The following is a 57671-nucleotide window of genomic DNA, read 5'->3' on the forward strand; positions in this document are numbered from 1 at the left end:
CATCGCTATGCCGCAGCAGCGGCTGCTCGCTGGCGCGCACGCTCCAGTTGACGATGCTGCCCCCCACGGCGGGCGCCAGGGTCAGCACGGTCAGGTCGTCTCTGAGTTCCAGCATCACAGGTTCACCTTGAAATGAAAGCTACCTGCAGGCGCTGGCTTGCCGGCGATGGCGACCTCAGGGCCACATCGCCGGCAAGCCTGCCTCCTACAGGGGAGGGGCAGGCTGTATTCGTACGCAGAACGTTATAGCACCACGCTTGGCAGCCACAGCGACAACGCCGGAATGTAGGTCACCGCCATCAACACCAGGAACAGTACGGCATAGAACGGCAGCAGCGCCTTCACGGTTTTCTCGATGCTGACCTTGCCCACCGCCGCACCCACGAACAGCACCGCGCCCACCGGCGGGGTGATCAGGCCGATGCCGAGGTTGACCAGCATGATCATGCCAAAGTGCACCGGGTCGACACCGATGCCGAGGATTACCGGCAACAGGATCGGCGTAAGGATCAGGATCAGCGGCGCCATGTCCATCACCGTGCCGAGCAACAGCAGCATCATGTTGATGCACATCAGGATCACGTAGCGGTTGTCCGACAGGGTCAGGAACATCGTGGTGATCTTCGCCGGGATCTGCATCAGGGTCATGATGTAGCCGAAGCTGGCGGCGAAGGCGATCAGGATCATCACGATGGAAATGGTGCGCACCGTACGGTGCATCAGCTTGGGCAGCTCGCTCCATTTGTAGTCGCGGTAGATGAACATGGTCACGAAGAATGCCCACAGCACCGCGATCGCGGCGGACTCGGTGGCAGTGAAGATACCCGAGAGGATGCCGCCGAGGATGATCACCATGGCCATCAGGCCCCACAGTGCATCGGCGCAGATTTTCAGTGCCTGTTTCAAGGGAATGACTTCGCCCTTGGGGTAATCGCGTTTCTTCGCGAAGATCAGGCACAGCACCATCAGGCACGCGCTCATCAGCAAGCCCGGGACCACGCCGGCCATGAACAGCGAGGCGATGGAAACGGTGCCGCCGGCGGCCAGCGAGTAGAGCACCGAGTTATGGCTGGGCGGGGTCAGCAGCGCTTGTACCGAGCCGCTGATGGTCACCGCGGTGGCGAATTCGCGTGGATAGCCACGGCGCTCCATTTCCGGGATCAGCACCGAGCCGACCGAGGCCGTGTCGGCCACCGACGAACCGGAGATCGCGCCGAAGAACGTCGAGGCCATGATGTTCACCAGGGACAGGCCACCGCGCACAAACCCGACCAGCACGCCGGCAAACGCCACCAGCCGCCGCGACATGCCGCCCTCGGCCATGATCGCCCCGGCCAGGACGAAGAACGGGATCGCCATCAGCGAGAATTTATTCACCCCGCCCGCCACCTGGATCATCAGGGCCTGGAACGGAATGTCGATCCACCACGCGCCAATCAGCGCAGACAGCCCGAGGGCGTAGGCCACCGGCATGCCGATCAGGATCAAGGCGATAAAGCTGCCCAACAGAATCAACGCATCCATATCAAGCCGCCCCTTCGCTTTCTTCCACCAGGTCAAAGCGCACCACGCGCCGCTGGCTCTGGTCGCCCAACAGGAGTTTTTCCAGCACGAACACCAGGGTCAGCAGCCCGCCAATCGGGATCGGCATATAGGTGATGCCCACGCGCAGGGTCGGGATGGCGCTCATGAACTGGTTCCAGGTGGACAGGCACAGCTTGCTGCCCCAGATCGTCATGAACAGGCAGATCGTCGCCATCAACAGTTGCGAGACGATGCCGACTACCTGGCGTTGGCGCGGCGGCAGGCGGTCGGTGATCATCGCCACCGACATGTGCGCGCCGGCGCGGTAGCTGGCAGCGGCGCCGATGAAGGTGAACACCAGCATCAACAGGATGGCGGTGGGTTCCGGCCAGCTGGAGCCGGTGCCGAGGATGTAGCGGGCGAAGATGCCCCAGGGAATGATCAGTGCCACTCCCAATACCGAGAGGCCGGCGACCCAGATGCAGGTCATGTAGAGGCGATCATTGATGCGCAGCAGCAAATTCTTCATGGCGTTCACCGTAACCGGGCGCGTCGATGCCGACCGCGCCAGGCCTTGCTGGAGGAGGAGGGTGATTACTCGACGGCGTCGATGCGCTTGATGATGTCGGCGTACGCCTGGCCGTACTTGGCGCGCACGGGAGCGGTCGCGTCATAGAACGGTTTTTTGTCGACGGTGATGAACTCGACGCCGGCGGCCTTGAGTTTTTCCTCACTGCTGGCGGACTTCTTGTCCCACAGCACGCGCTCGTCGGCCTGGGCGACCTTGGCGGCGTTTTTCACCATGACCTGCTGCGCGGGGGTGAGCTTGTTCCAGGTGATTTTCGACATCACGATGGGCTCGGGCAAAATCAGGTGCTCGGTGAGGGTGTAGTACTTGGCGTTCTGGTAGTGGTTGTGTTCCAGCAGGGTCGGCGGGTTGTTTTCCGCGCCGTCGATCACCCCGGTCTGCAGGGCACTGAAAATCTCGCCGGTGTCCATGGCGATGCCGTTGGCCCCCATTTCATTGAAGGCGTCGATGAACAGCGGGTTGCCCTGCACGCGAATCTTCATGCCCTTGAGGTCTTCGATCTTGCGCACCGGTTTCTTGGTGTAGAGGTTGCGCGTGCCGCCGTCCATCCAGGCCAGGGCGACCAGGCCGAACTCGGAGTCGGTGATCTTGGCAAGGATCTCGTCGCCAATCTCGCCATCGATGACCTTGCGCATGTGCGCCTGGTCGCGGAACACGAACGGCAGGTTGAACACGTTCACGTCCGGCACCACCGGGCCGACGATGCCGAGGCTGACGCGGGTCATCTGGATCGCCCCGACCTGGGCCTGTTCGACCACTTCCTTCTCGGAACCCAGGACGCCGCCCGGAAAGTACTTGAAGGTCAGTTCGCCGTTGCTTTCCTTGGTCAGGGCCTTGCCCATGTTTTCTTCGGCAACCACGGTGGGGTAGCCGGCGGGGTGGATGTCGGCGAACTTGATTTCCAGCGCGTGGGCCGCGCCGGTGAAGAGGAATGTCAGGGGAAGTGCAGCGACGAGCAAAGTGCGTTTGAAGTCCATGGGGTGTGTCTCCGTCTTGTTATTGTTGTATTCAAGGCACAGCAATGCAGCTAGAGGGTGAAAGTGGGCTCCGGCAATCCGGTAACGCCGGGGTTGAGGGCGAACACGCCGCCTGACAGTGACTGCTCACTCTGGTCGTCGCGGATCGAGGTGACGAACAGGGTGTCCAGGCGACTGCCGCCGAAGGCGCACATGGTGGGTTTTTTCACCGGCACGCTCAGGGAGCGGTCCAGGCGTCCGTCGGGGGTAAAGCGGTGAACCAGCCCGGCGTCGTTGGCGCAGATCCAGTAGCAGCCCTCGGCATCCACTGCCGCGCCGTCGGGGCGGCCGGGGTGCTGGTGCATGTCGACGAATACGCGGCGATTGGACGGCGTGCCGGTCTCGGTGTCGTAGTCGAAGGCCCAGATCTGCTGCACCAGCGGGTGCGAGTCCGAGGCGTACATCGTGCGGCCATCGGGGCTGAAGGCCAGGCCGTTGAGGGTGATGAACCCATCCAGCAGCGCCTGCGGTGCGCTGCCGGTGGCGAAGCGGTAGAGGATGCCCTCGGCCGCGTTCAGGCTCATGTCCAGCACCATGCTGCCGGCCCAGAAGCGGCCCTGGCGATCACAGCGGCCATCGTTGAGGCGCATGTCCGCACGCGGGTGCTCGACACTGGCCAGGGGCGTAGTGTCGAGGCTGCCGTCGTTGTGCGGGGTAAGCTGGAAGAAGCCACTTTGCAGGCCGGCCACCCAGTTGCCGGCGCTGGTGCGCGCGATGCAGGCGAGTGCCTGCGGGGCTTTCCACGCGGCGATATGCCCGGTCGCGGCACTCCAGCGTTGCAGGCCGCCGTGGGGAATATCCACCCAGTACAGGGCGTTTTCTTCAGGCACCCACACCGGGCATTCGCCCACGGCATTGCGGGCGTCGACAATCAATTCTGCAGTCATGGCCACTCATTCCCTTGGGTTGGTCTGGCGTCAGTCACCGAACGGCCCCGCCGCGCAGAACGCGCCGCCCTGGTAGACCTTGGCCGGGTCATCGGCGGCTACCGGTGGCTGGGCTTCGACTTGGGCGCGAAACACTTCGGAGTTGTCCTTGGGGGCGAAACCCAGGTGCGCGGCGTAGCGATTGTCCCACCAGGTGTCGAGGTTATCCGACATGCCGTAGACCACGGTGTGGCCGACATTCGGCGTGTACAGCGCGCGTTCGAGGAGTTGCGTCAGGTCATCGAAGCTCAGCCAGGTGTGCATCATCCGGCGGTTCTGCGGTTCCGGGAACGAGGAGCCGATGCGGATGCTCACGGTCTCGATGCCGTAGCGGTCGAAGTAGAAACTGGCCATGTCTTCGCCGTAGGACTTGGACAAGCCGTAGTAGCTGTCCGGGCGACGCGGGGAATGCGCGTCGATTTTTTCGCCCTGCTTGTAGAAGCCGATCACATGGTTGGAACTGGCGAAGATCACGCGCTTCACGCCGTGGCGACGCGCGGCTTCGTAGACATGGAAAATCCCGCTGATATTCGCCCCAAGTACTTCCTCGAACGAACGCTCTACCGACACCCCGCCAAAATGCAGGATGGCATCGACGCCTTCCACCAGGTGGTGCACCGCTTGTTTGTCGGAGAGGTCACAAGGTTGCACTTCTTCGCTAGCATCCGCGGCCGGAGCCATCTCGGCGATGTCCGACAGGCGCAGCACCTTGGCGTACGGACGCAGGCGTTCGCGCAAGACTTTGCCCAGGCCGCCGGCGGCACCGGTGAGCAGCAGGCGGTTGAATGGAACGGGTGTGGAGGTGGTCGTGGTCATGGGGGTTCCATTGTTGTTGTAGGTTGTCGTATGACTAGGTGGAAGTATCGTGATTGATTCCCTGGCTTGTCAACACACGCCTTCCTTGCCGGTGCTGGCTTGCCAGCGATGGTGGCTCCACGGTCGGTGGTGACTATTGAGCTGCCATCGCCGGCAAGCCCGCGCCTACCTAAAGTGTATCCGCGGGTTACAACAGGGAGATCGGGTAGCTGATGAAGATCCGGTTTTCATCGAACTCGTTGTTGCTGAAGTCCCGACGCATGGTCGCATTGCGCCACCGCAGATTCAGGTCCTTCAGCGCACCGCTTTGCACGGTGTAGGCCAGTTCCGATTCGCGGCCCCATTCCTTGCCGTCGGTGATCGCCCCGGTGTGCACGTTACTGCCGCTGATGTAGCGGTTCATCATGGTCAGCCCGGGAATGCCGAGGACCACGAAGTTGAAATCATGGCGCACCTGCCAGGATTTTTCCTTCACGTTGTCGTAGCTCGCGTTGTAGCTGTCGTTGGCCAGGGTGCCGCCGCTGGTGCCGTTGACCTTCATCCACACACTGTCGCCGGTGAGCTTCTGCAGGCCCACGTAGAAGGTGTTGCCCAGGTACTTGGCCGAGAGCAGGGCGAAGGCGGTCTTGTTGTCGAGGTCGCCGGCGAGGGCGCTGCCGTCTTCCTTGCCGTTGAAGAAGCCGAGGTTGGCGCCCAGGGTCCAGTCGCCGACCGGCTGGCTGTGGGTCAGGTTGAAGTACTGCTGCTGGTAGATATCGCTGAGTTCGGCGTACCACACGCCGACCTGGGTGCGTTTGTCATTGAAGGTGTATTCGCCGCCGCCGAAGTTGAAGCGGTCCGAGGTGAACGCCGCTTTGCCGTTCATGAACATGTCTTCCATGCTCGCGTCGTTGCGCGGGCTGTTGCCGCGAAATTGCCCGCCGTAGAGGGTCAGGCCGGCGATTTCATTCGAGGTGACCTGGCCGCCACGAAAGGTCTGGGGCAGCGAGCGGCCGTCATCGGAGCGCAGGATCGGCAGCACCGGCATCCATTCGCCGACTTTCAATTCGGTCTTCGACAGCTTGGTTTTCAGCGCTACGCCCAGGCGCCCGAAGTTGTCGGCGGGGCGGCCATCGTCGTGCGTTGGCAACAGTTGGGTGCCGGCGGTGCCTTTACCGCCATCGAGCTTCTGCGAGTACAGGCCCAGCACGTCGATCCCGAAGCCGACAGCGCCCTGGGTGTAGCCGGACTTGGCGTCGAGAATGAAGTTCTGCGTCCACTCTTCGGCCTTGGCCTGGGGGTTGGTCGGGTTGGTGAAGTTGCGGTTGAAGTAGGCGTTGCGCAGGTTGAGCGTGGCCTTGGCGTCGTCGAGAAAACCTTCTGCCTGGGCACCGAGGGGCAGGGTCAATGCCAGGCTGCCAAGACCGATCAGGCCGATACGCGTGGAGGAATTGCGGGCGAATTGACTCACAGTGAAGCTCCCTTTTTGTTGTTTTTATTATTTGTCGTACGTCGTCGTACAACATTGGAGCGAATATTTGCGAGGTTTTCGAGGGGTGTCAAGCAGAAGTTATACGATGACTACGTGATTGAGCCGAGACACACACTGGCGGGGTGGGAGTGGGGTTGCTCGCGAAGGCGGTGTGTCAGTTACCGGAAATAGCGACTGAACCAGTGCTTTCGCGAGCAAGCCCGCTCCCACAGGGGGGAATGGGTCGTCCATGCTTACGGCGCAAGGCTTGGCGATTTCAACCGCGCAACCTAACCCCAGGCTTCACACCGATCAAAAATGTGGGAGCGGGCTTGCTCGCGAAGGCGGTGTGCCAGTCACCGGAAATATCGACTGAAGCAGCGCTTTCGCGGGCAAGCCCGCTCCCCATTGTGGAATGGGTCGTCCATGCTTACGGCGCAAGGCCTGGCGATTTCAACCGCACAACCACGCCCAGGCTTCACACCGCTCAAAAATGTGGGAGCGGGCTTGCCCGCGAAGGCGGTGTGTCAGTTACCGGAAATATCGACTGAACCAGCGCTTTCGCGAGCAAGCCCGCTCTCACAGTGGGGAATGCGGCGTCCACGCCGGCCGCGCAAGGCCCGGCAATATCCCGGGCAAGCCCCATATTTGATCGAGTCCGACGCGAGCCTGCCCTGGACTCAGTTGGCCATGACCATCGGCGGAAGGGTGCCCAGCAGGGAAACGGCGGCTACTGCTGAAACACCCAGTAACCATTCCAGCATCACGCTGGCTTTCAAGCTGCCCAGGTGCTGTTCGCCGCGATCAAGGCGCAATCGGTTCAGCAAGGCCAGCGCCAACATGCCCAGGACCAGCATTACCTTGATCAGCAGGATCAGTGCGAAGCCATTGAACAACGGCGTGGGCCACAGTTGCCCGGTGAGCACGCGCACGTTGATCAAGCCCGTCACCAGCAAACCGGCGACCAGGCCATAACCGACGCCGCTGAAACGCCTGAGGATCGGTTCCAGGCTGGGCCGTTGCGGTTGCCTGAGGATCAACACCAGCAGCAACAATCCACCGAGCCAGGCGCCCACGCAGACCAGATGCACCACCTGGTTGAGGATCAGCAATTGACCGCTGAGCCCATCGAGCATGGCGCCATGGCCGACCGGGGCGAGGGTCGCCAGCAGCAAGGCGGTCAACGGCAGGCGCAGGGCGGGCCAGGGTTTGAACAGCGCAATCACCAGCAACAGGTTCAGCAACAGGTGCCAGACCCACACCTGGCCAAAGAAGGTCTTGCCCAGCACCAATTGCACGGTGGCCGGTTGCAGGGCCGCCTGCCAACTGCCGGCCATGCTTGCGGTGATCAACAGCAACCACGCCACGCCGGAGCCCAGGCCCAGCCAGGCAAGGGCGCGCGTGATGCGCAATAGTTGCCGGTCCAGTGTCGGTTGCGCTCCAGCGCCTAACAGCCAGGGCCTGAATGCACAGGCCCCGAACATCAGCAGCACGACGATGAAATGCAAAAAACGGCACAGCACCAGCAGCGTTGCCATGGGTTATTGGCCGACCTTGAAGCTGTATTCACCGTTGCTCTTATGGGTGTCGACCGACACGGCGTTCCACACCACTTTGTAATTGCCGGCTGCCAGCGGGGCGGCAGGGGTGACTACCAGGGTCTTCTTGTCGGCGTCGGGAGTTTCCAGGCCCTTGATCGCGACTTCGGTGCCGTCCTTGCTCAGGGAGACTTTGGTAAACGTGGCTTCGACACCTTCGCTGAAGCTCAGGCGCAGGTCGGCAGGCGCGGCGACGGTGCTGTCAGCCGCTGGCGTCGAACTCTTGAGGTGCGCATGCGCGAACGCCGCCGAGGCGCCCAGCAGCGAGGCGAGCAGGGCGACGGCGGTCAACGTGTTCTTGATCAGCATTGTTCAGTACCTTCAGGGTTGAGGAGTCGGTAGAGCCATGTGCAGCAAGGGAAAGGGCTTGCCTTCGCCATCCAGCGGCGAGCGCGCGACCTGGATGAAACCATAGTGCAGGTAGAAGCCCACGGCCTGCGGATTCTGTTCGTTCACGTCCACCGTGAGGGTATCGTGACGGGCGCGGGCGTGGTCCAGCAACTGGCGGCCGATGCCCTGGCCACGGCGGTCGGGGTCGATAAACAACATCTCCACATTGTGTCCGCCGGTGGCGATGAAGCCGGCGATGCCGGCGTCATCCTCGAACACCCACGTATCGAGTGCCGGCATCGGCAGGTAAGTGTCGCGCACCAGCGGCAGCAAACGCTGGATGTCATCCTCGGGGAGGAAGTCATGGGTGGCCCGCACCGAACGCTCCCACAGTGCGCCCAGCACGGGGTCGTCGGTGGCCAGGCGAGGTCGAATACTCATGGCAATGATCCTTCATAGGGATCGCGATCCTAACCAATCCTATTTATGCGCGAAAGCTTCGCGTAAGAAGTTTCATTGTGGCCTGTCGCCGCGATCTAGAGCCGATGGTAGTCTTTAAGCCAAGTTGTTGTCAGGGAGCCCTTATGGGCAATCACAAGAGTGGAATTCGTCGGGTCAACGTCGAAAAAATCCTGCTGGCGGCGGAGAAAATCTTCGCCGAAAAGGGCTATGGCAGCACCGCCATGGCCGACATCGCCGAAGAAGTGCAACTGCCGCGCTCCAACCTGCATTACTACTTCACCACCAAAAGCGAGCTGTACAGCGCGGTGCTGTTCGACCTGTTGGAAGTGTGGAAGCAGGATGCACTGAGCTTCGAGACCTTCGATGATCCGCGCGTCGTGCTCAGCAGCTACATCCGCGCCAAGATGCAACGCTCGCGCACGCGGCCGTATGGCTCGAAAGTCTGGGCCAACGAAATCATCCACGGCGCGCCGACACTGGGTGAGGCGCTGGATGAAAGCCTGTACGACTGGGCCAAGATGAAGGAAGCGAAAATTCGCCAATGGGTGGAGGACAAACGCATCCTGCCGGTGGAACCGTCGAGCCTGCTGTACATGATCTGGGCGTCGACCCAGCACTACGCCGACTTCGATCATCAGGTGAAGATTCTGAATGATCACCAGCCGCTGTCGGACATGCAGTTCGAGAAGGCGATTCAGACGGTGACCAGTGTGATTTTGCGCGGGATCGGGTTGGAGCCGTGATGCTCGTTCCTACGCTGCGCGTTCCAAGCGCGGACGCAGAGCGTCCAGTGAGGCATTCCCACGCGGAGCGTGGGAACGATCATATAAAGGGCTACACCGCCTCCCGGTAGGGGTTGCGCGGATCCTGCGTCCAATTCAGGAATGGCTTGCCCGTCTCGATCGGCACCATCTCGATGCAGTCCGCCACCGGGCAGGTGATCTGGCACAGGTTACAGCCCACGCACTCATCGTCGATCACCTCGTATTGGTGCGTGCCATCGGCCAACTTCAAGCTCGCGATGGCCTGGTGCGAAGTGTCCTCACAGGCAATATGGCAACGCCCGCAGCCGATACAGGCGGCCTGGTCGATCTTGGCGATGACCTGATAGTTGATGTCCAGGTACTTCCAGTCCGTGGTGTTGCCCACCGCTCGCCCGGAAAATTCCTGCAGGCTCTGGTAACCCTGACTATCCATCCACCGCGACAGCCCATCCTTCATCTCTTCAACAATGCGGAACCCGTGCAGCATCGCCGCTGTGCACACCTGCACCGCGCCGCAGCCGAGGGCGACGAATTCTGCTGCATCGCGCCAGTTGCCGATGCCGCCAATGCCGCAGATCGGCAGGCCCTGGGTCTGTGGGTCGCGGGCGATTTCGGCGACCATGTTCAGTGCAATCGGCTTCACGGCTGAACCGCAGTAGCCGCCGTGGGTGCTCTGGGTGCCGACCACCGGCAGCGCGACCATGCGCTCCAGGTCGACGCTGGTGATGGAATTGATGGTGTTGATCAGCGACACCGCGTCTGCGCCCCCGCGATACGCCGCACGCGCCGCCACCCGGATGTCGGTGATGTTCGGCGTGAGCTTGACGATCACCGGCAGCGAGCAATAGGTCTTGCACCAGCGGGTCACCTGTTCCACATACTCCGGCACCTGGCCCACCGCCGCGCCCATGCCGCGTTCGGGCATGCCGTGGGGGCAGCCGAAGTTCAGTTCGATTCCATCGCACCCGGTGGCTTCCACCAGCGGCAGGATGTTTTTCCAGGACTCTTCAACACACGGCACCATCAGCGACACGATCAGCGCGCGGTCGGGCCAGTCCTTTTTTACCTGGGTGATTTCCCGCAGGTTGATCTCCAACGAGCGGTCGGTGATCAGTTCGATATTGTTGATACCCAGCACTTCGCGGTTGGCGCCGAAGTGCGCCGAGTAGCGTGACGACACATTGACCGCCGCCGGGTCTTCACCCAGGGTCTTCCACACCACGCCGCCCCAGCCCGCTTCAAACGCGCGGACCACGTTGTAGGCCTTGTCGGTGGGCGGCGCGGAGGCCAGCCAGAATGGGTTGGGGGCCTTGATACCGGCGAACACAATCGAGAGATCGGCCATTACGCAGCCTCCACATTCAGCATGAGTTGGGCGTGCATGGCTTCGGCGGCCAGCTTGCCGTGTTGCACCGCCTGCACGGTGAGGTCCTGGCCGAGGCTGACGCAGTCGCCGCCGGCATAGATCCCGGGAATGCTGGTTTGCAGCTGTTCATCGACAAAGATCCGCTCGCCCACGCGATGCAGTTGCTGGGCCAGGGGATCCTGCAGCGCACCGTTGTCGAAGCCCTGGCCGATAGCCTTGAAGATGGCATCGGCGGCCAGCTCGAAGGTTTCGCCGGTAGGCTGCAGTCGACCGTTTTCCATGCGCGTGCGCAAAAAGCGCATGCCGCGTACCTGGCCCTGATCGTCCAGCAAGACGGCTTCGGGCTGCGCCCAGGTCAGCAGGCGTACCTGATTGGCCTTGGCAATGTCTTGCTCATGGTGAGTGGCGCCCATGTCAGTGAGGCCACGGCGGTACACCAGGTTGACATCGCGGGCACCGAGGCGAGCCATTTGCACGGCCATGTCGATCGCGGTATTGCCGGCGCCAAGCACGATGCAGCGGTCGGCCAGTGGCAGTTGAGTGAGGTCATCGGCCTGGCGCAGTTCGCGGATGTAGTCGGTGGCGGCGAGCAGGCCGGGGGCGTCCTCATGGGGCAGGCCCAGCTGTTTGCTTGCCGCCAGGCCGAGGCCGAGGAACACCGAGTCGAATTGCTGGTGCAGTTCGCTCAAGGTCAGGTTGTCGCCCAGGCGTTGGCCGTGACGAATTTCGATACCGCCGATCTGCAGGAGGAAATCCAGTTCCTGCTGGGCGAAGTCATCCACCAGTTTGTATTTGGCGATGCCGTATTCATTCAAGCCGCCGGCTTTTTCGCGGGCTTCGAAAATCACCACGTCATGGCCGTGCAGCGCCGCGCGATGGGCGCAGGCCAGACCGGCAGGCCCTGCGCCCACCACGGCGATGCGCTTGCCGGTCGATGCGGCGCGCTGGAACGGGTGTTCACTGAAGTGCGCATTGTCGATGGCGTAGCGTTGCAGCAGGCCGATCAGCACCGGGGCGCACTCTTCGGCGTTGTTACGCACGCAGGCCTGCTGGCACAGGATCTCCGTGGGGCAGACCCGCGCACAGCTGCCGCCGAGGATATTCGCCGAGAGAATCTTCTGGGCCGCGCCTTGCACGTTTTCGGTGTGGATATTGCGGATGAACGACGGGATATCGATCTCGCTGGGACACGCATTCACGCACGGCGCGTCGTAGCAATACAGGCAGCGCGAAGCTTCCAGCTGGGCCTGGCGGGCGTTGAGCGGCGGTGCCAGGTCGGTGAAATGGCTGGCGAGTGTCGGCCCATCTTCATGGGGGTGGGGGAGGTGGGTCAGGGTCTGGATCACGGTAGTGGCCTCACGGTTATTGAGGTGCTGCCTCTGATGGGCAATCGTTTTTTTGTTGCCTGTGCCAGCCTCTTCGCAGGCAAGCCAGCTCCCACATTTGAATGTGTTCACACTTCAGGAGATGTGGGAGCCGGGCTTGCCCGCGATCGGCCGAAGGCCGCTTTCAGCGTTTCACAGCAGTGGGCCTGGAACGCTCGGCCCGCTTGCTCAGTTGCTCGAACACCGCCGGATACGCCGGCCGTTCGACGTAGCGCCCGGCACCGCGCTCGGCGCGCAGGTCGCCATCGGCCCAGACCAGCTTGCCCTGGCTGATGGTGTGGCTCGGCACTCCGCGCACGGTCTTGCCTTCGAAGATGTTGAAGTCGACCTGCTGGTGATGGGTCTTTGCCGAAATGGTCCGGGTGCCCTCGGGGTCCCACAGCACCAGGTCAGCATCGGCGCCTACACGGATCGCGCCTTTGCGCGGGTAGAGGTTGAAGATCTTCGCGGTGTTGGTAGAGGTCAGCGCGACGAAATCCTGCATCGACAGACGCCCGGTGTTGACCCCTTCGTCCCACAGCAGCGCCATGCGGTCTTCGATACCGGCGGTGCCGTTGGGGATCTTGCTGAAGTCGTCACGGCCAGCCGCTTTCTGCTCGGCGCAGAAGCAGCAGTGGTCGGTGGCGGTGGTGTGCAGGTTGCCCGACTGCAGGCCGCGCCACAGGGCTTCCTGATGCCCGCGCGGGCGGAAGGGCGGGCTCATCACGTAGCCGGCGGCGGTCTGCCAGTCGGGATGCTGGTAGACGCTGTCGTCCAGCAGCAGGTGGCCGGCGAGCACTTCGCCGTACACCGCCTGGCCTTTGCCACGGGCGTAGGTGATTTCATCCAGCGCTTCCTGGGTGGACACATGCACCAGGTACAGCGGCGTGCCGATGGTCTCGGCGATGCGGATGGCGCGGCTCGCTGCCTCGCCTTCCACCTGGGACGGCCGCGACAGCGGATGCGCTTCCGGGCCGGTGATGCCCTGGGCCATCAGCTTGCGCTGCAGGTGGTACACCAGCTCGCCGTTTTCCGCATGCACGGTGGGCACCGCGCCGAGTTCCAGGCAGCGTTCGAAGCTGGCGACCAGGGTGTCATCGGCCGCCATGATCGCGTTCTTGTAGGCCATGAAGTGCTTGAAGCTGTTGATGCCGTGGTGGCTGACCAACTCGGCCATCTCCTCGCGCACCTGCTCGCTCCACCAGGTGATCGCCACGTGAAAGCCGTAGTCGGCGGCCGACTTTTCTGCCCAGCCGCGCCACTGATGAAAGGCTTCCAGCAAGGACTGCTGCGGGTTGGGAATCACAAAGTCGATGATCGACGTGGTGCCCCCCGCCAGACCCGCCGCCGTGCCACTGAAAAAGTCTTCACTGGCCACGGTGCCCATGAAGGGCAGTTGCATATGGGTGTGGGGATCGATGCCGCCGGGCATCAAGTATTGGCCGCTGCCATCGAGTATCTCGGTGCCGGCGGGAATATCCAGATCAGTGCCGATAGCGCGGATTAGACCGCCTGCGCATAACACGTCGGCTCTATAACTTTCATCATGGGTAATTACGGTGGCGCCACGGATCAACAGCGACATGTCGAGTTCCTCACAGGCTTGACCGGCTTGTGCCAGTTCTAAGTGTTGTAATGCTGCTTGCCGATGGTCGGTTAATTCCTGTCATCGGTGACAGGAATAGAAACTAGCCCGAGTTTTTCGATTGAGCAAGAAGATTTTTCTTAAGCTTATAACTTGAATAAGTAACTGATTTGTAAGGATAAAATATAAAATTCACCAAAATGTAGCAACGTCTCACCATTTTGACGCACTTGACAGGTTCGTAAATTGAGCAACATTTCTTATTGCAAATCAGACGCTTGAGATATGCCGCTTGACGGCGGTGGGAAATAAAAATAATTGTGGTGCACCAGATTGAGTCCTGATCGTTCGGGCAACTTCCACGTTATTTAGCCTGAGTAACGCGGCAAGTACCGAAGGCGCAATCGGAAAGCTGATTAACATCAGCACGTTATATAAGCGGTGTGGGTTCGGTTACGGTTGTCGGCACGCTTATTGAGTGCAGTGGCGGCTGGCCGGACCCCTGATGTCATGTTGTTCACGAGGTACTCCGGCCGCCTGCATTGAAGTGCAGGCGAGCAACAATAATTCGAAAAAACCGTGGAGCGGCCATGCAACAGAACAGATCGCAAGTCATTGAACGCAACGGCCTGTACGAACTCGACGCCGGCCCCGACGTCCTCGACAGCCCCCGCTACAACCACGACATGGCACCGACCAAGGTGCATGAGCGCACCTGGAACAAGTGGCACATCACCGCGTTGTGGGTGGGCATGTCGATCTGCGTGCCGACCTACACCCTGGGCGGCGTGCTTACCGCGTATTTCGGCTTGTCGGTGGGCGAGGCGCTGATGGCGATCCTGCTGGCCAATATCGTGGTGCTGGTCCCGCTGACCCTCAATGCGTTCCCTGGTACCAAGTACGGTATTCCGTTCCCGGTGCTGCTGCGGTCGTCCTTCGGCATCCTCGGCTCCAATGTGCCGTGTCTGATTCGCGCGCTGGTGGCCTGCGGTTGGTTCGGTATCCAGACGATGTTTGGCGGGCTGGCAATCCACCTGTTTCTCGGCTCGATTTTCGAGGGTTGGAAATCCCTCGGCGGCACCGGTGAAGTGATCGGCTTCATGATCTTCTGGACCCTCAACCTGTGGGTGGTGCTGCGCGGCGCCGAGTCGATCAAGCGCCTGGAAACCCTGTCGGCGCCGTTGCTGGTGGCGGTGGGGATCGGCCTGCTGGTGTGGGCGATGCCGAACGTGTCGATCAGCGAGCTGATGGCGATTCCACCCAAGCGGCCTGAAGGGGCGAGCCTCACCGGTTACTTCATGGCCGGCCTCACTGCGATGGTGGGTTTCTGGGCCACGTTGTCGTTGAATATTCCCGACTTCAGCCGCTACGCCAAGAGCCAGAAGGACCAGATCCTCGGGCAGATTTTCGGCCTGCCGCTGACCATGTTCCTGTTCGCCGCCCTCGGCGTGATCATGACCGCCGCCTCGGTGAAACTGGTGGGCGTCAGCGTGTCCGACCCGGTGACCCTGATCGGCCATATCCAGAGCCCGGTGTGGGTGGCCATCGCCATGGCGCTGATCATCATCGCCACGCTGTCCACCAACACGGCGGCGAACATCGTCTCGCCCACCAACGACTTCCAGAACATCGCCCCCAAGCTGATCAACCGCACCACGGCGGTGATCCTCACCGGGCTGGTCGGGCTGGCACTGATGGGCCATGAACTGCTGAAAAAGCTCGGCCTGATTGTCTCCGACGTCAGCCTGGAAACCGTGTATTCCAACTGGCTGCTGGGCTACTCGAGCCTGCTGGGCCCCATCGCCGGGATCATGGTGGTGGACTACTTCATCACCCGGCGGCAGCAGCTGGACCTGGCCGGCCTGTACCGCGACGACGTGTACCCGGCGTGGAACTGGAGTGGCTTTATCGCCTTCGGCGTGCCGGTGGTGCTGACCTTGCTGTCGCTGGGCAGCGATGCATTCAGCTGGTTCTACAGCTACGGCTGGTTCACCGGTTCGGCGTTGGGCGGTTTGTTGTATTACGGCCTGAATGCCAAGCGTGGCATCAGCCCGGTTACGGCCAAATCCCCGCTGTAAGGGCGTTGAAATGCAATCCAAATGTGGGAGCGGGCTTGCAGACGATATCTGCGGCGACTGTCACGGCCTCTTCGCGAGAGGCCCGCTCCCACATGTTTGACCCCATACCGTGGTTGGAATCGAGTCTATTCATAACAAATACAGCCTGAGGAGATCCCCATGAACGCTGCCCTCGACGTTCTGCAATCGACCCATCAGCACATCAACCGCGATCGCTTGTGGCAGTCGCTGATGGACCTGGCCAAGCTCGGCGCCACCCCCAAGGGCGGCGTGTGCCGCCTGGCCCTCACCGACCTTGACCGCAAGGCCCGCGACCTGTTCGTGCAGTGGTGCGAAGACGCCGGCTGCACGGTGACCATCGACGGCATCGGCAATATCTTCGCCCGCCGCCCCGGGCGCAATCCCAACCTGCCACCGGTGATGACCGGCAGCCATATCGATACCCAGCCCACCGGCGGCAAGTTCGATGGTTGCTTCGGCGTGCTGGCGGGCGTGGAAGTGCTGCGTACCCTCAATGATCTCAAGGTGGAAACCGAGGCACCGCTGGAAGTGGTGGTGTGGACCAACGAGGAAGGCTCGCGCTTCCCGCCGTGCATGATGGGCTCCGGGGTGTTCGCGGAGAAATTCAGCCTGGCGGACACCCTGGCCAAGGTCGACGTGGATGGCGTCAGCGTTGGCGATGCGCTGAACGCGATTGGCTATGCCGGCACGCGGGAGGTCAGCGGCCACAAGGTCGGGGCGTATTTCGAAGCGCACATCGAACAAGGGCCGATTCTCGAGGATGAAAAAAAGACCATCGGCGTGGTGCTCGGCGCCCTCGGGCAAAAGTGGTTTGACCTGAAACTGCGCGGTGTCGAAGCGCATGCGGGGCCAACGCCGATGCACCTGCGCAAGGATGCCCTGGTCGGCGCGGCGGCAGTGGTGGCGGCGGTGAATGCGGCGGCGCTGGGGCATCAGCCGCATGCCTGCGGGACCGTCGGTTGCCTGCAGGCCTATCCAGGCTCACGCAATGTCATCCCCGGCGAAGTGCGCATGACCCTGGATTTTCGTCACCTGGAACCGGCGCGCCTGGATTCGATGATTGCCCAGGTGCGCAAGGTGATCGATGAGACCTGTGCCAAGCACGGCCTGAGTTTCGAGATGGAACCCACCGCCGACTTCCCCCCGCTGTACTTCGACAAGGGCTGCGTGGACGCTGTGCGCGACGCCGCGAATGGCCTGGGCCTGTCGAACATGGACATCGTCAGCGGGGCAGGGCACGACGCAATCTTCGTCGCCGAACTCGGCCCGGCGGGGATGATCTTCGTACCGTGCGAAGGCGGGATCAGCCACAACGAAATCGAGAACGCCGCGCCGGATGACCTGGCGGCGGGCTGTGCGGTGTTGTTGCGGGCGATGGTGGCGGCCTCGGCGGCGATTGCCAGCGGCAAACTCGCTGCCTGAAAGGCCGTCATCCTAAAGTCGGCTGTTGTGGTGAGCAGGGCAAGCCTGCTCACCACAGGGGAGCGCTCAGGCCCCGCCTAACGCTGTCACCAACCCCACGCTCGCCTGCAACAGCGGGGCAGGGCACGACACAATCTTCGTCGCCGAACTCGAAGTCGGCTGTTGTGGTGAGCAGGCTTGCCCTGCGTTGGGCTGCGAAGCAGCCCCAGTAAAGACGCTGAGGTTCTTCCTGAAAGAACTCATGTCCGGATTGGGGGCCGCTTCGCAGCCCAACGCAGGGCAAGCCTGCTCACCACAGGCAACGCAGGGTAGGTCTGCTTACCACAGGCAATGCAGAGCAGGTCTGCTCACCACCGGCAATGCAGGGCAGGTCTGCTCACCACAGGGGAGCGCTCAGGGCTCAGGCGCCGGGTTGCCAGCCGCCGCCTAACGCCGTTACCAATCCCACGCTCGCCTGTAACTGCCGCGTCTGCACCGCTTGCAATGTCCGCTGTGCCTGCAACGCCGCCGTCTGCGCGGTCACCACATCCAGGTAGCTCACCGCCCCCGCCTGATAGCTGTTCATTGCCAGGGCCTGGGTATGCTGCGCCGCATCTGCCGCGGCTTGCTCATCCTGTGCTTCCTGCTGCAAATCCCGCAGTTGCGCGAGGTTGTCCTCCACCTCGCGCACGGCTTTCAATACATGGCTGCGGTACTGCGCCGAGGCCTCTTCAAACTCGGCCTTGGCCTGGCGTTCATTGGCGCTCAGGCGTCCGCCATCAAAGATCGGCAGATTCACCAACGGCCCCAGCGCCCAATACCGATTGCCAGCGGACAGCAGGTTGCCAACCCCTTGCGTCTGGCCGCCGATCAGCCCGGTCAAACTGAAATCCGGGTACCACGCTGCCTTGGCCACGCCGATATTCGCGTTGGCGGCAAACACCCGGCGTTCTGCCGCCGCGATGTCCGGGCGCTGTTGCAGCAGGTGGCTCGGCAGCTGCGACGGGATCCCCGGCAGGGCAATCAACTGCTGGCTGGGCGGCAACGTGAAGTTGCTGGCCGCCACCCCCACCAACTCCCCAATGGCATGCTCGGTGAGGTTGCGTTGCCCGCGCACTTCATCCAGTTGCGCCTTGGCTTCGGCCAGTTGATTCTGCGCACGGGTCAGGTCCAGCTCGGAGGCGATCTGCCCCTCATAACGACTGCGCGTCAGTTGCAGGGCCTGGCTGAAATCCTCCAGCGAACTGTTGAGAATCCGGCTCTGTGCATCCAGCCCGTTGAGCTGCACATACAGGCTCGCGAGTTGATGTTGCAGGCTCAGCCGCGCCACTGCCAGGTCATCGCCGGAGGCTTGCGCCTGGGCATCACCAGCCGCGACCTGGTTGCGGATCTTGCCCCATAGGTCGAGGTCGTAACTCAGAGAAAATCCTGCCGTGTTGCTGTTGTAGACCGAAGGCTGCGTGTCGCCGCGCAGCGGTCGCGAGTCGGATTGACGCTGGCGCAATGGCTGCGCACTCGCGGTGATCTGCGGGAACAGCCCAGCATGCAGTTGGCTGGCATACGCCTGGGACGCATCGAAGTGCGCCAGCGCTGCCGCCAGGTCCGGGTTGGCCTTGAGCAGTTGCTGTTGCAGGTCATCCAGGCGTGCATCGTTGTAGAGCTTCCACCATTCGGGGGCCAACTGATCGGACGGTTGCGCGCTGTGCCACGGGCCGTCGCTGGTCTGTTCGCGGTAGCCGGCCGGCAGGTCCACCGTGGGCACTGTGTAGGTGGGCGCCATCGAGCAACCTTGCAACGCCAGCAGTATCAGGGCCGCGAGGGGCTTAAGCCTTGGGCGCATGCGCACCTCCGGAGGCATCGGCGAGTTGCACCGGGTCGCCTTCGCGCAGGGCGTCGGGCGGGTTGTCGACGATACGGTCGGCGGGTTTCAGGCCTTGATCGATCACCAGCCGTTCGCCGAGGTCGAGGCCGATATGGATGTCCTGCAAGTGCACGTGGTTCTGTGCATCCAGCACCGCCACCTGGGTGCCTTGGGCGCGGAAGATCAGCGCGCTGGCCGGGATGCTCACACCATGGGTATCCGCTGGAATCGGCAAGGTGGCTTCGGCGTAGTCACCGGGCAGCAATTCGCCGTTGGGGTTGTCGGCGACGAACTGCGCGAGCAGCGTGCCGGAGCGACGGTCGATGGCGGTGGAGTCACCGATCAGGCGCGCCTTGAAGTGCTCGCCAGGGTGCTCGGGCACCGTCAGTTCGGCTTCGAGTCCGGGGTGGATGACCGCCGCGTAGTTCTGCGGCACCGGCACGTAGAGGCGCAATTGGTGGGTGTCGGCGATGTTGAACAGCTCCGGATCGCTGTCGGTATCGGCCTTGATCAATTGGCCGATATCGGTATTGCGGGCGGTGATGGTGCCGGCAAACGGCGCGCGGATGGTCTTGTAGCTTTCCAGGGCCGACAGCCGTGCGTAATCGGCTGCAGCCGCCTCGGCGTTGGCTTTGGCCGCCGCGGCGTTGGAGGATTTTTCATCGGCCTCCTGGCGCGACACCGAGTGGCTCGCCAACAGGTTTTGCCAGCGCGTGGCGGTGGTTTCTGCCAGGCGCGCGTTGGCTTGTTCCTGGATCAGGCGGGCGTGGGTCTGGGCCAATTGCTGGTCGAGGTCGGGGCTGTCGATTTCGGCGAGGACTTGCCCGGCCTTGACCTGGCTGCCGATGTCGACTTTCCAGTCCTTCAAATAACCGCTGACCCGGGCATGGATCGGCGCCTTGCTCCAGGCGTCGAGGTGGGCGGGCAGGCGCAGGGTGTCACCGGCCGCGTTCTGCTGCGGCTGGAACACCATCACTTGCGGGATGGCGGCAGTTTCGGTCCACGCGGTCACCGATTGTTCGTGCATCGTGCGGGCATGCAGGCCGTTGGCGACCAACAGGGCGGCCAGTGTCAGGCCGCCGACACCCATGAGCATCAGACGCTTGCGCGAGGGTTTGTGATCAGACGACATGTGGGGTTTCTCCAGCAGCTGCGCGAGTAGGGTGACGACCGTGGACCAGGCTGAAGACCACGGGAACAAACAACAAAGTGGCAATGGTGGCAAAGATCAAGCCACCGATCACGGCCCGGCCGAGCGGGGCGTTCTGCTCCTCGGAAATAGCCAGCGGCAACATGCCGATGATCATCGCCAGGGCAGTCATGCACACCGGCCTGAAGCGCGTGTAGCCGGCCTCCATGGCCGCCTTCAGGGCGTCGCCATGTTCGGCCAGGCGTTCGCGGCAGAAACTCACCACCAGGATCGAGTTGGCGGTGGCCACGCCCATGCACAGGATGGCGCCGGTGAGGGCCGGCACCGACAGCGAGGTGCCACTGAGGAACAGCATCCACACGATCCCTGCCAGCGCCGCCGGCAACGCGGTGATGATCACGAACGGGTCGGCCCAGGACTGGAAGTTGACCACGATCAGCAGGTAGATCAGCACCACCGCGCCGAGCAGGCCGAAGCTCAGGCCGCTGAAGGCTTCATGCAGCGCGTCGATCTGCCCATGCAGGCTGATCACCGCACCCTTGGGGCGCATGGACGCGGTGTCATCCAACACTTTCTGCACGTCGCGGGCTACGCCGCCGAGGTCGCGGCCCTGGACGTTGGCGTACAAATCCAGGGTCGGTTCGATGTTGTAGTGAGTCACCACTGCCGGGCTTTGCACGCGCGATATGCTCGCCACGCCGCCGAGGATCTGCGACTGCCCATCGGCACCGGTCACCGGCAAGGCTTCCAGCGACGGCAGGCTGTCGAGACGGTACTGCGGGGTCGCGGCGACGATCGAATATGACACGCCATTGGCCGGGTTCAGCCAGAAGGTCGGCGCGGTCTGCGAGCTGCCGGCGAGGGAGGCGACCATGCTGTTGGTCACGTCGCGCTCGGTGATGCCCAGGCCATTGGCCCGCATGCGATCAACATTCACCTGCAGCGACGGGTAACCGGTGGACTGCTGGATGCGCAGGTCAGCGATGCCCGGTACGTGTTGCAGGCGACGCTCAAGCTCCACGGCGTAGGCGCGGTTTTCTTCATCGCTGCGCCCTGAGATCTTCACGTCCAGCGGCGCCGGCGCACCGAAGTTGAGAATCTGGCTGCTGATATCCGCCGGCAGGAACGCGAAGTGGCTGCCCGGGAAACTTTGCGGCAAGGCTTCGCGCAGTTTCTTCACGAAGTCGGCGGTTGGCGCGTGATCCTTTTTCAAGGTGACCTGGATGTCACCATCCTGCGGGCCGATGGTGCCGCTGCTGCTGTAGGCCATGTCGATGCCGCTCAGCGGGATGCCGATGTTGTCGACGATGGTGTCCAGTTGCTCAGCGGGGATCACTTCACGAATCCGCGCTTCAATCCGGTCGAAGGCCGCCGCGCTTTCTTCGATGCGCGTGCCCAGAGGCAAGCGCACATGCAGCGCCAGGGCGCCGGCGTCGGTGGCCGGGAAGAAGTCCTGGCCCAGGCTTGGTAGCAACAGGAACGAGGCGAGCACACAGGCCAGGAAGCCGACGATAAAGCGCTTGCGATTGCCCAGCGCCAACAACAGCAGGCCGTGGTAGGTGTCGCGGATATTCGAGAAGTGACGCTCGAATCCCTGCTGGAAATTCAACACCGCTTGCAACGCGCGATTGCGTGGCTTGCGGTGCTGCTCACCTTCGTGGTGGTTGATGAATTGGTCTTCCGGATGATGCCCTGCGCCTTGCTCCGGCACGTGCGGCTTGAGCAGGAACATCGCCAGGGTCGGCACCAGGGTACGCGAGAGGATGAACGAACTGGCCATGGCGAAGATCACCGCCAGCGCCATTGGCCGGAACAGGTAGCCGGCGATGCCTTGCAGCAGGAACATCGGCACGAACACGATGCAGATGCACAGCAGCGATACAAACGCCGGGCCGACGATCTGCGCGGCGCCGTCGAGAATCGCGGTCTTCACCGCCTTGCCTTGCTCCAGGTGCCAGTTGATGTTTTCGATGGTCACCGTGGCATCGTCCACCAGGATCCCCACGGCCAACGCCAGCCCGCCGAGGGTCATCACGTTGAGGGTCTGCCCGCTGACTGCCAGCAGCGCGATGGCCGACAGTACCGCCAGCGGAATCGACGCGGCGATGATCAGCGTCGAGCGCCAGCTGCCGAGAAACAGCAGGATCATCGCACTGGTCAGCAGTGCGGCGATGATGCCTTCCTGGGCCACGCTGCCTACCGATTGCTTGACGAATACCGAGGCGTCACCGAGCAGCGAAGTCTTCAGCGACGGCGGCAGGGTTTCGTTGATGCGCGGCAGCATCTGGCGGATGCCGTCGATGATCGACAGGGTCGAGATGCTGCCGTTTTTCAACGCCGGCATCAGCACCGCACGGTGGCCGTCGACGCGCACTATGTTGGTCTGCGGCGGCGAACCGTCACGCACGTGGGCCACTTGGCCGATGGTGATCAGCGCGCCGTCGACAGTCTTGATCGGCAGGTCGTTGAGCTCGTCGATCGCCTTGGGACTGTTGTTGAGCAGTATCGTGTACTCGTTGGGACCGAGCTTGGCGGTGCCCACCGGGATGATCTGGTTCTGCAGGGCCAGGGCATTGCCCACGTCCTGTGCCGACAAGCCTTTGGCGGCCAGCGCCTGGGGGTCGAGGTCGAGGGTGATCTGGCGTTGCTTGCCGCCCATTGGCGTGGGCATGGCGAGGCCGGGCAGGGCGCTCAAGGGCAGGCGGATGTTGTTCTGCACCAGGTCGCGGATCTTGGCTTCCGAGAGGCTGGGGCTGGAGAACGCCATTTGCAGGATCGGCACCGTGGAGGCGCTGTAGTTGAGGATCAGCGGCGGCGTGATACCCGGTGGCATCTGCTTCAGCACGGTTTGTGAAACCGCCGTCACTTGCGCGTTGGCCGTGCGGATGTCGACGCCCGGTTGGAAGAAAATCTTGACGATGCCCATGCCGGGCAGCGATTGCGATTCGATGTGTTCGATGTCGTTGACGGTGGTGCTCAGGGAGCGTTCGTAGGTGTAGATCACCCGGCCCGCCATGGCGTCCGGTGACAGGCCGTTGTACTGCCACACCACGGCGACCACGGGGATGCCGATATCGGGGAAAACATCCGTGGGGGTACGCAGGGCCGCCATCGGCCCGATGATGCAGATGAATATGGCCAACACGATAAACGTGTACGGCTTTTGCAGTGCGGTCTTTACCAGCCCGAGCATGCGTGAACCTCCAGAGGAGCAGGATTGCAAACCCCGGCAGTCTTGCCCGACCCACCTAACACGCACCTTTCAGCCAGGTGAAGGAACATTTAGTTAAGGGCTGAAGATCGTTTCATATGTATTCATTTGTTCTACAAAGGATGGCTCCCCAAGCTTGTAGCCCATCGGAGGCGACACCTTTCGCCGCGTATTTTTACTGATGTCCTTTGGAGCCCTGCCATGTCACTTAAACCGCTGTTATTAATTCCTGCCCTTGGTGCCGTACTGTTGTTGTCGGCGTGTGCCGGCCCGATCCCCAAGGCTGACCCGAGCGAAGCCTGGATTGGTTTGAAGGAGGAAGCGCCGAACGACCTGATGGCCGAGCGCGTGGACGGCAAGCGTGTGGATGACGGACGCTTCTTCGAGGTGACCCCGGGGGATCATCGGCTGGATGTGACGTTATTCGAGGAGGAGCCAGGCGACGACAATCAGCAGGATTGCCAGGGGCGTGTCGAATATAAAAACTTCAAGGCGGGGGAGCATTACACCCTGGTCGAGTCGAGCCTGGGCACTACCGTGCGCGCCTCGCTCAAGGATGGTCACGGCAAGGAAGTTGCCGCCACTCAGGACTTCGATTGCATGCCTGGCTAGGCGTGGCGTACCGCGGCCTTGTGAGGCTTGGCGGGCGCCGCGGGTTTGACGTGGGGGTGATGGTGCCGACGGGTGATGCGCAACACCCCCCACAACATGGCGCCGGCTACCGCCAGCCAACCGCAGATCAACAGGAAAATCGTCGTTGCAAGGCTCATTCGGGCCTCCTTTCGCCCCTCAGGGGGCACACACAGTCTTCTCAATGGGCAGTCTAGCTACCTAGCGGTTGCCTGCTATTGACCAATGGTCGTGTCCAACCAACTTCTTTGCTCTATCACTGACCCTTTACTGCGCCTGTGGGCTATACCCGTGTGGCAGAGCGTCCTATGATCAGGGCCTTCACCGGCCATTGATCAAGAGAGTAAAAAATTGCGGTTACGCTCGAACGTTAAAACCTCTTTGTTGCTGGCTGTTGCCATAGGGCTTGCGGCCTGTTCCAGCCACCCCTCGAAATTGCCGGGCCTGCCCGAGCGGGTCGAACTCAATGGCGTGCCGACATTTCGCAGCGAGGCTTATCAGAGCGGTCCTACGGCTTTAGCCAGCATGCTGTCGCAACAAGGCATTGTCATGACACCGGGCTTGCTGGATAAGCCGCTGCACTTGCCGGGCGGTGAAGCCGACCTTGAACGCAACATGCAGGTGCTGGCACGTGAGTACGGCCTGATGGTGTACCCGTTGGATGCCAAGCTGACGGCGGTGCTGGCGCAGGTGGCGGCGGGTTACCCGGTGATGGCGCGCATTGGCGGCGGGCTGTGGTCTGACGCGCACTACGTGGTCGTGGTCGGTTTCAACCAGCAGAAGAGCACGATACTGCTGCGCTCAGGCATGGACCGGCGGCTGTTGATGAGCTTCAGCGATTTTGAATCGAAGTGGAGCAGCGCCGGGCAGTGGGCAATCCTCACCCAGCGCCCAAGCCAGTTACCGGCGAATGTCGACGCTCAGCGCTGGCGAGATGCTGCCAACGCCACGGCCCAGGCCGGGCAGGAGCAGGCGGCGGCGCAGGCGCTCAAAGTACTGGCGGAAAAAAACTAACCGCAGATATTCAGTGAGAACCGGCTTGCGTGGGAGTCGGGTGTGCCCGCGATGCGGGCACTGAGGGGAGCAGTGATACTGCGGTGATGCTATCGCAGGCAAGCCAGCTCCCACACAAGCCAGCCCCCACAAGCCAGCGCTCACATCAAGGTGCGGTCAACGGCTGGCTTCTGCCGCGTTCGGACGGTTCTTGAGGTTTTTGTCCGCCTTGTAGCGCAGTGCCACGTCCGGCACCGAGCCGCTCTTGCCGGTCTCGACCCAATTGCGGATACGGCTGGCATCGGCGAAGTGGGTGAATTTGCCGAAGGCATCCAGGATCACCAGCGATACCGGGCGGTTACCCATGCTGGTCACCAGCACCAGGCAGTGGCCGGCCTGGTTGGTGAAGCCGGTCTTGGTCAGCTTGATGTCCCAGTTGGCGCGGTTGATCAAGTGGTCGGTGTTGGAGAAACCGAGGGTGTAGTTGGGCTTGCGGAACGCTACGGTCTTTTCCTTGGTGGTGCTCAGCTGGCTGAGCATCGGGAATTTGCGCGCATACGCCAACAGCTTGCTGAGGTCGCGGGCGGTCGACACGTTATGAATCGACAGGCCCGTCGGCTCGACGTAGTGGGTGCTGGTCATGCCCAGGGCCTTGGCCTTGGCGTTCATGGCGGCAATAAAGGCCGCGTAGCCGCCCGGATAGTGATGCGCCAGGCTCGCGGCCGCGCGGTTTTCCGAGGACATCAGGGCAATCAGCAGCATTTCCTTGCGCGGCATCTGGCTGCCGATCTTCACGCGCGAGAAAACACCTTTCATCTCCGGGGTGTCGGTGATGTTGATGTCGATGTATTCATCCATGTTCTGCCTGGCTTCAAGCACGATCAGGCCGGTCATCAGCTTGCTCACCGAGGCGATGGGCACCACCACGTCGGGGTTGCTGGAATAGATGACCTTGTTGGTCTGCAGATCCACCAGCATGGCGCTGCCGGAAGCAATTTGCAGTTTGGACGTATCACGCGGGGCCTGGGTGGTTTCGGCGGCGTGCGCGAAGGTGCCTGTGAACGCAAACAATAGGCTGACGATAGAAAGACGAATTTTCACGCGGATGAACTCGCTAAAAAAGTAAGGAAATTCCGTTCTGGAACGGCTTATATGACAAATGCCGTTACATTTTAGGAGTATGGACGAGAGACTGTCGAATGTTCTTCTAAAACCAGACGAAAGTACTTAAAAACAAAGAAAAAACAGGTTTTATTGCGGGCAATAAAAAGCCCTGCGATAAGGCAGGGCTTTTTTAGCACGGCTGGTTATTAGTCGTGCAGCGACTCTGCCGCGTACAGGGTGTTTTCCAGCAGGCAGGCACGGGTCATCGGCCCAACGCCGCCGGGTACCGGCGTAATCCAGCCGGCGCGGGGCAGGGCGGTCTCGTAGACCACGTCGCCGACCAGCTTGCCGTCTTCCTGGCGGTTGATGCCGACGTCGATGACGATCGCACCTTCCTTGATCCACTCGCCCTTGACCAGGCCCGGCTTGCCGGCAGCGACCACGACCAGGTCCGCGCGGCCGACGTGGCCGGCAAGGTCCTTGGTGAAACGGTGGGTGACGGTGACGGTGCAGCCGGCCAGCAGCAGTTCCATCGCCATTGGGCGGCCAACGATGTTAGAGGCGCCGACGATGACGGCGTCGAGACCATAGAGGTCGACACCGGTGCTTTCCAGCAGGGTCATGATGCCTTTGGGGGTGCACGGGCGCAGCAACGGGATGCGCTGGGCCAGGCGGCCGACGTTATACGGGTGGAAACCGTCGACGTCCTTGTCCGGGCGAATGCGCTCGAGCAGCTTGGAGGCGTCCAGGTGCTCAGGCAGCGGCAGTTGCAGCAGGATGCCGTCGATGCTCGGGTCATCGTTGAGACCGTCGATCAGGTCGGTGAGCGCCTGCTGGGTGGTGTCGGCAGGCAGGTCGTAGGCCTTGGAGATAAAGCCGACCTCTTCACAGTCTTTACGCTTGTGCGAGACATAAACCTGAGAGGCAGGATCGCTGCCGACCAGGATCACCGCGAGGCCAGGCGTGCGCAGGCCTTGATGGCTACGCTCGGTGACTCGTTTGGCGATCTGCTGGCGCAGGCTGGCGGCGATTGATTTGCCGTCGATAAGTTGTGCAGTCATTACGCGTGATTAACCATCGAGAGGGGGAAGAAAAGTGCGCGCATTCTCGCATGCCAAGCCGTGAGGGCAAAGGCGCTTGGTCTGCAAATTGGCCTAACCCCTTAAATAAAATGAATTTTTTTCAAAAAAGATTTGACGGGTTTCAGGACCCTCTATACTATTCGTCGCACTTGTCGGGCACAGCCTAGCACTGGTTAAGAAGGTCGAGCAGGATTGTTGTTCTGCAAGGCTGGAAGCACTTAGTTTGTAGTCCTTAAAGAGTACAGATTAATCAGGCGCCCGTAGCTCAGCTGGATAGAGCATCCGCCTTCTAAGCGGATGGTCGCAGGTTCGAGTCCTGCCGGGTGCGCCATTAGGCAGCTTTGGCACAAGTAGCGCTATATGGTGGGGGGCGTAGCTCAGTTGGTAGAGCACGGGATTGTGACTCCCGTTGTCGAGGGTTCGATCCCCTTCGTCCACCCCATATTTTGAAAGGCGCCAGATTAATCATCTGGCGCCTTTGCTTTAAGAGCTTCAAGCGCGGATGTGGTGGAATTGGTAGACACACTGGATTTAGGTTCCAGCGCCGCGAGGCGTAAGAGTTCGAGTCTCTTCATCCGCACCAATAAAAGCTTTGTCCCTCCGTAAGGTGGGTAAGGCTCGACAAAGAAGTGGTTTGGTTTCTTTGTTAACGCAATATGGTGGGCGTAGCTCAGTTGGTAGAGCACGGGATTGTGACTCCCGTTGTCGAGGGTTCGATCCCCTTCGTCCACCCCATATTCGAAAGGCGCCAGATTTAACAGTCTGGCGCCTTTTTTGGTTTTAGCGGTTCGAATATTCGGCGGCTGCAGGTAGTGGGTCGCAAGGGCAGGCGTTTCGTCGTATTTATGTGTCTCGATGATGCCGCGCTGCCTGCTGGCCCTGTTTGAGGGTTGGCCGTCAGGGAGATGGATGACGACTTCTTCTATATATAGAAGAGGCGGCGCAGAGCCCTGGCGTGATGGGCTGTATTTGTCACCGGGGCGAGGTACATCAGTGCCTTCGTACCGATAAATTGCCGGCTGTTTCCGGGCGTATTCTCAGTAGGGTGACTTCTTGAGTTTGACCCACTAGAATGCATGCCCTTGATTGGGGTCGGAAATGGCCGGCTAACGTCTGTGCAACGAGGAATATCCATGCAAGTTTCTGTTGAAAATACTACTGCTCTCGAGCGCCGCCTGAGCATCACCGTGCCGGCAGAGCGTATCGAGACTGCGGTCAACAAGCGTCTGCAGCAGACTGCCCAAAAGGCCAAGATCGCTGGTTTCCGTCCAGGCAAAGTGCCAATGAGCGAAATCAAGCGCCGTTTTGGTGCTGATGCGCGTCAGGAAGCGGTAGGCGACGTGATCCAGGCTTCCTTCTATGAAGCAGTTGTCGAGCAAAAGCTGAACCCGGCTGGCTCGCCTTCGATCGAGCCGAAGTCCCTGGAAGCGGGCAAGGACCTGGAATACGTTGCCGTATTCGAAGTGTTCCCAGAGTTTGAAGTGGCAGGTTTCGAAGGTATCGCTATCGAGCGCCTGAGCGCTGAAGTAGCTGATTCCGACCTGGACAACATGCTGGAAATCCTGCGCAAGCAGAACACCCGTTTCGAAGTGGTCGACCGTGCCGCCCAGAACGAAGACCAGCTGAACATCGATTTCGTTGGCAAGGTTGACGGCGAAGTGTTCGCTGGCGGCTCCGCCAAGGGTACTCAGCTGGTGCTGGGTTCCAACCGCATGATCCCTGGCTTCGAAGACGGCCTGGTTGGCGCGAAGGCGGGCGAAGAGCGCGTTCTGAACCTGACTTTCCCGGCTGACTACCAGAACCTGGACCTGGCTGGCAAAGCCGCCGAGTTCACCGTGACCGTCAACAGCGTTTCCGAGCCTAAGCTGCCAGAACTGAACGAAGAATTCTTCGCTCAATTCGGTATCAAGGAAACCGGCATCGAAGGCTTCCGCACCGAAGTTCGCAAGAACATGGAGCGCGAACTGCGCCAGGCCATCAAGTCCAAGGTCAAGAACCAGGTCATGGACGGTCTGCTGGCCGCCAACCCGATCGAAGTGCCTAAGGCCCTGCTGTCCAACGAAGTGGACCGCCTGCGCGTGCAAGCTGTGCAGCAGTTCGGTGGCAACATCAAGCCTGACCAACTGCCGGCCGAGCTGTTCGAAGAACAAGCCAAGCGCCGCGTCGTGCTGGGCCTGATCGTGGCTGAAGTGGTCAAGCAGTTCGACCTCAAGCCTGACGAAGATCGCGTTCGTGAAATGATCCAGGAAATGGCTTCGGCCTACCAGGAGCCTGAGCAGGTCGTGGCTTGGTACTACAAGAACGACCAGCAACTGAACGAAGTACGTTCGGTTGTGCTGGAAGAACAAGTTGTGGATACTGTTCTGCAGAAGGCTAAGGTGACCGACAAAGCGGTCTCTTACGAAGAAGCAGTCAAACCGGCGGAAGCAGCACAAGCCGACTGATTGTCCAACTCGTTGGAAATTCAACCATAAGCCAGCCTCGCGCTGGCTTATGCGTTTTCAAGACATGACTATTTGGGAGTAACTGCAGAGCATGTTCCGTAATTCCTATATTCAGCAGAACTCTGATATCCAGGCCGCAGGCGGCCTGGTCCCGATGGTTGTCGAGCAGTCCGCTCGTGGCGAACGCGCCTACGACATCTACTCGCGCCTGCTCAAGGAGCGAGTGATCTTTCTGGTGGGCCCGGTAGAGGACTACATGGCCAACCTGATCTGTGCGCAACTGCTGTTCCTTGAAGCGGAAAACCCGGACAAGGACATCCATCTCTACATCAACTCACCTGGCGGTTCGGTGACGGCGGGCATGTCGATCTACGACACCATGCAGTTCATCAAGCCGAATGTATCGACCACTTGCATCGGCCAGGCCTGCAGCATGGGCGCGTTCCTGCTCACCGCAGGGGCCCACGGCAAGCGTTTCTGCCTGCCGAACTCGCGCGTGATGATTCACCAGCCACTGGGCGGTTTCCAGGGCCAGGCGTCGGACATCGAAATCCACGCCAAGGAAATCCTCTTCATCCGCGAGCGTCTCAACACGCTGATGGCCAAGCACAGCGGGCGCACCCTGGAAGAAATCGAGCGCGATACCAACCGCGACAACTTCATGAGCGCCGAAGTCGCGCGTGATTACGGGTTGATCGACGCAGTGATCGAAAAACGCCCCGCTTAATATAAGCCGCTCAAAATAGGGCTGGTCGGCATGTCCGATCATCGGCGGGCTTGAAAAAGCCCGCATAAGCCTTCATCTTGTGTTGCAAGCCTATCGGATTTGGATCGAACGAATGACTGACACCCGCAACGGCGAGGACAACGGCAAGCTGCTCTATTGCTCCTTCTGTGGCAAAAGCCAGCATGAAGTACGCAAATTGATTGCCGGCCCCTCGGTCTTTATCTGCGACGAGTGCGTCGACCTGTGCAATGACATCATCCGTGAGGAGGTGCAGGAAGCACAGGCCGAAAGCAGCGCGCATAAATTGCCTTCGCCTAAAGAAATCAGCGGCATCCTTGACCAGTATGTCATCGGTCAAGAGCGTGCAAAGAAGGTTTTGGCCGTAGCGGTGTACAACCACTACAAGCGCTTGAACCAGCGTGACAAGAAAGGCGACGAAGTCGAACTCGGCAAGAGCAACATCTTGCTGATCGGTCCTACAGGCTCGGGTAAGACCCTGCTTGCAGAAACCCTCGCTCGCCTGCTGAACGTTCCGTTCACCATCGCCGACGCAACCACCCTCACCGAGGCTGGCTACGTGGGTGAGGACGTCGAGAACATCATTCAGAAACTGCTGCAGAAATGTGACTACGACGTAGAGAAAGCCCAGATGGGTATTGTCTACATCGACGAAATCGACAAGATCTCGCGCAAGTCCGACAACCCGTCGATCACCCGGGATGTTTCCGGTGAAGGCGTGCAGCAGGCCCTGTTGAAACTGATTGAAGGCACGGTCGCTTCCGTACCGCCACAAGGCGGCCGCAAGCATCCGCAGCAGGAATTCCTTCAGGTTGATACGCGCAACATCCTGTTCATCTGTGGCGGTGCGTTCTCGGGTCTGGAGAAGGTTATCCAGCAGCGTTCCACCCGTGGCGGTATCGGTTTCAGTGCAGAAGTGCGCAGCAAGGAAGAAGGCAAGAAAGTGGGCGAGTCCCTGCGTGAAGTCGAACCTGACGATCTGGTCAAGTTCGGTCTGATCCCGGAATTCGTCGGCCGTCTGCCGGTCCTGGCCACGTTGGACGAGCTGGATGAGGCTGCTCTGATTCAGATCCTCACCGAGCCGAAGAACGCCCTGACCAAGCAATACGCGAAGCTGTTCGAAATGGAAGGTGTAGACCTCGAGTTCCGTACCGACGCGCTCAAATCGGTGGCCAAGCGGGCACTGGAGCGCAAGACCGGTGCACGTGGCCTGCGCTCGATTCTCGAAGGCGTGTTGCTCGACACCATGTACGAAATCCCCTCGCAGTCCGAGGTGAGTAAAGTGGTGATCGATGAAAGCGTTATAGAAGGCAAGTCCAAGCCACTGTATATCTACGAAAACAGTGAGCCGGCTGCCAAGGCTGCGCCAGACGCGTAAGCGTTTCGCAGTTTCGGTACAAACAAGGGGCCTTTAGGGGCCCCTTTGTTTTTCATGAAGATTTTTTACTGCGTGTAACTGCCAGCATTGAGCTTGTTTTTTTTACACGCAGCCCCCATCTTGGTTTCAAGCTTACTTTTCAACTGTCATAGAGGCGAAATCATGAAGACAACCATCGAATTGCCTCTCCTGCCGTTGCGTGATGTCGTCGTCTATCCGCACATGGTTATCCCGCTGTTCGTGGGGCGCGAGAAGTCTATCGAAGCCCTCGAGGCCGCGATGACGGGCGACAAGCAGATCCTGCTGTTGGCCCAGAGAAATCCTGCCGATGATGATCCAGGCGAAGATGCCCTGTATCGCGTCGGTACCATTGCCACCGTACTGCAACTGCTCAAACTGCCCGATGGCACCGTCAAGGTGCTGGTCGAAGGCGAGCAACGCGGTGCGGTCGAGCGCTTCATGGAGGTGGACGGCCACCTGCGCGCCGAAGTGGCGCTGATCGACGAAGTCGAAGCCCCTGAGCGCGAATCCGAAGTCTTTGTCCGCAGCCTGCTCTCGCAGTTCGAGCAGTATGTGCAGCTGGGCAAGAAAGTCCCGGCTGAAGTGCTGTCTTCGCTTAACAGCATCGATGAGCCAAGCCGCCTGGTCGACACCATGGCTGCGCACATGGCGCTGAAGATCGAGCAGAAGCAGGACATCCTCGAAATCATCGACCTGCCGGCCCGTGTCGAACACGTGCTGGCGCTGCTGGATGCCGAAATCGACCTGCTGCAGGTTGAGAAGCGCATCCGTGGTCGCGTGAAGAAACAAATGGAGCGCAGCCAGCGCGAGTACTACCTGAATGAGCAGATGAAGGCCATTCAGAAGGAACTCGGCGACAGCGAGGAAGGCCACAACGAAATCGAAGAGCTGAAAAAACGCATCGATGCCGCCGGCCTGCCGAAAGACGCGCTGACCAAGGCCAATGCCGAGCTGAACAAGCTCAAGCAAATGTCGCCGATGTCCGCCGAAGCCACTGTGGTTCGCTCCTACATCGACTGGCTGGTGCAAGTGCCGTGGAAGGCCCAGACCAAGGTACGCCTGGACCTGGCGCGCGCCGAGGACATCCTGGATGCCGACCACTACGGCCTCGAAGAAGTCAAAGAGCGCATCCTCGAATACCTCGCCGTGCAAAAGCGCGTGAAGAAGATTCGTGGCCCGGTGCTGTGCCTGGTAGGGCCGCCTGGTGTGGGTAAAACCTCCCTGGCCGAGTCCATTGCCAATGCCACCAACCGTAAATTCGTGCGCATGGCCCTCGGTGGCGTGCGTGACGAAGCGGAAATCCGTGGTCATCGCCGTACCTACATCGGTTCGATGCCAGGAAGATTGATTCAAAAGATGACGAAAGTGGGCGTACGCAACCCGCTGTTCCTGCTCGATGAAATCGACAAGATGGGCAGCGACATGCGCGGCGATCCGGCCTCGGCATTGCTCGAGGTGCTCGACCCCGAGCAGAACCACAATTTCAACGACCATTACCTGGAAGTCGACTACGACCTCTCCGACGTGATGTTCCTGTGCACCTCCAACTCGATGAATATCCCGCCAGCGCTGCTGGACCGGATGGAGGTGATTCGTCTGCCGGGTTACACCGAAGACGAGAAGATCAACATCGCCGTCAAATACCTCGCGCCCAAGCAGATTTCGGCCAACGGCCTGAAGAAGGGCGAGATCGAATTCGAGGTCGAGACGATCCGCGACATCGTTCGTTACTACACCCGCGAGGCCGGTGTGCGCGGGCTTGAGCGCCAGATCGCGAAGATCTGCCGCAAGGCAGTCAAGGAGCATGCGCTGGAAAAACGCTTCTCGGTGAAGGTCACGGCCGACTCCCTGGAGCACTTCCTGGGTGTGCGTAAATTCCGCTACGGCCTGGCCGAGCAGCAGGACCAGGTAGGGCAGGTGACTGGCCTGGCGTGGACCCAGGTGGGCGGCGAATTGCTGACCATTGAAGCTGCAGTGATCCCGGGCAAGGGCCAGTTGATCAAGACCGGTTCGCTGGGCGATGTGATGGTCGAATCGATTACCGCCGCGCAGACCGTGGTGCGCAGCCGCGCAAGGAGCCTGGGGATCCCCCTGGACTTCCACGAGAAGCACGACACCCACATCCACATGCCGGAAGGGGCTACGCCCAAAGACGGCCCTAGCGCAGGCGTAGGCATGTGCACGGCCCTGGTGTCGGCATTGACCGGTATTCCGGTGCGCGCCGATGTCGCCATGACCGGCGAAATTACCCTGCGTGGCCAGGTATTGGCTATCGGTGGTTTGAAAGAGAAATTACTCGCTGCACACCGGGGTGGAATCAAGACCGTGATCATTCCTGAAGAGAATGTTCGCGATCTGAAGGAAATTCCTGACAACATCAAGCAGGATCTTCAGATTAAACCGGTTAAATGGATTGACGAGGTCCTGCAAATTGCGCTGCAATACGCGCCGGAGCCCTTGCCGGATGTGGCTCCGGAGATAGTCGCTAAGGACGAAAAGCGCGAGTCTGATTCCAAGGAAAGAATTAGCACGCATTAATGTGTTGAAGCCTGGGGGCTTCCTTGACAGCTTTTTAGAGCCCTTGTTATAAAGCGGCTCTTAAGTGTCTGTAGGCCATTCAGCACTGGTTTTTGCTTTCACCAAAAAACTTAGAATCATACTCAATAGATATATAAGGGGACTTAGAGTGAACAAGTCGGAACTGATTGATGCTATCGCTGCATCCGCTGATATCCCGAAAGCTGCTGCTGGCCGTGCGCTGGATGCAGTAATCGAATCCGTCACTGGCGCTCTGAAGGCCGGCGACTCCGTAGTACTGGTAGGCTTCGGTACTTTCTCTGTGACTGACCGCCCAGCTCGCACTGGCCGTAACCCACAGACTGGCAAAGCACTGCAAATCGCTGCTGCCAAGAAACCAGGTTTCAAAGCCGGTAAAGCCCTGAAAGAAGCCGTTAACTAAGCTTCGATCAAGCCTTTGCCTACCCGGGTCGGACGCAGGTCTGGCCTGGCAGCGGAGCGGCAGCTGACCCACGTATCCATCGGGTCGCCACGCCGGGGGTGTGGGTTCAAACCCCCGTCCGCTCCGCCAGTTACGAGAAGGCGCATCCTCGGATGCGCCTTTCTTCTATCCGGACTCTACCCACGCTCCACGGTTGCCAATTTTTGAAGTTCAACCGTTTCTGGGGGACGCATGCTGCAAAATATCAGGGACAATTCACAAGGCTGGATTGCCAAGACCATTATCGGGATCATCGTCGCTTTGATGGCGTTCACCGGTATCGAGGCTATTTTTCAGGCTTCGACCAACACCAAGCAGGACGTGGCCAAGGTCAACGGTGAAGAAATCACCCAGACCGAACTGAGCCAGGCTGTCGACATGCAACGTCGCCAGCTGATGCAACAGCTGGGCAAGGATTTCGATGCTTCGCTGCTCGACGAAAAACTGCTGCGCGACGCCGCCCTCAAGGGCCTGATCGATCGCAAGCTGCTGCTGCAAGGCGCGGCTGATTCCAAGTTCGGCTTCTCTGAAGCAGCACTGGACCAGGTCATCCTGCAGACACCGGAATTCCAGGTGGACGGCAAGTTCAGTGCCGAACGCTTTGACCAGGTGATCCGTCAACTGGGCTACAGCCGACTGCAGTTCCGTCAGATGCTGACCCAGGAAATGCTCATCGGCCAGGTTCGCGCAGGCATCGCCGGCAGCGGTTTCGTGACCGACGCCGAGGTGAACGCTTTTGCCCGTCTGGAGAAGCAGACCCGCGATTTCGCCACCGTCAACATCAAGGCCAACCCTGGCGCGGTGAAACTTACCGACGACGAGGTCAAGGCTTACTACGACCAGCACGCCAAGGAGTTCATGACCCCGGACCAGGTGGTCATCGACTATCTGGAGTTGAAGAAGTCGTCCTTCTTCGACCAAGTTGCGGTCAAGGACGAGGAGTTGCAGGCGGCCTATCAGAAAGAAACCGCCAACCTCGCTGAACAGCGTCGTGCGGCGCACATCCTGATTGAAGTCAACGACAAGGTCACCGACGCGCAAGCCAAGGCCAAGATCGAGGAAATCCAGGCGCGCCTGGCCAAGGGCGAGTCGTTCGAAGCCCTGGCCAAGGAGTACTCCCAGGATCCAGGTTCGGCCAACAATGGCGGCGACCTCGGCTTCGCCGGCCCTGGCGTCTACGACCCGGACTTCGAAACCGCCTTGTACGCGTTGAACAAGGACCAGGTCTCGGCGCCGGTGCGCAGCACCTTCGGTTGGCACTTGATCAAGTTGTTGGGCGTTGAAGCACCGCAAGTGCCGACGTTCGCCAGCCTGAAGGACAAGCTGACCCGCGAGCTCAAGACCCAGCAGGTCGAGCAGCGTTTTGTCGAAGCGACCAAGCAATTGGAAGATGCGGCATTCGAAGCCTCTGACCTGGCCCAGCCAGCGTCCGACCTGAAGCTGACCGTGCACACCTCCGCGCCGTTTGGCCGTGAAGGCGGCGAAGGCGTTGCGGCCAACCGTGCCGTGGTCACCGCTGCGTTCAGCCCGGAAGTCCTGGATGAAGGTGCCAACAGCAGCGCCATCGAACTCGACCCGGAAACCATCATCGTGCTGCGTGCCAAAGAGCACCGCAAACCTGCGCAACTGCCGCTGGAAAGCGTTGCTGCGCCGATCCGTGCACAGATGATCAAGGAGCGCGCCAGCGCCGCTGCCAAGACGCATGCCGACGAGTTGATCGCCAGCCTGCGTGATGGCAAGACCCCGCTGAACCAACCGATCGATGGTCAGGCCTGGAAAGTCACTGAAGCGGCTACCCGTAGCCAGGAAGCGATTGACCCGGCCGTGCTGCAAGCCCTGTTCCGCATGCCCAAGCCTGCGGCCAAGGACAAGCCGACCTTTACCACCGTGACCCTGGCTGACGGTAGCCTGGTGATCGTGCGCTTGAACGGCGTCAATGAAGCCGCAGCCCCATCGGAAGAAGAAAAAGCGCAATACCGCCGCTTCCTCGCTTCCCGTGTCGGCCAGCAGGACTTCGCGGCGTACCGCAAGCAGTTGGAAACCAAGGCCGACATCAAGAAGTACTGATGGCGGTTTGAATAAGAAAGCCCCCGGCCAGCAATGACCGAGGGCTTTTTTTTGTGCGCTAGACTGGGGGTTCGCAATCGTCGAGCAAGGAGGTTCACGCGTGTTGATTCAGGAACAGGAAGGCTGGGTGATCCGTCGCGCCACTGAGGCGGATGTTCCTGCGGTGCTGCAGGTGTTTGACGAGATGATTGAGTGGTTTGCGCGCCTGGGCAATAACCATCAATGGGGTACTGAGCCCTGGTCGGCCTCGCCCCGTCGAGTCGCGCAAGTGTCGCAAGCCTGCGCACTGCCGGGTGCCTGGGTGGTAGAGGCCCCGACGGGGCAGATCCTGGCTGCACTGGTGCTGGGCGAGCCGATGCCTTATGTACCAGCGGCGACCGAGCCGGAGGTGTATGTGCGATTGTTGATCGCCGCGCGCGACCCCCGTGTACGCGGCCTGGGGCGGCGCCTGTTGGCATTCGCCGATGACCAGGCGCGCGCAGCCGGTGTCACGCGCCTGCGGGTGGACTGCTACGCCGGCGGCACAGGCGACCTGGTGGGTTTTTATGAGTCGTGCGGCTATACGCGAATCTCAACCTTCAACCTGGAGGGTTGGCCGGGCCAGTTGCTGGGGCGCAGCCTGTAAGGCGCCGACCAGGGCCAGCAGCATCAGCAGTACCACCGCCCACGCAAAGGCCGAGACGCCCCAGCCCTGCAGCAATACGCCGCCGGCCAGGCCGCCGCCGGCTATGCCGAGGTTCCACATGGTCACCAGCATCGATTGCGCAGCGTCCGCCGACGCTCCCGCTGACTTGGCGAGTGCGGTCTGCAGCAAGGCCGGCAGTCCGCCGAACGCCAGGCCCCATAAGGCCACTGCGACATAGATGACGGCGGGGACGTTGATCCAGAACGCCAGGGCCACGGCGATCAGGCCAAACAGCGCACAACTGATCAGCAGCAGTGTGCGCAACCACTGGTCAATCAGCAGCCCAGCCAGCCAGATGCTCAGCAATGCGGCCAAGCCAAACACCAGCAGCACGCGGTCGACGTCGGCGGTAATCCCGGCCGGCACCAACAGTGGGGCGATGTAGGTGTAGAGAATGTTGTGGGCCAGTACGTAGGTAACGGTCACCCACAGCACCGGACGAATGCCGGGTAACCTGAGTACCTGGCGCAGGCCCAGGCGCTGCTGTGCGGGTTGGCCGGCAAAGTCCGGAAGCTGCCAGCGCGCCCACACCAGCAACACCAGCGTCAGCCCGGTCATGATCGCAAAACTCAGGCGCCAGCCGACTAGCGTGCCGAGCAGGGTACCGGCCGGTACGCCCAGGGACAGGGCCAATGGTGCGCCGAGCATCGCGATCGCGATCGCCCGGCCTTGCAGGTGCGGGGCAACCATCCGGCTGGCATAACCGGCCAGCAGTGCCCAGAGCAACCCGGCGAAGACCCCGGCAAAAAAACGCGCTACCAGCGTCAGTCCGTAATGGCTGGACAGCGCGGTCACGCTGTTGACCAGGGCAAAGCCGCCGATGGCAATCAGCAGCAATGGCCGTCGCCGCCAGCCGCGGGTCAGCAGCGTGAGCGGGATGGCCGCCAGCAACGAGCCCAAGGCGTAGAGCGTGACCAATTGGCCGACCAGCGCGGGCGACACGCCGAGGCCTTCGCCCATCTGCGGCAGGAGCCCGGCGGGCATGGCTTCGGTGAGGATGGTGATAAAGCCTGCCGAGGCCAATGCGAGCAAACCGCCGAGCGGCAGTGCGTCACGCTGGGTAACGGGTGGGGAATCGGTGAGTGCGGTCATCAAACTCTATCCATGCAAAAGGGCAAGGCGCCAGAGTAGGGGGCTGTGCACGTCGGAAAAACAGGCTAAGGTTCCGAACTTATCGGACTCAGGCGTCCGCAATCAAAAAGGGCGTGATCATGGACAGCTTGGGCAGCCTCTCGGTTTTCGTGCAGGTGGCGGAAACGCGCAGTTTCACCGCCGCCGGTCGCGTGCTGGGGGTGTCCTCTTCAGCAGTGGGCAAAAGCATTGCACGCATGGAGGAACGCCTCGGCGTGCGGCTGTTTCATCGCAGCACCCGCAGTATCACCTTGACCAGCGAAGGCTCGCTGTTTCTGGAGCGATCACGGCGCATTCTTGCCGAGGTGGAGGCCGCCGAGCGCGAGCTGACCGAGGCCAGCGCAACGCCTCGCGGCAAGCTGCGCATCAGCGTGCCGCAAGTGCGGGGCCTGCTGATGCCGGTGCTCAGCGACTTCATGCGCGCCTATCCGGACATCGAGCTGGATGTGGATTTTTCCGACCGCATGGTGGACGTGATCGAGGAAGGGTTCGATGCGGTGATTCGCACCGGCAAGCCGGAAGATTCGCGCTTGATGGCGCGCCACCTGGGGCATTACCAATTGGTGCTGGTGGGCACCCCGGCTTACTTCCAGCAGCATGGAACGCCGCTGCAGCCCCACCACCTGAGCGAGCATGCCTGCCTGCGCCACAAGTTCTGCGCCACCGGTAAACTCGAGCACTGGCGGCTGCGCCTTGCGCCGGGCACTGCGGAGCCGACCTTGCGCACACCATTGGTCAGCACCACCATCGAGTCGCTCAACCATGTGGTGCACGAGGGCCTGGGCATAGCCTGCCTGCCGGACTACATGGTCAACCAGGCCGTGGCGCAGGGACGCCTGCAACGGGTGCTGGATGACTACCTCGAACACCGGGGCAGTTTCTGGATGCTATGGCCATCAAGTCGCCATGCCTCGGCGAAATTACGCGTGTTTATTGATCATATGTGCGCCGGGCTTTTTCCCACGGCAGCTGTCGTGTAGGCCTGTGACGTTTTACCGACAGGAATGCGCGCGCCAAGCATGCGTTCTGTTGCACAATACCGCCCGGACTGTTTTCCTCAGGATTTTCAATGTCGACATCATTTCACTTGCGTAGCCTCGGGTTGGCGCTGGTGTTGGCGGGCGCCGCGGGCTGCTCGTCACCCAAGACCGCTATTTATGAACATGAGAATTTCGACGACTCCGGTACGTTTTCCCGGGATTATCCGGTCACCGATGTAGCGGCTTGCGAAGCCGCACGCCGGGCCTTGCTGAGCCAGGGCTACATCATCACCAGCAACGATCCGAAACTGGTGGTCGGTAACAAGAGCTTCCAGCAGACCGGCGAGACCCATCTGCAGATCAGCTTCAACGTGGTGTGCGCCGATGATGGCAAAGGCAACAACCACTCGACGATGTTCGCCAATGCCTTGCAGGATCGCTATGCGCTGAAGAAGGTCAACAACTCCGCGAGCCTGGGTGTGGGAGTGTTGGGGTCGGTGTCGATGCCAATCGGCTCCACCGATGACTCGATGGTCAAGGTCGCGAGCGAGACAGTCTCTGCGCCGAAGTTCTACGACCGTTACTTTGCACTGGTGGACGTGTTCCTGCCGCAGGAAGTGAAGAAGGCCGAGCATATTCCCGAGAAGCCCAAGGCTGACCTCGGTGTGCCGGAGCCCAAGACACCCCCAGCCGCCGAAAAGGTCGAGGCGCCGAAGGAAGAACCGGCTGCGCCAGCGGCCTCTGAGCCGGTGGTGCCGGCTCCCGAGGCCGCACCGATTGCGCCGCAGGCCGAACCTGCACCCGCAGCGACTACCTCCGACCTGCCGCCGCCGACAGAGGCGATTCCCCCTCTGCCGACGCCCGCGCAGTAACTCAGACAGCTACGGGATCGACCTTGTCGACGTTGATCCCGTAGCGTTTGATCGCTTCACTGACCTTGTCCCGACCGATCACGCCGTCATCCGCCAGCGCCTTGAGGGCCGCCAGCGCGATGAAGTGCCGGTCCACCTCGAAGAATGCGCGCAACGTTTCCCGGGTGTCCGATTGTCCGAAGCCATCGGTGCCCAGCGCGACAAAGCGTCGAGCGGGAACGAACGGGCGGATCTGATCGGCGAACAGCTTCATGTAGTCCGTTGCGACCACCACGGGCCCCGTGTGCGCTTGCAGGCATTGCTCGACGTAACTCACACGCGGCTCACTGTCCGGATGCAGCAGGTTCCAGCGTTCAACCGCGTGCCCGTCACGGCGCAATTCGGTGAGGCTGGTCACGCTCCACACGGCGCTCTGCACGCCGAAATCCTCGGCGAGCAGGGCGGCGGCGGCGATGACCTCGCGCAGGATCGAACCACTGCCCATCAGTTGCACCTGGGCTTTGGGGCCACCGCTGAGGCGGTACATGCCTTTTAGAATGCCGTCTTCCACTCCGTCCGGCATCGCCGGGTGCGGGTAGTTTTCGTTGAGCAGGGTGATGTAGTAGTAAATGTCCTCCTGTTCGACGTACATGCGCCGCATGCCTTCGCGAATAATCACCGCCAGCTCGTAGGCAAAGGTCGGGTCGTAAGACACGCAGCACGGAATCACCGAGGACAGGATGTGGCTGTGGCCATCGTCATGCTGCAAGCCTTCACCCATCAGCGTGGTGCGCCCGGCCGTGGCGCCGAGCAGGAAGCCGCGTGCCCGTGCATCGCCAGCAGCCCACGCCAGGTCACCGACGCGCTGGAAGCCGAACATCGAATAGAAAATATAGAACGGCACGGTCATCAGGCCGTGGTTGCTGTAGGACGTACTCGCCGCGATCCATGAGGAAATAGCGCCGGATTCATTCAGGCCTTCCTGCATGATCTGTCCGTCCTTGCTCTCCTTGTAGTAGCTCAGTTGCCCGGCGTCCTGTGGCGTGTAGAGCTGGCCGACGGCCGAGTGGATGCCGATCTGGCGGAACAGGCTTTCCATGCCAAAGGTGCGTGACTCGTCCGGCACGATGGGCACGACCAGCTTGCCCAGGTGCGGGTCCTTGAGCAGGGTGCCGAGGATGCGCACGAAGGCCATGGTGGTCGAGATCGCGCGGTCACCGGTGTCCTTGAGCTGGGTGGCGAAGGCGCTCAGTTCGGGGATCTGCAACGCTTGGACCGCCGCGTGCCGCGCTGGCACATAGCCGCCCAACGCCTGGCGTCGTGCCGCGAAGTAGCGTGCTTCCTCGCTGTCGGCGGCCGGCTTGAGGTAGGGGATTGCGTCGAGTTGATCGTCAGCCACTTCCAGGTCGAAACGGTCGCGGAAGGCCTTGACGGCGTCGGCGCCCATTTTTTTCAGCTGGTGGTTGATGTTCTGGCCTTCGCCGGCTTCGCCCATGCCGAAGCCCTTGACGGTTTTCGCCAGGATCACCGTCGGGCGTCCCGTGTGGCGAACGGCTGCCGCATAAGCGTTGTAGACCTTGTCCGGGTCATGGCCGCCGCGTGAGAGTTTCCAGATTTCGTCGTCGGACATATCCGCAACCAGTGCGAGCAATTCCGGATATTTGCCGAAGAAGTGTTCGCGCACGTAGGCACCGTTCTGCGACTTGTAGTTCTGATAGTCGCCGTCCACGCATTCCATCATGCGTTGGCGCAGCAGGCCGCTCTGGTCTTTTTCCAGCAGCGCGTCCCAGCCGCCGCCCCAGATCACCTTGATCACGTTCCAGCCGGCGGCGCGGTACAGGCTTTCGAACTCCTGGATCACCTTGGCATTGCCACGCACGGGGCCGTCGAGGCGCTGCAGGTTGCAATTGACCACGAAGATCAGGTTGTCGAGTTTCTCGCGACCGGCCAGGGAGATGGCGGCCAGGGATTCCGGCTGGTCCATTTCGCCATCACCGAGGAATGCCCACACCTTGCGGCCCTGGTGCTGCTTGAGGCCGCGCAGTTCCAGGTAGCGCATGAAGCGCGCCTGGTAGGCCGAAGTGATCGGCCCAAGGCCCATGGACACGGTGGGGAATTGCCAGAAGTCCGGCATCAGCCGCGGGTGAGGGTAGGACGAAATACCGTCGACACCGGCCTCGCGGCGGAAATTGTCCAGCTGGGCTTCGCTGATACGGCCTTCGAGGTAAGCGCGCCCGTAGATGCCCGGTGAGGAATGGCCTTGGATATACACGAGGTCGCCGTCGAAGGTGTCGGTACGGCCACGGAAGAAGTGGTCAAAGCCTACGTCGTACAGCACGGCGGCCGACGCATAAGTCGCGATATGCCCACCCACACCTGAGTGTTTGCCTGCACGCAACACCATGGCCATGGCGTTCCAGCGGATAAACGCATTGGTGCGTCGCTCAATGGCGAGGTTGCCGGGGTAGGGCAACTGCCGGTCCACCGGGATGGTGTTGATGTAGGGCGTGGTGACGCGCCCGTAGAAGTCGCCATGCCGCGCCACGTCGAAATCCAGCAATTGATCGATCAGGTAGTGGGCGCGCGGGCGGCCTTCGGTGGACAGCACCGATTCGATGGACTCCAGCCACTCGCGGGTTTCCTGTGGATCGTCATCGCGGCGGACTGCGTTGTTCGGGGTCATGGGAGGCTCCAGGGTAGGCGGATTTCAAGTGGCGGTCTCCTTGTGGGAGTGCCGTCAAAAGTAATTGCAATTGCAACTACATGGCCGAATCTAGCGCGGGATGAGCTACTATTGCAACCTTCTTGAAATTCCCCGGATGGTGTTGCATGTCGTCGAAAGAGCCTGATGTCTGGTTCCGCTTTGTCAGGGCCCACAGGACGGTCATCCGTGAAATCGAGCGCCGCCTGGCCGCGGCCGACTTGCCGCCCTATGCCTGGTACGACGCGCTGTGGGGCCTGGAAAGCGGCCCCGACGGTACCCGCCGCATGCACGAATTGGCCGACGTGCTGGCCATCGAGCGCTACAACCTCACTCGCCTGGTGGACCGCCTGGAAAAGGACGGCCTGGTGCTGCGTTCGCGCTCCGACGGTGATGGCCGCGCGGCGTTTGCCTCGATCACCGACGCCGGCCGGGTGCTGCGCAAAAAAATGTGGACGATCTACGAAAGCACGGTGGACGAGTTATTCCTGTCGCAGATCGAGCCGGAGCAGCGCCAGGCCTTCGCCGACGCACTGGAACGCACTGCCGGGCTGGCGATGGACGCGGGCGTCCAGACCCGCAGTCGCCGCAAAACCTGACGCCCCACGAAGAAACCGTGTAGGTGCCGGCCTGCCATCAAGCGCATTTCAATGCATAGCGATTCATCGCGTCCTGTACGTGCAGCGCGTCGATCCGCCCTTCATCCGCCAACGCCCTGAGCGCCGATACCACTATCCAATACTGACTCGGCGCCTCCGCCTGCACCGACCCCGCGCCCAACGCGACGAAGCGTGCATCCACGTGCGCCCTTAACTGATCGACAATCGCTTGCGGATAGCCGGTGACGGCAACCACCGGCGCGCGACTTCCCGCCAGGCACTCACGCAAGTGACAGCTGCGTTTGGGCGCGCCCGGATGCAGACGATTCCAGCGTTCGGCGGCCGCTGCCTCGCGGGCCAGCCGTGTGTAGCTGGGGCAACTCCAGAGCTGTGCGCTGATGTTCCAGTCCTGCTCCAGCAGGCGCGCGGCCTGCACCACCGCTTCCAATGCATGGCCCGCACCGAGCAGGCGCACATCCGCGCCTTCACGCCGGATCGGGTACATGCCCTTGAGCGCATCCTCACGCGCCTGCTCCGCCATCGGCACCGCGCTTTCATGGTCGTGCAGGGCCAGGTAATAGAACCCCGGCTGGCCGTCGACGTACAACGCGCGCAACCCCGCCAGCACAATCGCCCGCGCTTCGTCGCCCGAGGCCGGGTCATACGGGGTGCAGCGCGGGTTGGTGGCCAGCCACAACGGCAGCGAAGGTTGTGCGCCCCGGGGCCAGGGCGAGGGCTGGTTCTCGATGTCGTTGCACAAGATGCCGCGCTGCGCGGTCTCGTCCGACAGCGCACTCAGCTGCGCCGATGACATGGCGCTGTGCAGGTACAACAGCGGCTTTTCCCCGGTGTTGCGCGCGAACCAACTCGGCCAATTACTGACGCGCCGGGAGCGCGACTGGCCACGGATCACCCAGGCCTGGCGACTCAATTCCAGGGTATTGGCCATGGTCATCACGGCATACAGCGGTGAGCTGCGCGCATGTTCGGTCGTGGTCAGCGCGTTGATGCACAGCTGCGCGGCGTTTGCGGTAGAGGCGGGCATGGGGGCAAGGCTCCTGGCAACAGAGACTCGTACCCTACTGGAAATATGATTGCATTTGCAATGATTGCAATCGCACCTCAACGGCGAGGTGCTAAATCAGCCCGACGCTGCTACGTTTAATCTGCACGTGCAGGAACGTCATCGCATCGACTTTTTTTCGTCATCACGGCACTTTAGGCTGGCAGTGCAGGTCATTTATCTGCAGCCGCTTTTCAATCAAACAAGGAGTCCACGATGGACGATTACCAGGAAGAACTGCTCGAGTACCACGCGATTGAGTTGGACCCGCTGGAACCCGCAGACGATGCAACAGAGCTGTAAGACCGACTTCAGGCGGAATGCCGCTGACTGCGGCGAAATTCCCCTGGGGTCTGGTTGTTCCACCGCCTGAAGGCGCGTTGAAACGCCTGGGCCGAGGCAAAACCGAGCAGGTAGGCGATTTCGCCGAACGCCAGTTCCGTATCGCGAATGTAGGTCATGGCCAAATCGCGACGGGTATCGTTGAGAATCGCGCGAAACTGAGTGCCTTCTTCGGCCAGTTTGCGGCGCAGCGTCCAGGTTGGCAGCTTCAAGCGTGCCGCCACTTCTTCCAGGTCGGGTTCCCGGCCGCCATTGAGCATCGGCCCGAGCAAACGGGTAATGCGCTCGCGCAGGCTGCGGGTGCGGGTCAATTGCTCCAGTTCGCGTTCACACAATTGCAGCAACAGTTGCCAGGTGCTCGGGCAATGCTGTGGATTGCGCAGCGCCAGGGTCGGTTGGCTCAAGCGCAGTTGATTGACCTCGGCCCCAAACTGGATCGGACTGTCGCCCAGCATGCTGTATTGCTCGCTGTAGTCGGGCGCTTCGAATTCGATCTCGACCTTCTGCGCCTGCACCGGTTGCTGGGCCAGGCCCGACAATTGGTGCAGCCAGCCGGCGATGATCGAGTCCACCACAAAGCGGTTATAGGCGTTGTACGGGCTGATGGAATAGAAGCGCAGCCAAGCGCCTTCGGCGTCTTCGTGAAAGCTCGATTGCCCTCGATAGTTGGAGCCGTACAACGCCTCGAAGCGTGTCAGCGTGCGGGCGGCCTCGCGCACGTTGGGCGCCTGGGCGGCGGTGACTCCGGCCAGCCCGGCCTGGCTCAGGCGGCTGAGCTGGCCCATGCGCAGGCCCAGGGCGGGGTCGCCGGTGAGCTGGATGGCCGCGTGGCCCAGGCGCATGTAGCGTGGGATCGACAAGCGTGCGCCAGCCTCGGCGAGACGCGCCGGGTCCAGGCCGTATTGCAGCAGCAGCGGCTGGGGGTCGAGGCCGTGACTGTGGATGGCGTCTGCCAGGGTGTGCACGAAGCCCACCGACAGATCCCCCAACCGGACCGGTTTCACAGCCAGATATTCAACAGGCGTGCGCCACGGGCCTCGCCGTCGGCGTTGATCTGCCCGTTGTTGCTGAGAAAGCTGTGGCCGGCGGTGCCCAAGTCCCAGAACTGCCCGCGCAGGAATACGCTCATGCCGGCCGTGGCGTGGCTGACGGGCGACTGGCTGATCAGCGTGAGGCGACGCCACGCCTCGCCTTCGCTGAGCTCTTCGGGCTTGAGGCTGATTTCGGTCGGCGTCGACACGCTTTTGAAGCCGCGCCATGGGCGATCCCAGGTATCGCGGCCGAGCACAAAGGCGGGCACCGCGATCAGTTGCGCGCCTTGCTCGTTGAGCTTGCGGTAGTTGTCCGGGTACCAGCTGTCACTGCCGACCAGCACACCGAGGCGGCCGGCCGGGGTGTCGACCACGCTGACGACGTTTTCGTCACCCGGTTGGATAAAACCGCGTTCATCGTAGATCGGGTAGAGCTGGCGCTGCGGATCGCCAAGCGGCAAGCCGTCAGCATTGAAGACCACGCTGGCGTTATAGAGCGCGCCCGAGCCGATTTGCAGTTGTCCCTGGCTGACACTGGGGTTGGGCAGGGTGATGGAGCCGGCCACCAGGGTCACGCCAAATTCCTTGGCCAGGCCGCCGAACAGCAACTGATAGTCGCGGGCCATGCCCTTGGCTTTCATGCGCAGGTAGGCGTCGTCGGTGCGGCTGTCGCCGGTGGCGCTGATCCAGGCGCGCAGGAACAGCACGGGGTTGCTGACGGACAGCCAGTTCATCGCGTCCTTCACGTGCAGGGCCTGGTACACCTCGTTCTTTTCGCCGGTGAGCATCAGCCACGTGCCGATGTGTTCCGGCAGCACCACGATGGTCTTGTCGTTGATCAGCCCCTGGTCACGGGCTTTTTGCAGGTAGGCCGCGAGCTTCAGGTGCAGGCGTTCCAGGCTCTGGTAGTCGGCGGGAAACAGCTCAGGCTGGATGCCCAGCAAGTTGCCGCGGTCGGCAGGCAGGCCTTCGTTGACGGCGAGGGTGATGCGCAGGTCCGACAGGTAATGCGCCACGGGGCGCTCCTGGGTCCAGACCAGATACGCGGCGATGGCGGCAACCAGGGCCATGGTGACGGTAAAAGCTAGAAGTTTACGCATGGGGCAACAGACAACAGACCGAGTGCGGGGTTCGCCGACTAGGGTAGGGCCCATGCACCCGCTTGCCAAGGGGCGCTGTGCATTTGGATCAATAACTTGTCAGTTTCAGTCATTGAGCGCCGGCGGGCGGGCTCTTAGTCTGTGGGACATAAACCGATGGCACACCGTTCGAGTGCGCCACGTCCCGTGATGATCCGTTGTGGAGCTGTACCATGACCGCTGCTGCCTACCCGCACCTGCTGGCCCCGTTGGACCTGGGTTTTACCACCTTGCGCAACCGCACCCTGATGGGGTCGATGCACACTGGCCTGGAAGAAAAGCCCGGCGGCTTCGAACGCATGGCCGCTTATTTTGCCGAGCGTGCGCGTGGCGGCGTCGGCCTGATGGTCACCGGCGGCATTGGCCCGAACGATGAAGGCGGGGTGTATGCCGGCGCGGCCAAGCTGACCACCGACGAAGAGGCGCAGAAGCACAAGATCGTGACGAAGGCCGTGCACGAGGCGGGCGGCAAGATCTGCATGCAGATCCTCCACGCCGGCCGTTATGCCTACAGTCCCAAGCAGGTGGCGCCCAGCGCGATCCAGGCGCCGATCAACCCGTTCAAGCCCAAGGAGTTGGACGAGGAGGGCATCGAGAAGCAGATCCAGGATTTTGTCACCTGCTCGCTGCTGGCCCAGGTTGCCGAGTACGACGGCGTGGAAATCATGGGGTCCGAAGGCTACTTCATCAACCAGTTCCTCGCCGCGCACACCAACCAGCGTACCGACCGTTGGGGCGGCAGCTACGAAAACCGCATGCGCCTGGCGGTGGAGATCGTGCGCCGCGTGCGGGAAGCCGTCGGCCCGAACTTCATTATTATCTTCCGCCTGTCGATGCTCGACCTGGTTGAAGGCGGCAGCACCTGGGAAGAAATCGTGCAGTTGGCCAAGGCCATCGAACAGGCCGGTGCGAGCATTATCAACACCGGTATCGGCTGGCACGAAGCGCGCATCCCGACCATTGCCACCAAGGTGCCGCGTGGCGCGTTCAGCAAAGTCACCGCCAAGCTGCGCGGCGCGGTGCAGATTCCGCTGATCACCACCAACCGTATCAACACGCCGGAGATTGCCGAGCAGATCCTCGCTGAGGGCGATGCCGACATGGTCTCGATGGCGCGGCCGTTCCTGGCCGATCCGGAGTTCGTCAACAAGGCCGCCGCCGGGCGCGCGGACGAAATCAACACCTGCATCGGCTGCAACCAGGCCTGTCTGGACCACACCTTTGGCGGCAAGCTGACCACCTGCCTGGTCAACCCGCGCGCCTGCTACGAAACCGAGCTGAACTACCTGCCGGTCAAGCAGATCAAGAAGATCGCCGTGGTCGGCGCCGGTCCTGCGGGCCTGGCGGCAGCCACCGTGGCGGCCGAACGCGGCCATCAGGTGACATTGTTCGACTCGGCCAGCGAGATCGGCGGCCAGTTCAATATCGCCAAGCGCGTGCCCGGCAAGGAAGAGTTCTTCGAAACCCTGCGCTACTTCAAGCGCAAATTGCAGACCACCCACGTCGAGCTGTGCCTCAACACCCGCGTGGATGTCGCGCAACTGGCGGCGGGCGGTTATGACGAGATCATCCTCGCTACTGGCATCGCGCCGCGCACGCCGGCGATCCCCGGCATCGACAACGCCAAGGTGCTGAGCTACCTGGACGTGATCCTCGAACGCAAGCCGGTCGGTAAGCGCGTGGCGGTGATCGGCGCCGGCGGTATCGGTTTCGATGTGTCGGAATTCCTCGTGCACCAGGGCGTGTCCACCAGCCTGGACCGCGAAGCATTCTGGAAGGAGTGGGGCATCGACACCCAGTTGCAGGCGCGTGGCGGTGTGGCCGGTATCAAGCCGCAACCGCATGCCCCGGCGCGTGAAGTGTTCCTGCTGCAGCGCAAGACCTCCAAAGTCGGCGATGGCCTCGGCAAGACCACCGGCTGGATCCACCGTACTGGCCTGAAGAACAAGCAGGTGCAGATGCTCAACAGCGTCGAGTACCTGAAGATCGATGACCAGGGCCTGCATATCCGCATTGGTGCCGAGGGCGAGCCGCAGGTGCTGGCGGTGGACAATATCGTCATCTGCGCCGGGCAAGACCCGCTGCGTGAACTGCAGGACGGCTTGGTTGCGGCCGGCCAGAACGTGCACCTGATCGGTGGCGCCGACGTGGCGGCCGAGCTGGATGCCAAGCGCGCCATCAACCAGGGCTCGCGCCTCGCCGCCGAGCTGTAAGACGACGAAAGGGGCGGTGGTAGACTACCGCCCCTTTTTGCATGCAGACCCTTCCCGATGGGCCCCTTCGATTGGCTTCCCTACGCTCCGCTTGAACCTGTGCAGCTCGATTGGCTGGACGGCGTCGAGCTGGCCGTGCTGCGCCTGGACCGCATCGACTCGCTGATCAGCGGCAACAAGTGGTTCAAGCTCACCGAGCACCTCGCGCAAGGTCGGGCTGCTGGCGCCAGTGGGATCATCAGCCTGGGTGGCGCGCATTCCAACCATCTGCATGCGCTGGCGGCGGCGGGCAAGCGCTTTGGCTTTGCTACCGTCGGCCTGCTGCGTGGCCATGCGCAAGACACCCCCACCGTCCTCGACCTCAACGCCTTCGGCATGCAGTTGCACTGGCTGGGCTATGGCGGCTATCGCGCGCGGCATGCGCCGGATTTCTGGGGGCCGTGGCGCGAGCAGTATCCACACCTGCACCCGGTGCCCGAAGGTGGCGGTGGCCTGGCGGGAGCGTTGGGCTGTGCGGTACTGGTGGAGCAGGTGCGCGCGCAATTGAGCGACATCGGCTGGGCGGATTATGACGGCTGGTGGCTGGCAGCGGGCACTGGTACCACGCTGGCGGGACTGGTGCTGGCGGAGGCGGGCGCGCATCCGGTGTATGGCGCGCTGGCGGTGCCCGATGACCACGGGGTGGCGCAGCAGGTACAGGCGCTGGTGCAGCACGGTTATCAATTGCTGGAGGCCAGCCGGGGCGGCTTTGCCAAGGTTGATCCGGAGTTGCTGGCCTTTATCGACGCCACCGAACAAGCCTGTGGCCTGCCGCTGGAGCCGCTCTACACCGGCAAGGCGTTGCTGGCGCTGAAGCAGCAGATTGAAGCCCGCCGCTTCGTCTGCGGTACGCGCCTGATCTTTGTCCACACCGGCGGCTTGCAAGGCCGCCGGGGTTTCCCATCGTTGAGCTCAGGGCATCCGCGAGTGTGATCCAGCAGTCGATGGCGTTACTGAATGCTCCCTCGCTTGCCGGGCATCATGCGCAACGCCGTGTTGTCACGCAGGATGTAATGATGAGCGATCCCCGCCAGCGCATGCAGCCCGATCAGCCAGTAGCCGATCTTGCCGAACAGCACGTGCCAGCTTTCAATCTCCTTGGCCAACCCTTTGTTTTCGGCAATCAGCGGCGGCAACTCGATGCCGTAGAACATCACCGAATGGCCTTCGGCACTGACGATCAACCAACCGGCAATCGGCATACCGATCATCAAGGCATACAGCGCGATATGCATCAGGGTGGCGAGCAGGGTTTGCCATTGCGGCGGCGCCGGCACGATCTTCGGCGCCACCCCCAGGCTGCGCGCAAACAGGCGTAGCCACACCAGCACAAACACGGTGAGGCCGAACATGAAGTGCATCTCGACGATCAGCGTCCGCGCGCCGCTGCCTTTGGGAAACTGGCCGCGCAGCTCAATGCAGGCGTAGACCACCGCCAGCAGCACCACCATCAACCAGTGCAACGCGATCGACATGGTGCTGTAACGCGTATCGGAATTTTTCCACGGCATCGCTGTGTTCCTCACTCATCAGGGCAAACCGGTGGCGAGGGAGCAAACTCCCTCGCCACCGGTACAGTTTCATCACTGGACAACATTGCGTTCTTGGGTGACGCAGTGACTTAACTGTATGCCGGTTTTGAGCGCTTTGCCTGGCGCGATTGCCGTTGTCTTGACCTCGATCAGTGGCTTTGCGGCATTTCACCGCGGGCCAGGCGCTGGTTGATGTCGGTGATCACTGCCGGCAGCTCGTTGATCGTGTCGATCAGGTAGTGCGGGCGCGAGCCTTTGAACATCGCCTCGATGCGCTTGCGTTCGCTGGCCAGCGTGGCGGCGTCGAGTGCGCGGAACTGCTCGTAGGTCAGGCCCAGCGCGTTGCCGGAGCAGGTCAGGGCCACCGTCCACATGCCGGCGCGACGGCCTTCGAGGATGCCGGGCACGGTGTCGTCGACCTTCACGCAGGCGGCGACATCATCAATGCCCAGGGCGATTACGTTGGCCAGGGCCTGGGCCGGCCAAGGGCGGCCGTTGGGCACTTCGTCGGTGGCCACCACGTGGTCGGCGATGTAGCCGTTGGTGGCGGCCAGGGCGACGACCTTGTCCATCACTTGCTTGGGGTAACCGGAGCAGGAACCGATCTTGATGCCTTGCACACGCAGCCGTGCGATCGTGTCGAGGGCACCGGGGATCAGCGCCGAGTGTTCGGCGATCTTCTCGATCTGCAGCGGCATGAAGCGCTGGTAGATGGCGGTCACGTCGTCATCGGTGGGCGTGCGGCCGAAGGCCTTGCGGTAGCGTTCGGCGACTTGCGGCTGGTCGCAGAGGGTGCGGATGTGGTCCCACTTGCCCATGCCCATCGGGCCACGGGCTTCTTCGATGGAGACTTGCACATCGAACTCGGCAAAGGCCTCGACGAAAATCTGCGTGGGCGCGAAGGAGCCGAAATCGACCACGGTGCCGGCCCAATCGAGGATCACGGCCTGCAGGGTGTTGGGGTTCTGATAGTTCATACACGAATCCTGTAGAAGCTGGCTTGCCAGCGCTGAACGAAAATGAGGGGTTACAGAAGAACTGCGTCGCCGGTGATCGCCGACAAGCCGGCTCCTGCAGGTTCGAGCACATGCATGTCTTGCAGTGTTTGCGCGATCGCCCTGACCGCTGCCTGCATGCCTGTCGCATCGACGTGGCCGATGCAGCCCACGCGGAAGGTTTCGACCTGGGTCAATTTGCCTGGGTACAGAATGAAACCCTTGGCCTTGACCCGCTCGTAGAAGTCCTTGAACTGGTAGCGCGCGTCTCGCGGGGCGTGGAAGGTGACGATGATCGGCGCCTGGATCTCGGCCGGCAGGAAGCTGCGCAGGCCGAGTGCGGCCATGCCGTCGAGCAGCGCCTGGCAGTTGTCGGCGTAGCGTTGATGGCGCGCGGGCAGGCCGCCTTCTTCGGCGTATTGCAGCAGCGCTTCGTGCAGCGCCGCGACCACGTGCGTCGGCGGGGTAAAGCGCCATTGGCCGGTCTTGACCATGTAGCTGTGCTGGTCGAACAGGTCCATCGCCAGGGAGTGGCAGTTGCCCTGGGCGGCGGCGAGGGCCTGTTTTTCGGTGAAGACGAAGCCCATGCCCGGCACGCCTTCCAGGCATTTGCCCGAGGCGGCGATCAGCGCATCGAACGGCACTTCACGGGCATCGATCGGCAGCGCGCCGAAGGAACTCATGGCGTCGATGATCAGGCGCTTGCCGTGGTCCTTGACCACTTGGGCGATCTCCGGCAACGGGTTGAGAATGCCGGTGCTGGTTTCGCAGTGGATCAACGCGACATGGGTGATGGCCGTGTCGGCGCGCAGCAGGCGGTCGACGTCGGCGGCGGTGGTGGGCTGGTCTTCGGCGGTTTCAAAGGTGCTGAAGTCGCGGCCGAGTACTTCGCAGATTTTTGCCAGGCGCTTGCCGTAGGCGCCGTTGATCAGCACCAGGACCTTGCCGTTACGCGGCACCAGGGTGCCGATGGCGGCTTCGACGGCGAAGGTGCCGCTGCCTTGCAGGGGCACGCAATGGTGGCTGTCGGTGCCGTGAAGGATCGCCAGCAGTTGCGAGCAGACGCTGGCAGTGAGGGCATTGAAACGGTCATCCCAGGACCCCCAATCCACCATCATCGCCTGACGCGTGCGGTTCGATGTGGTCAAGGGGCCAGGGGTCAGCAGGATCGGCGCGGCAGTGGTCATCTCAAGTCCTCGCAAGGCATCGGGGTTGAATCTACGGGGCCTAAATTGCAGTTTGGCTTGTCATCAATCAAATTGTTTGTTGTTATGCGAGCTATCAGTGAGGCCGATAGCTATGAACCTGTTCCAACTGCGCGCATTCGATGCCGTGGCCCGCGAGGGCAGTTTTACCCGTGCGGCGGCGCGGCTGTTCATCAGCCAACCGGCGGTGACCGGGCATATCAAGGCCCTGGAAGAGCATTACCAGATCCCGCTGCTGCGCCGCACCGCGCGCCGCGTGGAGCTGACCGAGGAGGGCGCGCGCCTGGCCGCGATCACCCGTGCGATCTTCGGCCTGGTCGACGAAGCGCAGACGATGCTGGAGGCCAACCGGCAGTTGCTCACCGGGCGCCTGGAGGTGGCAGCGGACGGCCCGCACCTGGTCATGCCGATGATCGCCAGCCTGCGTGCGCGCTACCCCGGGATCACCGTCAACCTGCGCCTGGGCAACGCCCAGGAAACCCTGGCGGCACTGTTGTCCGAGCATGCGGATGTGGCGGTACTCACCGAGGTCGAGCCGCGCAGCGGCCTGCACCTGCAACCCTTGAGCGAGTCGCGGATCTGCGCCCTGGTGCCGGCCAGCCACCCGTGGGCGCAGCAGTCCAGGGGGATTCGCCTGGAGCAACTCGACGAGGTGATCATGGTGTTGCGCGAGCCCAGTTCCATCACCCGCCGCACCTTCGACGCGGCGTGCGCGGCGTCGGGCGTGCAGCCCAAGGTGCTGCTGGAACTCGACAGCCGTGAAGCGGTGACCGAAGCCGTCGCTGCCGAGCTGGGCGTCGGCGTGGTCTCATCGATGGAAGTCAGCCCGGACCCGCGGGTGCAGGCCGTGGCAATCCAGGGCGAGGGGCTGCGCAACCGGCACATGCTCGGCTGCATGGAGCGGCGCCGCGCATTGCGCTTGATTCAGGCGTTTTTCGAGTTGGCGCCCGGCTGAAGGCTGTCGCGCACGATCTGCAGGAACGTCGCCACCACCCGCCGCGAACTTTGCTCCTTGAGGCACACCAGGGTTTCCTTCATGCGCTGGCTGCAGTCGCGGATAGGCATGGCGTACACCCGTGAGTCGGCGCCGAACTCCGCCGCCGAGACCACCCCCACGCCAATCCCCACCACCACCGCCTCACGCGCGGCCTCACGGCCTTCGACCTGGATCGCCGGACGAATGCGCAGGCCGGCCTGGCTCATTTCCTGCTCCAGCGTCTGCCGGGTGACCGAGCCGATTTCGCGCAGCACCAGCGGCGTGTCATCCAGATCGGCCAGGCAGATCGACTCACGTCCGGCCCAGGGGTGATTGCGCGCGACGAAGGCGAGCAACTGGTCGTCGGGCAACGGCAGTGACAGCAGGCGCTCATCGTCGACATCGCGGCCAAGCAAGGCCAGGTCGGCCTGGTAGTTGTACAGGCGAAACAGCGATTCGTCGGTGTTGCCGGTTTCGATCTTGACGCTGATGCCCGGGTACAGCTGGCAAAACCGCGCGATCTGCGGCAGCACGTGCACCGGGGCATCCACGGCGAGGGTGAGGGTGCCGGTGAGCAGCGCGCGTGAGTCCTGCAGCAACTCCTCGGCTTCGGCTTCGATCACAAACAGGCGCTGGGTGATGGCCAGCAGACGCTCGCCCAGATCGGTCAGGCGCACCGAGCGCTTGTTGCGGTGGAACAGCAGCACGCCGAAGCGTTCTTCGAGTTTGCGCACCTGGTCGGAAATCGCCGGCTGCGTCAGAAACAGGCGTTCGGCGGCCTGGGTGAAACTGCCGTATACGGCCACCGCATGGAAGGCCTTGAGCTGGGCGTGGGACACCGACATCGCTGATCCTCCTACAAGCTGGGCTTATATTTGAAATACGATAAATCGATTTTACCTATTAGTCAGCCATTGCTTTGATACGCCTCAACCGCCGTAGGTTGAGTCCTACAACCACGGCGGCCATGGGACCTGGGACACAGGTCTCATCTGACCAATGCCACCGTGTCCACGGCCCGGCATTGCAGTGCTCAACCATAAAAAGAACAGGCATTTGCTTCTCGATTCTGCCGGCACACTCACCTGAGGTCAGAACCACCATGAATATCCCAATGGGTAGCATCAAGCGTTGGCGCGTGCAGATTTTCGCCATCACCTGGCTGGCGTACGCGGCGTTCTATTTCACTCGCAAAGCGTTTTCCGTGGCCAAGCTGGGGATCGTCGATGACCCGAGTTTCCCCCTCGATAAAATGATGATGGCCAACCTGGATGGCATTTACCTGGCGGCCTATGCGGTCGGGCAGTTCACCTGGGGCATGTTGGCCGACCGCTTCGGACCGCGGGTGGTGGTGCTCGGTGGCTTGCTGATTTCCGCTGCCGCCGCGCTGGTGATGGGCACCGTTGCGACCTTGCCGATCTTTGTCACCTGCATGCTGATCCAGGGGCTGGCGCAGTCCACCGGCTGGTCGGGGCTGTGCAAGAACCTTGGCAGTTTCTTCCCGGCGCAGCAGCGTGGGCGGGTGCTCGGGCTGTGGAGTTCGTGCTACGCGTTCGGCGGCCTGGTGGCCTCGCCCTTTGCCGGGTGGTGGGCCTACACGTTGATCGGCACGTGGCACGCGGCGTTTATCTCAAGTGCGGCGGTGGTGGGGGTAGTGGCGCTGTTGTTCTTCATCTTCCAGCGCAACACGCCCGAAGATGTCGGCTTGCCGGCGGTCGAACCCGAGCCGGTGATGACCGCCGAGGAAAGGGCGGCCGCAAAACGCATCAGCGTGTTGGAGCCACTGCGCGCGATCCTGCGCAACCGCACGGTGCTGACCTTGGGCCTGGCGTATTTCCTGCTGAAACCGGCGCGTTACGCGATCCTGTTGTGGGGGCCGGTGATCGTCTACGAGCAGATGCCCTCGGTGGGCAAGGTCGGCGCGGCGATTGTGCCGACCGCGTTTGAACTGGCCGGGTTGCTTGGGCCGATTCTGATCGGGCTGGCGTCCGACAAGCTCTTCGGCGCGCGGCGCATGCCCGCCTGTGTGCTCAGCCTGCTGGCGCTGACCGTGGCCCTCGCGTTGTTCATGGGCGCGCTGCACACCGGCAGTGTGATGCTGGTGATGGCCTTGCTGTTTGTCATGGGCCTGACCCTGTACGGGCCGGACTCGATGATCAGCAGCACCGCCGCCATCGACTTCGGCACCGCCAAGGCCGGCGCCACGGCGGCTGGCTTTGTCAACGGTTGCGGCTCGGTGGGCGCGGTGCTCGGCGGCTTGCTGCCGGGCTACTTCGACACGGTCACGGTGTTCATCGTGTTTGCCGGCGCCGCGCTGTTTTCTTCGCTGGTGTTGATGCCCTATTGGAACGCCAGGCCGGCGGTGCTGGCCGAGGTCGGCGATTTTGTGCCGGACCGCAACGTCGCGATCAAACCCTTGCGCACCTGACAGGCTGGCCGGTTTTTTGGTGGATTAGAGTGTTTTTGCGCTATAAACTCTGCCCCCAAAGCGCCGGCCAGTAGACGTTTCGGCGCGATGGACGAAAAGAGAGTGAGTCATGGGCGCACAGTGGAAAGTCAAACATAAAGAAGCGGCAGCCAATGCCAAGGGCAAAATCTTCGGCAAGCTGGTGAAAGAAATCACCATCGCCGCCCGCAACGGCGCCGACACCGCGACCAACGCCCACCTGCGTCTGGTGGTGGAGCAGGCCAAAAAAGCCTCGATGCCCAAGGAAACCCTGGACCGCGCCATCAAGAAGGGCGCCGGTCTGCTCGGCGAAACCGTGCAGTACCACCGCGTGACCTACGAAGGGTTTGCCCCGCACCAGGTGCCGTTGATCGTCGAGTGCGTGACCGACAACATCAACCGTACCGTGGCGGAAATCCGCGTGGCCTTTCGCAAGGGTCAACTGGGGGCTTCCGGCTCCGTGGCCTGGGACTTCAACCACGTCGGCCTGATCGAAGCTTCGCCGGACAGCCCTGACGCTGACCCGGAAATGGCCGCGATTGAAGCCGGCGCACAGGATTTCGAAGACGGCGAGGAAGAGGGCACCACCCTGTTCATCACCGAGACCACCGACCTCGACGCCGTGCAGAAAGCGCTGCCGGAGCAGGGCTTCACCGTGTTGTCGGCCAAGCTGGGCTATATCTCCAAGAACCCGGTGACGGGTTTGAGCGATGAGCAGATGGCCGAAGTCGAAGCCTTCCTCGAAGGCCTGGACAACCATGACGACGTG

48 protein-coding genes and 4 tRNA genes (2 of these 52 cut by a window edge) are annotated in these 57671 nt (G+C 61.9%); 24 read left to right on the plus strand and 28 right to left on the minus strand.

Features of this window, described 5'->3' with window-relative positions; translation table 11 throughout:
* The 10 genes from AC07SI_RS23105 to AC07SI_RS23150 form a co-directional block, all read right to left on the minus strand.
* A protein-coding gene (locus AC07SI_RS23105) for an aldose 1-epimerase (RefSeq protein ID WP_495006571.1) crosses the window boundary here: on the minus strand, window positions 1-115 show its 5' portion. Its footprint begins 743 nt before the window's first position; 115 of the gene's 858 nt are visible here — the first part of the coding sequence; its start codon is at window positions 113-115; its stop codon lies off the left edge, out of view.
* Between the two features lie 128 nt (window positions 116-243).
* Window positions 244-1524 (minus strand): TRAP transporter large permease, encoded by a 1281-nt coding sequence (locus tag AC07SI_RS23110; protein ID WP_065903895.1) that lies wholly within the window; start codon window positions 1522-1524, stop codon window positions 244-246.
* Between the two features lies 1 nt (window position 1525).
* Window positions 1526-2053 carry a TRAP transporter small permease gene (locus tag AC07SI_RS23115; RefSeq protein ID WP_106803335.1) on the minus strand — a complete coding sequence of 176 codons (528 nt, stop codon included), beginning with the start codon at window positions 2051-2053 and terminating at the stop codon, window positions 1526-1528.
* A 65-nt stretch (window positions 2054-2118) separates the two neighbouring features.
* Complete coding sequence (locus tag AC07SI_RS23120) at window positions 2119-3090, minus strand: TRAP transporter substrate-binding protein (protein ID WP_106803336.1); 972 nt, start codon at window positions 3088-3090, stop codon at window positions 2119-2121.
* A gap of 50 nt (window positions 3091-3140) precedes the next feature.
* Complete coding sequence (locus tag AC07SI_RS23125; protein ID WP_106803337.1) at window positions 3141-4016, minus strand: SMP-30/gluconolactonase/LRE family protein; 876 nt, start codon at window positions 4014-4016, stop codon at window positions 3141-3143.
* A gap of 30 nt (window positions 4017-4046) precedes the next feature.
* Entirely contained in the window at window positions 4047-4871 is an 825-nt protein-coding gene (locus AC07SI_RS23130; protein ID WP_106803338.1) for an NAD-dependent epimerase/dehydratase family protein, read from the minus strand.
* Window positions 4872-5058: 187 nt separating this feature from the next.
* Window positions 5059-6321: an OprD family porin gene (locus tag AC07SI_RS23135; protein WP_495006572.1), complete on the minus strand. Its 1263-nt coding sequence runs from the start codon at window positions 6319-6321 to the stop codon at window positions 5059-5061.
* A gap of 680 nt (window positions 6322-7001) precedes the next feature.
* Window positions 7002-7859, minus strand: coding sequence for a copper homeostasis membrane protein CopD (copD, locus tag AC07SI_RS23140; protein ID WP_495006573.1), 858 nt, complete (start codon window positions 7857-7859; stop codon window positions 7002-7004).
* A 3-nt stretch (window positions 7860-7862) separates the two neighbouring features.
* Window positions 7863-8228 (minus strand): copper homeostasis periplasmic binding protein CopC, encoded by a 366-nt coding sequence (gene copC, locus AC07SI_RS23145; protein ID WP_106803342.1) that lies wholly within the window; start codon window positions 8226-8228, stop codon window positions 7863-7865.
* A 12-nt stretch (window positions 8229-8240) separates the two neighbouring features.
* The gene (locus tag AC07SI_RS23150) at window positions 8241-8690 is read right to left on the minus strand and encodes a GNAT family N-acetyltransferase (RefSeq protein ID WP_065901203.1); all 450 of its coding nucleotides are present in this window, start codon (window positions 8688-8690) and stop codon (window positions 8241-8243) included.
* Window positions 8691-8833: 143 nt separating this feature from the next.
* Between AC07SI_RS23150 and AC07SI_RS23155 the strand changes: the two genes are divergently transcribed.
* Window positions 8834-9454 carry a TetR/AcrR family transcriptional regulator gene (locus AC07SI_RS23155; RefSeq protein WP_027606227.1) on the plus strand — a complete coding sequence of 207 codons (621 nt, stop codon included), beginning with the start codon at window positions 8834-8836 and terminating at the stop codon, window positions 9452-9454.
* Between the two features lie 91 nt (window positions 9455-9545).
* Here the strand turns inward: AC07SI_RS23155 and preA are convergent, their stop codons facing one another.
* From preA to hydA, 3 genes are all read right to left on the minus strand, one after another.
* Window positions 9546-10820: an NAD-dependent dihydropyrimidine dehydrogenase subunit PreA gene (gene preA, locus AC07SI_RS23160; protein WP_065901202.1), complete on the minus strand. Its 1275-nt coding sequence runs from the start codon at window positions 10818-10820 to the stop codon at window positions 9546-9548.
* On the minus strand, window positions 10820-12187 hold the full coding sequence (locus AC07SI_RS23165) for an FAD-dependent oxidoreductase (RefSeq protein ID WP_201145275.1): 1368 nt from the start codon (window positions 12185-12187) through the stop codon (window positions 10820-10822). The genes preA and AC07SI_RS23165 overlap by 1 nt, the downstream gene beginning before the upstream one ends.
* Before the next feature lie 163 nt (window positions 12188-12350).
* Window positions 12351-13790: a dihydropyrimidinase gene (gene hydA / locus AC07SI_RS23170; RefSeq protein ID WP_065901197.1), complete on the minus strand. Its 1440-nt coding sequence runs from the start codon at window positions 13788-13790 to the stop codon at window positions 12351-12353.
* A gap of 590 nt (window positions 13791-14380) precedes the next feature.
* Here hydA and AC07SI_RS23175 point away from each other — a divergent pair.
* Together AC07SI_RS23175 and AC07SI_RS23180 are read left to right on the plus strand one after the other, a co-directional pair.
* Window positions 14381-15868 (plus strand): NCS1 family nucleobase:cation symporter-1, encoded by a 1488-nt coding sequence (locus AC07SI_RS23175; RefSeq protein WP_065901195.1) that lies wholly within the window; start codon window positions 14381-14383, stop codon window positions 15866-15868.
* A gap of 159 nt (window positions 15869-16027) precedes the next feature.
* The gene (locus tag AC07SI_RS23180; protein WP_106803344.1) at window positions 16028-17311 is read left to right on the plus strand and encodes a Zn-dependent hydrolase; all 1284 of its coding nucleotides are present in this window, start codon (window positions 16028-16030) and stop codon (window positions 17309-17311) included.
* 400 nt (window positions 17312-17711) lie between these two features.
* Here AC07SI_RS23180 and AC07SI_RS23185 read toward each other — a convergent pair whose 3' ends face one another.
* Genes AC07SI_RS23185 through AC07SI_RS23195 form a run of 3 tightly spaced genes read right to left on the minus strand, consistent with a single transcriptional unit; the run spans window position 17712 to window position 23494 of the window.
* Window positions 17712-19130 (minus strand): efflux transporter outer membrane subunit, encoded by a 1419-nt coding sequence (locus tag AC07SI_RS23185; RefSeq protein WP_495006574.1) that lies wholly within the window; start codon window positions 19128-19130, stop codon window positions 17712-17714.
* Window positions 19114-20283, minus strand: coding sequence for an efflux RND transporter periplasmic adaptor subunit (locus tag AC07SI_RS23190; protein ID WP_106803346.1), 1170 nt, complete (start codon window positions 20281-20283; stop codon window positions 19114-19116). Before AC07SI_RS23190 ends, AC07SI_RS23185 begins: the two co-directional genes overlap by 17 nt.
* The gene (locus AC07SI_RS23195; RefSeq protein ID WP_495006575.1) at window positions 20273-23494 is read right to left on the minus strand and encodes an efflux RND transporter permease subunit; all 3222 of its coding nucleotides are present in this window, start codon (window positions 23492-23494) and stop codon (window positions 20273-20275) included. The genes AC07SI_RS23190 and AC07SI_RS23195 overlap by 11 nt, the downstream gene beginning before the upstream one ends.
* Window positions 23495-23713: 219 nt before the next feature.
* Here AC07SI_RS23195 and AC07SI_RS23200 point away from each other — a divergent pair, with 219 nt between their 5' ends.
* The gene (locus tag AC07SI_RS23200; RefSeq protein WP_495006576.1) at window positions 23714-24124 is read left to right on the plus strand and encodes a PA0061/PA0062 family lipoprotein; all 411 of its coding nucleotides are present in this window, start codon (window positions 23714-23716) and stop codon (window positions 24122-24124) included.
* On the opposite strand, the gene AC07SI_RS23205 is transcribed toward AC07SI_RS23200, so the two are convergent.
* Complete coding sequence (locus AC07SI_RS23205) at window positions 24121-24282, minus strand: hypothetical protein (protein ID WP_162946106.1); 162 nt, start codon at window positions 24280-24282, stop codon at window positions 24121-24123. The genes AC07SI_RS23200 and AC07SI_RS23205 overlap by 4 nt on opposite strands.
* Before the next feature lie 211 nt (window positions 24283-24493).
* Between AC07SI_RS23205 and AC07SI_RS23210 the strand changes: the two genes are divergently transcribed.
* Window positions 24494-25156, plus strand: coding sequence for a C39 family peptidase (locus tag AC07SI_RS23210; protein ID WP_213551180.1), 663 nt, complete (start codon window positions 24494-24496; stop codon window positions 25154-25156).
* A 156-nt stretch (window positions 25157-25312) separates the two neighbouring features.
* Here the strand turns inward: AC07SI_RS23210 and pbpG are convergent, their stop codons facing one another.
* Together pbpG and folD are read right to left on the minus strand one after the other, a co-directional pair.
* Entirely contained in the window at window positions 25313-26236 is a 924-nt protein-coding gene (pbpG, locus tag AC07SI_RS23215; protein ID WP_495006577.1) for a D-alanyl-D-alanine endopeptidase, read from the minus strand.
* 209 nt (window positions 26237-26445) lie between these two features.
* Window positions 26446-27300, minus strand: coding sequence for a bifunctional methylenetetrahydrofolate dehydrogenase/methenyltetrahydrofolate cyclohydrolase FolD (folD, locus tag AC07SI_RS23220; protein ID WP_495006578.1), 855 nt, complete (start codon window positions 27298-27300; stop codon window positions 26446-26448).
* Between the two features lie 275 nt (window positions 27301-27575).
* Here folD and AC07SI_RS23225 point away from each other — a divergent pair.
* The 11 genes from AC07SI_RS23225 to AC07SI_RS23275 all read left to right on the plus strand — a co-directional run bounded on the left by AC07SI_RS23225 (window position 27576) and on the right by AC07SI_RS23275 (window position 37599).
* Window positions 27576-27652 (plus strand) — tRNA-Arg (locus AC07SI_RS23225).
* Between the two features lie 35 nt (window positions 27653-27687).
* A tRNA-His gene (locus AC07SI_RS23230) sits at window positions 27688-27763 on the plus strand.
* Between the two features lie 56 nt (window positions 27764-27819).
* A tRNA-Leu gene (locus AC07SI_RS23235) sits at window positions 27820-27904 on the plus strand.
* Window positions 27905-27980: 76 nt separating this feature from the next.
* Window positions 27981-28056 (plus strand) — tRNA-His (locus tag AC07SI_RS23240).
* Window positions 28057-28454: 398 nt separating this feature from the next.
* Window positions 28455-29765 carry a trigger factor gene (tig, locus tag AC07SI_RS23245; RefSeq protein ID WP_065901169.1) on the plus strand — a complete coding sequence of 437 codons (1311 nt, stop codon included), beginning with the start codon at window positions 28455-28457 and terminating at the stop codon, window positions 29763-29765.
* 91 nt (window positions 29766-29856) lie between these two features.
* Entirely contained in the window at window positions 29857-30492 is a 636-nt protein-coding gene (gene clpP, locus AC07SI_RS23250; RefSeq protein WP_065901167.1) for an ATP-dependent Clp endopeptidase proteolytic subunit ClpP, read from the plus strand.
* A 112-nt stretch (window positions 30493-30604) separates the two neighbouring features.
* The gene (gene clpX, locus AC07SI_RS23255) at window positions 30605-31888 is read left to right on the plus strand and encodes an ATP-dependent Clp protease ATP-binding subunit ClpX (RefSeq protein WP_010209414.1); all 1284 of its coding nucleotides are present in this window, start codon (window positions 30605-30607) and stop codon (window positions 31886-31888) included.
* A gap of 162 nt (window positions 31889-32050) precedes the next feature.
* Window positions 32051-34447: an endopeptidase La gene (gene lon / locus AC07SI_RS23260; RefSeq protein ID WP_065901165.1), complete on the plus strand. Its 2397-nt coding sequence runs from the start codon at window positions 32051-32053 to the stop codon at window positions 34445-34447.
* Between the two features lie 133 nt (window positions 34448-34580).
* On the plus strand, window positions 34581-34868 hold the full coding sequence (locus tag AC07SI_RS23265) for an HU family DNA-binding protein (RefSeq protein ID WP_221034285.1): 288 nt from the start codon (window positions 34581-34583) through the stop codon (window positions 34866-34868).
* 231 nt (window positions 34869-35099) lie between these two features.
* On the plus strand, window positions 35100-36974 hold the full coding sequence (locus AC07SI_RS23270) for a SurA N-terminal domain-containing protein (RefSeq protein WP_065901161.1): 1875 nt from the start codon (window positions 35100-35102) through the stop codon (window positions 36972-36974).
* A 100-nt stretch (window positions 36975-37074) separates the two neighbouring features.
* Window positions 37075-37599, plus strand: coding sequence for a GNAT family N-acetyltransferase (locus tag AC07SI_RS23275; RefSeq protein ID WP_495006579.1), 525 nt, complete (start codon window positions 37075-37077; stop codon window positions 37597-37599).
* Here the strand turns inward: AC07SI_RS23275 and AC07SI_RS23280 are convergent.
* Complete coding sequence (locus AC07SI_RS23280; protein WP_495006580.1) at window positions 37546-38751, minus strand: MFS transporter; 1206 nt, start codon at window positions 38749-38751, stop codon at window positions 37546-37548. The two genes, AC07SI_RS23275 and AC07SI_RS23280, sit on opposite strands and share 54 nt — an antisense overlap.
* 119 nt (window positions 38752-38870) lie before the next feature.
* On the opposite strand from AC07SI_RS23280, the gene AC07SI_RS23285 reads away from it, so the two are divergent.
* Both AC07SI_RS23285 and AC07SI_RS23290 read left to right on the plus strand, forming a co-directional pair.
* Window positions 38871-39770: a LysR family transcriptional regulator gene (locus tag AC07SI_RS23285; RefSeq protein ID WP_495006581.1), complete on the plus strand. Its 900-nt coding sequence runs from the start codon at window positions 38871-38873 to the stop codon at window positions 39768-39770.
* A gap of 89 nt (window positions 39771-39859) precedes the next feature.
* On the plus strand, window positions 39860-40642 hold the full coding sequence (locus tag AC07SI_RS23290; RefSeq protein ID WP_495006582.1) for a DUF2242 domain-containing protein: 783 nt from the start codon (window positions 39860-39862) through the stop codon (window positions 40640-40642).
* Window position 40643: 1 nt separating this feature from the next.
* Here the strand turns inward: AC07SI_RS23290 and aceE are convergent, their stop codons facing one another.
* Complete coding sequence (gene aceE / locus AC07SI_RS23295; RefSeq protein WP_495006583.1) at window positions 40644-43304, minus strand: pyruvate dehydrogenase (acetyl-transferring), homodimeric type; 2661 nt, start codon at window positions 43302-43304, stop codon at window positions 40644-40646.
* 146 nt (window positions 43305-43450) lie between these two features.
* On the opposite strand from aceE, the gene AC07SI_RS23300 reads away from it, so the two are divergent.
* The gene (locus AC07SI_RS23300; protein WP_065901148.1) at window positions 43451-43921 is read left to right on the plus strand and encodes a MarR family winged helix-turn-helix transcriptional regulator; all 471 of its coding nucleotides are present in this window, start codon (window positions 43451-43453) and stop codon (window positions 43919-43921) included.
* 37 nt (window positions 43922-43958) lie between these two features.
* Here the strand turns inward: AC07SI_RS23300 and AC07SI_RS23305 are convergent, their stop codons facing one another.
* From AC07SI_RS23305 to AC07SI_RS23315, 3 genes are all read right to left on the minus strand, one after another.
* On the minus strand, window positions 43959-44966 hold the full coding sequence (locus tag AC07SI_RS23305) for a transketolase-like TK C-terminal-containing protein (protein WP_495006584.1): 1008 nt from the start codon (window positions 44964-44966) through the stop codon (window positions 43959-43961).
* A 329-nt stretch (window positions 44967-45295) separates the two neighbouring features.
* Complete coding sequence (locus AC07SI_RS23310; protein ID WP_065901145.1) at window positions 45296-46330, minus strand: AraC family transcriptional regulator; 1035 nt, start codon at window positions 46328-46330, stop codon at window positions 45296-45298.
* Window positions 46327-47457, minus strand: a complete 1131-nt coding sequence (locus AC07SI_RS23315; protein WP_065901143.1) for a carbon-nitrogen hydrolase family protein — start codon at window positions 47455-47457, stop codon at window positions 46327-46329. Before AC07SI_RS23315 ends, AC07SI_RS23310 begins: the two co-directional genes overlap by 4 nt.
* A 212-nt stretch (window positions 47458-47669) precedes the next feature.
* Between AC07SI_RS23315 and AC07SI_RS23320 the strand changes: the two genes are divergently transcribed.
* Both AC07SI_RS23320 and AC07SI_RS23325 read left to right on the plus strand, forming a co-directional pair.
* Window positions 47670-49709: an NADPH-dependent 2,4-dienoyl-CoA reductase gene (locus AC07SI_RS23320; RefSeq protein ID WP_106803355.1), complete on the plus strand. Its 2040-nt coding sequence runs from the start codon at window positions 47670-47672 to the stop codon at window positions 49707-49709.
* A 57-nt stretch (window positions 49710-49766) separates the two neighbouring features.
* Entirely contained in the window at window positions 49767-50681 is a 915-nt protein-coding gene (locus AC07SI_RS23325; protein ID WP_495006585.1) for a 1-aminocyclopropane-1-carboxylate deaminase/D-cysteine desulfhydrase, read from the plus strand.
* Between the two features lie 17 nt (window positions 50682-50698).
* Here the strand turns inward: AC07SI_RS23325 and AC07SI_RS23330 are convergent, their stop codons facing one another.
* The 3 genes from AC07SI_RS23330 to AC07SI_RS23340 form a co-directional block, all read right to left on the minus strand.
* Complete coding sequence (locus AC07SI_RS23330) at window positions 50699-51259, minus strand: cytochrome b (protein ID WP_495006586.1); 561 nt, start codon at window positions 51257-51259, stop codon at window positions 50699-50701.
* A gap of 170 nt (window positions 51260-51429) precedes the next feature.
* A complete protein-coding gene (phnX, locus tag AC07SI_RS23335; RefSeq protein WP_065901139.1) occupies window positions 51430-52257 on the minus strand; it encodes a phosphonoacetaldehyde hydrolase in 828 nt (275 codons plus the stop codon).
* A 50-nt stretch (window positions 52258-52307) separates the two neighbouring features.
* Window positions 52308-53462 (minus strand): 2-aminoethylphosphonate--pyruvate transaminase, encoded by a 1155-nt coding sequence (locus AC07SI_RS23340; protein WP_495006587.1) that lies wholly within the window; start codon window positions 53460-53462, stop codon window positions 52308-52310.
* Between the two features lie 112 nt (window positions 53463-53574).
* Here AC07SI_RS23340 and AC07SI_RS23345 point away from each other — a divergent pair, with 112 nt between their 5' ends.
* Window positions 53575-54435 carry a LysR substrate-binding domain-containing protein gene (locus tag AC07SI_RS23345; protein WP_065901135.1) on the plus strand — a complete coding sequence of 287 codons (861 nt, stop codon included), beginning with the start codon at window positions 53575-53577 and terminating at the stop codon, window positions 54433-54435.
* Here AC07SI_RS23345 and AC07SI_RS23350 read toward each other — a convergent pair.
* Complete coding sequence (locus AC07SI_RS23350; RefSeq protein ID WP_495006588.1) at window positions 54405-55301, minus strand: LysR substrate-binding domain-containing protein; 897 nt, start codon at window positions 55299-55301, stop codon at window positions 54405-54407. The genes AC07SI_RS23345 and AC07SI_RS23350 overlap by 31 nt on opposite strands.
* A gap of 257 nt (window positions 55302-55558) precedes the next feature.
* Here AC07SI_RS23350 and AC07SI_RS23355 point away from each other — a divergent pair, with 257 nt between their 5' ends.
* On the plus strand, window positions 55559-56884 hold the full coding sequence (locus AC07SI_RS23355) for an MFS transporter (RefSeq protein WP_282397228.1): 1326 nt from the start codon (window positions 55559-55561) through the stop codon (window positions 56882-56884).
* A gap of 109 nt (window positions 56885-56993) precedes the next feature.
* Window positions 56994-57671: the 5' portion of a YebC/PmpR family DNA-binding transcriptional regulator gene (locus AC07SI_RS23360; protein WP_065901129.1), read on the plus strand. Its footprint extends 30 nt past the window's final position; only the first 678 of its 708 coding nucleotides appear in the window; its start codon is at window positions 56994-56996; the stop codon falls past the right edge of the window.

This window comes from Pseudomonas sp. GW821-FHT05D12 (assembly GCF_059419825.1).

Excerpts from the sequence above, each read along its gene's own strand:
- AC07SI_RS23110 (WP_065903895.1), bottom strand. The coding sequence starts at position 1,524 with ATGGATGCGTTGATTCTGTTGGGCAGCTTTATCGCCTTGATCCTGATC.
- AC07SI_RS23115 (WP_106803335.1), bottom strand. The coding sequence starts at position 2,053 with ATGAAGAATTTGCTGCTGCGCATCAATGATCGCCTCTACATGACCTGC.
- AC07SI_RS23120 (WP_106803336.1), bottom strand. The coding sequence starts at position 3,090 with ATGGACTTCAAACGCACTTTGCTCGTCGCTGCACTTCCCCTGACATTC.
- AC07SI_RS23125 (WP_106803337.1), bottom strand. The coding sequence starts at position 4,016 with ATGACTGCAGAATTGATTGTCGACGCCCGCAATGCCGTGGGCGAATGC.
- AC07SI_RS23130 (WP_106803338.1), bottom strand. The coding sequence starts at position 4,871 with ATGACCACGACCACCTCCACACCCGTTCCATTCAACCGCCTGCTGCTC.
- copD (WP_495006573.1), bottom strand. The coding sequence starts at position 7,859 with ATGGCAACGCTGCTGGTGCTGTGCCGTTTTTTGCATTTCATCGTCGTG.
- copC (WP_106803342.1), bottom strand. The coding sequence starts at position 8,228 with ATGCTGATCAAGAACACGTTGACCGCCGTCGCCCTGCTCGCCTCGCTG.
- AC07SI_RS23150 (WP_065901203.1), bottom strand. The coding sequence starts at position 8,690 with ATGAGTATTCGACCTCGCCTGGCCACCGACGACCCCGTGCTGGGCGCA.
- AC07SI_RS23155 (WP_027606227.1), top strand. The coding sequence starts at position 8,834 with ATGGGCAATCACAAGAGTGGAATTCGTCGGGTCAACGTCGAAAAAATC.
- preA (WP_065901202.1), bottom strand. The coding sequence starts at position 10,820 with ATGGCCGATCTCTCGATTGTGTTCGCCGGTATCAAGGCCCCCAACCCA.
- hydA (WP_065901197.1), bottom strand. The coding sequence starts at position 13,790 with ATGTCGCTGTTGATCCGTGGCGCCACCGTAATTACCCATGATGAAAGT.
- AC07SI_RS23175 (WP_065901195.1), top strand. The coding sequence starts at position 14,381 with ATGCAACAGAACAGATCGCAAGTCATTGAACGCAACGGCCTGTACGAA.
- AC07SI_RS23180 (WP_106803344.1), top strand. The coding sequence starts at position 16,028 with ATGAACGCTGCCCTCGACGTTCTGCAATCGACCCATCAGCACATCAAC.
- AC07SI_RS23185 (WP_495006574.1), bottom strand. The coding sequence starts at position 19,130 with ATGCGCCCAAGGCTTAAGCCCCTCGCGGCCCTGATACTGCTGGCGTTG.
- AC07SI_RS23190 (WP_106803346.1), bottom strand. The coding sequence starts at position 20,283 with ATGTCGTCTGATCACAAACCCTCGCGCAAGCGTCTGATGCTCATGGGT.
- AC07SI_RS23195 (WP_495006575.1), bottom strand. The coding sequence starts at position 23,494 with ATGCTCGGGCTGGTAAAGACCGCACTGCAAAAGCCGTACACGTTTATC.
- AC07SI_RS23200 (WP_495006576.1), top strand. The coding sequence starts at position 23,714 with ATGTCACTTAAACCGCTGTTATTAATTCCTGCCCTTGGTGCCGTACTG.
- AC07SI_RS23205 (WP_162946106.1), bottom strand. The coding sequence starts at position 24,282 with ATGAGCCTTGCAACGACGATTTTCCTGTTGATCTGCGGTTGGCTGGCG.
- folD (WP_495006578.1), bottom strand. The coding sequence starts at position 27,300 with ATGACTGCACAACTTATCGACGGCAAATCAATCGCCGCCAGCCTGCGC.
- tig (WP_065901169.1), top strand. The coding sequence starts at position 28,455 with ATGCAAGTTTCTGTTGAAAATACTACTGCTCTCGAGCGCCGCCTGAGC.
- clpP (WP_065901167.1), top strand. The coding sequence starts at position 29,857 with ATGTTCCGTAATTCCTATATTCAGCAGAACTCTGATATCCAGGCCGCA.
- clpX (WP_010209414.1), top strand. The coding sequence starts at position 30,605 with ATGACTGACACCCGCAACGGCGAGGACAACGGCAAGCTGCTCTATTGC.
- lon (WP_065901165.1), top strand. The coding sequence starts at position 32,051 with ATGAAGACAACCATCGAATTGCCTCTCCTGCCGTTGCGTGATGTCGTC.
- AC07SI_RS23270 (WP_065901161.1), top strand. The coding sequence starts at position 35,100 with ATGCTGCAAAATATCAGGGACAATTCACAAGGCTGGATTGCCAAGACC.
- AC07SI_RS23280 (WP_495006580.1), bottom strand. The coding sequence starts at position 38,751 with ATGACCGCACTCACCGATTCCCCACCCGTTACCCAGCGTGACGCACTG.
- AC07SI_RS23285 (WP_495006581.1), top strand. The coding sequence starts at position 38,871 with ATGGACAGCTTGGGCAGCCTCTCGGTTTTCGTGCAGGTGGCGGAAACG.
- AC07SI_RS23290 (WP_495006582.1), top strand. The coding sequence starts at position 39,860 with ATGTCGACATCATTTCACTTGCGTAGCCTCGGGTTGGCGCTGGTGTTG.
- aceE (WP_495006583.1), bottom strand. The coding sequence starts at position 43,304 with ATGACCCCGAACAACGCAGTCCGCCGCGATGACGATCCACAGGAAACC.
- AC07SI_RS23300 (WP_065901148.1), top strand. The coding sequence starts at position 43,451 with ATGTCGTCGAAAGAGCCTGATGTCTGGTTCCGCTTTGTCAGGGCCCAC.
- AC07SI_RS23305 (WP_495006584.1), bottom strand. The coding sequence starts at position 44,966 with ATGCCCGCCTCTACCGCAAACGCCGCGCAGCTGTGCATCAACGCGCTG.
- AC07SI_RS23315 (WP_065901143.1), bottom strand. The coding sequence starts at position 47,457 with ATGCGTAAACTTCTAGCTTTTACCGTCACCATGGCCCTGGTTGCCGCC.
- AC07SI_RS23320 (WP_106803355.1), top strand. The coding sequence starts at position 47,670 with ATGACCGCTGCTGCCTACCCGCACCTGCTGGCCCCGTTGGACCTGGGT.
- AC07SI_RS23325 (WP_495006585.1), top strand. The coding sequence starts at position 49,767 with ATGGGCCCCTTCGATTGGCTTCCCTACGCTCCGCTTGAACCTGTGCAG.
- AC07SI_RS23330 (WP_495006586.1), bottom strand. The coding sequence starts at position 51,259 with ATGCCGTGGAAAAATTCCGATACGCGTTACAGCACCATGTCGATCGCG.
- phnX (WP_065901139.1), bottom strand. The coding sequence starts at position 52,257 with ATGAACTATCAGAACCCCAACACCCTGCAGGCCGTGATCCTCGATTGG.
- AC07SI_RS23340 (WP_495006587.1), bottom strand. The coding sequence starts at position 53,462 with ATGACCACTGCCGCGCCGATCCTGCTGACCCCTGGCCCCTTGACCACA.
- AC07SI_RS23345 (WP_065901135.1), top strand. The coding sequence starts at position 53,575 with ATGAACCTGTTCCAACTGCGCGCATTCGATGCCGTGGCCCGCGAGGGC.
- AC07SI_RS23350 (WP_495006588.1), bottom strand. The coding sequence starts at position 55,301 with ATGTCGGTGTCCCACGCCCAGCTCAAGGCCTTCCATGCGGTGGCCGTA.
- AC07SI_RS23355 (WP_282397228.1), top strand. The coding sequence starts at position 55,559 with ATGAATATCCCAATGGGTAGCATCAAGCGTTGGCGCGTGCAGATTTTC.